At 65.2% G+C, this 57671-nt stretch carries 47 protein-coding genes (2 of these 47 only partly in view); 31 read left to right on the forward strand and 16 right to left on the reverse strand.

Features of this window, described 5'->3' with window-relative positions; all coding sequences use genetic code 11:
• A protein-coding gene (gene hemQ, locus ACU4IU_RS17140; protein ID WP_139908180.1) for a hydrogen peroxide-dependent heme synthase crosses the window boundary here: on the forward strand, nt 1-73 show its final stretch. Its footprint begins 638 nt before the window's first position; the window shows 73 of its 711 coding nt (coding positions 639-711); its start codon lies off the left edge, out of view; it ends in the stop codon at nt 71-73.
• Between the two features lie 144 nt (nt 74-217).
• Here the strand turns inward: hemQ and ACU4IU_RS17145 are convergent, their stop codons facing one another.
• On the reverse strand, nt 218-505 hold the full coding sequence (locus ACU4IU_RS17145) for a hypothetical protein (RefSeq protein ID WP_258233245.1): 288 nt from the start codon (nt 503-505) through the stop codon (nt 218-220).
• Between the two features lie 101 nt (nt 506-606).
• Here ACU4IU_RS17145 and ACU4IU_RS17150 point away from each other — a divergent pair, with 101 nt between their 5' ends.
• The gene (locus ACU4IU_RS17150; RefSeq protein WP_446657415.1) at nt 607-1131 is read left to right on the forward strand and encodes a MarR family winged helix-turn-helix transcriptional regulator; all 525 of its coding nucleotides are present in this window, start codon (nt 607-609) and stop codon (nt 1129-1131) included.
• Nucleotides 1132-1135: 4 nt separating this feature from the next.
• On the opposite strand, the gene ACU4IU_RS17155 is transcribed toward ACU4IU_RS17150, so the two are convergent.
• On the reverse strand, nt 1136-1669 hold the full coding sequence (locus tag ACU4IU_RS17155; RefSeq protein ID WP_139908178.1) for a GNAT family N-acetyltransferase: 534 nt from the start codon (nt 1667-1669) through the stop codon (nt 1136-1138).
• 1 nt (nt 1670) lies between these two features.
• A complete protein-coding gene (gene msrB, locus ACU4IU_RS17160; RefSeq protein ID WP_446657416.1) occupies nt 1671-2120 on the reverse strand; it encodes a peptide-methionine (R)-S-oxide reductase MsrB in 450 nt (149 codons plus the stop codon).
• A 156-nt stretch (nt 2121-2276) separates the two neighbouring features.
• Here msrB and ACU4IU_RS17165 point away from each other — a divergent pair, with 156 nt between their 5' ends.
• Nucleotides 2277-3476 carry an alpha/beta hydrolase family protein gene (locus ACU4IU_RS17165; RefSeq protein ID WP_139469807.1) on the forward strand — a complete coding sequence of 400 codons (1200 nt, stop codon included), beginning with the start codon at nt 2277-2279 and terminating at the stop codon, nt 3474-3476.
• Between the two features lie 10 nt (nt 3477-3486).
• Here the strand turns inward: ACU4IU_RS17165 and ACU4IU_RS17170 are convergent, their stop codons facing one another.
• Both ACU4IU_RS17170 and ACU4IU_RS17175 read right to left on the reverse strand, forming a co-directional pair.
• The gene (locus ACU4IU_RS17170) at nt 3487-6192 is read right to left on the reverse strand and encodes a penicillin acylase family protein (RefSeq protein WP_446657417.1); all 2706 of its coding nucleotides are present in this window, start codon (nt 6190-6192) and stop codon (nt 3487-3489) included.
• Nucleotides 6193-6226: 34 nt separating this feature from the next.
• Nucleotides 6227-7105: a DUF817 domain-containing protein gene (locus tag ACU4IU_RS17175; RefSeq protein ID WP_181270594.1), complete on the reverse strand. Its 879-nt coding sequence runs from the start codon at nt 7103-7105 to the stop codon at nt 6227-6229.
• 291 nt (nt 7106-7396) lie between these two features.
• Here ACU4IU_RS17175 and ACU4IU_RS17180 point away from each other — a divergent pair, with 291 nt between their 5' ends.
• A complete protein-coding gene (locus ACU4IU_RS17180) occupies nt 7397-9181 on the forward strand; it encodes an N-acetylmuramoyl-L-alanine amidase (RefSeq protein WP_446657418.1) in 1785 nt (594 codons plus the stop codon).
• Between the two features lie 28 nt (nt 9182-9209).
• On the forward strand, nt 9210-9884 hold the full coding sequence (locus ACU4IU_RS17185; RefSeq protein ID WP_446657419.1) for an NAD(P)-dependent oxidoreductase: 675 nt from the start codon (nt 9210-9212) through the stop codon (nt 9882-9884).
• 10 nt (nt 9885-9894) lie between these two features.
• Here ACU4IU_RS17185 and ACU4IU_RS17190 read toward each other — a convergent pair whose 3' ends face one another.
• A complete protein-coding gene (locus ACU4IU_RS17190; protein ID WP_446657420.1) occupies nt 9895-10470 on the reverse strand; it encodes a hypothetical protein in 576 nt (191 codons plus the stop codon).
• A 31-nt stretch (nt 10471-10501) separates the two neighbouring features.
• Nucleotides 10502-11344, reverse strand: a complete 843-nt coding sequence (locus tag ACU4IU_RS17195; RefSeq protein ID WP_446657421.1) for a L,D-transpeptidase family protein — start codon at nt 11342-11344, stop codon at nt 10502-10504.
• A 60-nt stretch (nt 11345-11404) separates the two neighbouring features.
• Here ACU4IU_RS17195 and ACU4IU_RS17200 point away from each other — a divergent pair, with 60 nt between their 5' ends.
• The 4 genes from ACU4IU_RS17200 (at nt 11405) to ACU4IU_RS17215 (ending at nt 16227) form a co-directional block, all read left to right on the forward strand.
• The gene (locus tag ACU4IU_RS17200) at nt 11405-12691 is read left to right on the forward strand and encodes a DUF6636 domain-containing protein (protein ID WP_446657422.1); all 1287 of its coding nucleotides are present in this window, start codon (nt 11405-11407) and stop codon (nt 12689-12691) included.
• Between the two features lie 192 nt (nt 12692-12883).
• Nucleotides 12884-14647 (forward strand): 2-isopropylmalate synthase, encoded by a 1764-nt coding sequence (gene leuA / locus ACU4IU_RS17205; protein ID WP_172169836.1) that lies wholly within the window; start codon nt 12884-12886, stop codon nt 14645-14647.
• A 78-nt stretch (nt 14648-14725) separates the two neighbouring features.
• Complete coding sequence (recO, locus tag ACU4IU_RS17210) at nt 14726-15454, forward strand: DNA repair protein RecO (RefSeq protein WP_446657423.1); 729 nt, start codon at nt 14726-14728, stop codon at nt 15452-15454.
• Entirely contained in the window at nt 15451-16227 is a 777-nt protein-coding gene (locus tag ACU4IU_RS17215) for an isoprenyl transferase (RefSeq protein ID WP_376905901.1), read from the forward strand. The genes recO and ACU4IU_RS17215 overlap by 4 nt, the downstream gene beginning before the upstream one ends.
• A 183-nt stretch (nt 16228-16410) precedes the next feature.
• On the opposite strand, the gene ACU4IU_RS17220 is transcribed toward ACU4IU_RS17215, so the two are convergent.
• On the reverse strand, nt 16411-18207 hold the full coding sequence (locus tag ACU4IU_RS17220) for a DEAD/DEAH box helicase (RefSeq protein ID WP_446657424.1): 1797 nt from the start codon (nt 18205-18207) through the stop codon (nt 16411-16413).
• A 383-nt stretch (nt 18208-18590) separates the two neighbouring features.
• On the opposite strand from ACU4IU_RS17220, the gene ACU4IU_RS17225 reads away from it, so the two are divergent.
• From ACU4IU_RS17225 to ACU4IU_RS17240, 4 genes are all read left to right on the forward strand, one after another.
• Entirely contained in the window at nt 18591-19973 is a 1383-nt protein-coding gene (locus tag ACU4IU_RS17225) for a glycine--tRNA ligase (protein WP_139469819.1), read from the forward strand.
• A 164-nt stretch (nt 19974-20137) separates the two neighbouring features.
• The gene (locus tag ACU4IU_RS17230; protein WP_446657425.1) at nt 20138-21451 is read left to right on the forward strand and encodes a YibE/F family protein; all 1314 of its coding nucleotides are present in this window, start codon (nt 20138-20140) and stop codon (nt 21449-21451) included.
• Between the two features lie 104 nt (nt 21452-21555).
• Nucleotides 21556-22125: a helix-turn-helix domain-containing protein gene (locus ACU4IU_RS17235; protein WP_446656052.1), complete on the forward strand. Its 570-nt coding sequence runs from the start codon at nt 21556-21558 to the stop codon at nt 22123-22125.
• A gap of 8 nt (nt 22126-22133) precedes the next feature.
• Nucleotides 22134-23000 (forward strand): IS3 family transposase, encoded by an 867-nt coding sequence (locus ACU4IU_RS17240; protein WP_446657578.1) that lies wholly within the window; start codon nt 22134-22136, stop codon nt 22998-23000.
• Between the two features lie 72 nt (nt 23001-23072).
• Here ACU4IU_RS17240 and ACU4IU_RS17245 read toward each other — a convergent pair whose 3' ends face one another.
• Both ACU4IU_RS17245 and ACU4IU_RS17250 read right to left on the reverse strand, forming a co-directional pair.
• Nucleotides 23073-24464 (reverse strand): aspartate aminotransferase family protein, encoded by a 1392-nt coding sequence (locus ACU4IU_RS17245; RefSeq protein ID WP_169252425.1) that lies wholly within the window; start codon nt 24462-24464, stop codon nt 23073-23075.
• Nucleotides 24461-24946, reverse strand: coding sequence for an Lrp/AsnC family transcriptional regulator (locus tag ACU4IU_RS17250; protein WP_101547408.1), 486 nt, complete (start codon nt 24944-24946; stop codon nt 24461-24463). The genes ACU4IU_RS17245 and ACU4IU_RS17250 overlap by 4 nt, the downstream gene beginning before the upstream one ends.
• A gap of 401 nt (nt 24947-25347) precedes the next feature.
• Here ACU4IU_RS17250 and ACU4IU_RS17255 point away from each other — a divergent pair, with 401 nt between their 5' ends.
• Nucleotides 25348-26676, forward strand: coding sequence for a M24 family metallopeptidase (locus tag ACU4IU_RS17255; protein WP_446657426.1), 1329 nt, complete (start codon nt 25348-25350; stop codon nt 26674-26676).
• Nucleotides 26677-26760: 84 nt separating this feature from the next.
• Here ACU4IU_RS17255 and ACU4IU_RS17260 read toward each other — a convergent pair whose 3' ends face one another.
• Nucleotides 26761-28149 (reverse strand): L-lactate permease, encoded by a 1389-nt coding sequence (locus ACU4IU_RS17260; protein WP_446657427.1) that lies wholly within the window; start codon nt 28147-28149, stop codon nt 26761-26763.
• Nucleotides 28150-28210: 61 nt separating this feature from the next.
• Between ACU4IU_RS17260 and ACU4IU_RS17265 the strand changes: the two genes are divergently transcribed.
• The 9 genes from ACU4IU_RS17265 to ACU4IU_RS17305 all read left to right on the forward strand — a co-directional run bounded on the left by ACU4IU_RS17265 (nt 28211) and on the right by ACU4IU_RS17305 (nt 39355).
• A complete protein-coding gene (locus ACU4IU_RS17265) occupies nt 28211-28759 on the forward strand; it encodes a helix-turn-helix domain-containing protein (RefSeq protein ID WP_139469824.1) in 549 nt (182 codons plus the stop codon).
• A gap of 234 nt (nt 28760-28993) precedes the next feature.
• The gene (locus tag ACU4IU_RS17270; RefSeq protein WP_446657428.1) at nt 28994-30670 is read left to right on the forward strand and encodes an ATP-binding cassette domain-containing protein; all 1677 of its coding nucleotides are present in this window, start codon (nt 28994-28996) and stop codon (nt 30668-30670) included.
• Between the two features lie 89 nt (nt 30671-30759).
• Nucleotides 30760-31947: a tRNA dihydrouridine synthase DusB gene (dusB, locus tag ACU4IU_RS17275; protein ID WP_172169815.1), complete on the forward strand. Its 1188-nt coding sequence runs from the start codon at nt 30760-30762 to the stop codon at nt 31945-31947.
• A gap of 2 nt (nt 31948-31949) precedes the next feature.
• Nucleotides 31950-33257, forward strand: coding sequence for a deoxyguanosinetriphosphate triphosphohydrolase (locus tag ACU4IU_RS17280; RefSeq protein WP_446657430.1), 1308 nt, complete (start codon nt 31950-31952; stop codon nt 33255-33257).
• Between the two features lie 3 nt (nt 33258-33260).
• Nucleotides 33261-35333, forward strand: a complete 2073-nt coding sequence (gene dnaG, locus ACU4IU_RS17285) for a DNA primase (protein ID WP_446657431.1) — start codon at nt 33261-33263, stop codon at nt 35331-35333.
• 78 nt (nt 35334-35411) lie between these two features.
• Nucleotides 35412-36056 carry a TetR/AcrR family transcriptional regulator gene (locus tag ACU4IU_RS17290; protein ID WP_139908158.1) on the forward strand — a complete coding sequence of 215 codons (645 nt, stop codon included), beginning with the start codon at nt 35412-35414 and terminating at the stop codon, nt 36054-36056.
• Between the two features lie 11 nt (nt 36057-36067).
• Nucleotides 36068-37864, forward strand: a complete 1797-nt coding sequence (locus ACU4IU_RS17295; protein WP_446657432.1) for a DHA2 family efflux MFS transporter permease subunit — start codon at nt 36068-36070, stop codon at nt 37862-37864.
• Nucleotides 37806-38771 (forward strand): D-2-hydroxyacid dehydrogenase, encoded by a 966-nt coding sequence (locus ACU4IU_RS17300; RefSeq protein ID WP_446657433.1) that lies wholly within the window; start codon nt 37806-37808, stop codon nt 38769-38771. The genes ACU4IU_RS17295 and ACU4IU_RS17300 overlap by 59 nt, the downstream gene beginning before the upstream one ends.
• Nucleotides 38768-39355 carry a hypothetical protein gene (locus ACU4IU_RS17305; RefSeq protein WP_376907146.1) on the forward strand — a complete coding sequence of 196 codons (588 nt, stop codon included), beginning with the start codon at nt 38768-38770 and terminating at the stop codon, nt 39353-39355. Before ACU4IU_RS17300 ends, ACU4IU_RS17305 begins: the two co-directional genes overlap by 4 nt.
• Nucleotides 39356-39614: 259 nt before the next feature.
• Here ACU4IU_RS17305 and ACU4IU_RS17310 read toward each other — a convergent pair whose 3' ends face one another.
• Both ACU4IU_RS17310 and ACU4IU_RS17315 read right to left on the reverse strand, forming a co-directional pair.
• Nucleotides 39615-41042, reverse strand: a complete 1428-nt coding sequence (locus ACU4IU_RS17310) for a glyceraldehyde-3-phosphate dehydrogenase (RefSeq protein WP_446657434.1) — start codon at nt 41040-41042, stop codon at nt 39615-39617.
• A gap of 55 nt (nt 41043-41097) precedes the next feature.
• Nucleotides 41098-42135 carry a YhjD/YihY/BrkB family envelope integrity protein gene (locus ACU4IU_RS17315; RefSeq protein ID WP_446657435.1) on the reverse strand — a complete coding sequence of 346 codons (1038 nt, stop codon included), beginning with the start codon at nt 42133-42135 and terminating at the stop codon, nt 41098-41100.
• Nucleotides 42136-42261: 126 nt separating this feature from the next.
• Here ACU4IU_RS17315 and ACU4IU_RS17320 point away from each other — a divergent pair, with 126 nt between their 5' ends.
• Nucleotides 42262-43059: a DedA family protein gene (locus ACU4IU_RS17320; protein WP_318278471.1), complete on the forward strand. Its 798-nt coding sequence runs from the start codon at nt 42262-42264 to the stop codon at nt 43057-43059.
• Between the two features lie 14 nt (nt 43060-43073).
• Here ACU4IU_RS17320 and ACU4IU_RS17325 read toward each other — a convergent pair whose 3' ends face one another.
• Nucleotides 43074-44117: a glutathione S-transferase C-terminal domain-containing protein gene (locus ACU4IU_RS17325; protein ID WP_259356833.1), complete on the reverse strand. Its 1044-nt coding sequence runs from the start codon at nt 44115-44117 to the stop codon at nt 43074-43076.
• 240 nt (nt 44118-44357) lie between these two features.
• A complete protein-coding gene (locus tag ACU4IU_RS17330) occupies nt 44358-46166 on the reverse strand; it encodes an AMP-dependent synthetase/ligase (protein ID WP_446657436.1) in 1809 nt (602 codons plus the stop codon).
• Between the two features lie 189 nt (nt 46167-46355).
• On the opposite strand from ACU4IU_RS17330, the gene leuS reads away from it, so the two are divergent.
• Nucleotides 46356-49271: a leucine--tRNA ligase gene (gene leuS / locus ACU4IU_RS17335; RefSeq protein WP_446657437.1), complete on the forward strand. Its 2916-nt coding sequence runs from the start codon at nt 46356-46358 to the stop codon at nt 49269-49271.
• A gap of 99 nt (nt 49272-49370) precedes the next feature.
• Complete coding sequence (nadE, locus tag ACU4IU_RS17340) at nt 49371-50204, forward strand: ammonia-dependent NAD(+) synthetase (protein WP_181270571.1); 834 nt, start codon at nt 49371-49373, stop codon at nt 50202-50204.
• Nucleotides 50205-50290: 86 nt separating this feature from the next.
• Here nadE and ACU4IU_RS17345 read toward each other — a convergent pair whose 3' ends face one another.
• Nucleotides 50291-51007, reverse strand: a complete 717-nt coding sequence (locus ACU4IU_RS17345; protein WP_172169790.1) for a hypothetical protein — start codon at nt 51005-51007, stop codon at nt 50291-50293.
• A gap of 95 nt (nt 51008-51102) precedes the next feature.
• On the opposite strand from ACU4IU_RS17345, the gene ACU4IU_RS17350 reads away from it, so the two are divergent.
• The 5 genes from ACU4IU_RS17350 to holA form a co-directional block, all read left to right on the forward strand.
• Nucleotides 51103-52410 carry a UDP-glucose dehydrogenase family protein gene (locus ACU4IU_RS17350; protein ID WP_446657438.1) on the forward strand — a complete coding sequence of 436 codons (1308 nt, stop codon included), beginning with the start codon at nt 51103-51105 and terminating at the stop codon, nt 52408-52410.
• Nucleotides 52407-53282 (forward strand): DegV family protein, encoded by an 876-nt coding sequence (locus ACU4IU_RS17355; RefSeq protein WP_446657439.1) that lies wholly within the window; start codon nt 52407-52409, stop codon nt 53280-53282. The genes ACU4IU_RS17350 and ACU4IU_RS17355 overlap by 4 nt, the downstream gene beginning before the upstream one ends.
• 127 nt (nt 53283-53409) lie before the next feature.
• Nucleotides 53410-54342 carry a helix-hairpin-helix domain-containing protein gene (locus tag ACU4IU_RS17360; RefSeq protein WP_446657440.1) on the forward strand — a complete coding sequence of 311 codons (933 nt, stop codon included), beginning with the start codon at nt 53410-53412 and terminating at the stop codon, nt 54340-54342.
• Between the two features lie 112 nt (nt 54343-54454).
• Entirely contained in the window at nt 54455-56653 is a 2199-nt protein-coding gene (locus ACU4IU_RS17365; RefSeq protein ID WP_446657441.1) for a ComEC/Rec2 family competence protein, read from the forward strand.
• A gap of 72 nt (nt 56654-56725) precedes the next feature.
• Nucleotides 56726-57671, forward strand: the 5' portion of a protein-coding gene (gene holA / locus ACU4IU_RS17370; protein WP_446657442.1) for a DNA polymerase III subunit delta. The gene runs 38 nt beyond the window's last position; 946 of the gene's 984 nt are visible here — the first part of the coding sequence; its start codon is at nt 56726-56728; its stop codon lies beyond the right edge, outside the window.

A 57671-nucleotide genomic window follows, 5' to 3' on the forward strand; every position in this document is an offset into this window, starting at 1 on the left:
TGTGCGCGAAGAGGTTCCGTTCTACACCGGACCGCGTCGCGAACTCGTCGACATCATCTCCGACTGGCGCTGACCGAACGTCATAGACCCGGCCGGGACTGAGGCAGAGAGCAGGTCGCCCGGCCGGGACGGAGGCAGCGAGAACGAGACAGCGGGAAAGGGCCGCCGCACCGATTCGGTGCGGCGGCCCTGTGCATGGTCGGGGAGTGACCGGCGGCTACCTGCTGCCCTTCTTCACCACATAGGAATGGCCGTTGGCGTCGGTGCGCATCTCCAGCCCCATGGCATCGAGCTGCTGGTGCCGCAGCGTCTCGTCCTCGAAGTATCCGCCCGGGCGCGTGTTGTCGACCTGCGCCGGCCCGACGATCTTGCGGAAGAAGTTGTTGAGCCAGCCCACTCCGCGCTGGGACTCCGGATGCTGGTTCTTCTTCCGTGCCGAATTCTTCTGCTTCTTGTCCTGTTTCCGGTTCGAACCATCGGGGGAAGGCTGCGAGGCGGACGACATAGCGAGGATCCTATCGACGAGGTGCCGCTTGGGCGGGGATTGGGCAGGTTTCACCTTTAGTGTACACTAATCATTAGCGCACTAAGTAATCTTCGAAGAGTATGCACGCCCTGATTGCCGACACGGAGGATCGACGACACACGATGCTGGAATCCGAAGCTTCGACGGAGCCGCTGGACAACCCGCTGGCGCTGGAAAGCCAGATCTGCTTCGCGCTGGCGGTGGCGTCCCGCGGGGTGATCGGCGCGTATCGCTCCGTGCTCGAACCGATCAGTCTGACGCATCCGCAGTATCTGGTCATGCTTGCGCTGTGGCAGCACGAGAAGCTGCCGATGCGCGAGATCGCTCGACTGCTGCGACTCGAACCCGCGACTGTGTCCCCGTTGGTCAAACGCCTCGAAGCGCTGGCCTATGTCACGAAGACGCGCAGCGACAGCGACGAGCGGATCGTCGAGGTCACCCTCACCGACACCGGCCGTGAACTGCGCAAGACCGCCGAGGCGATTCCCGTAACGATGATGGCCAAGCTCGGCATGGACGTCGACGGAGTGCGTGAACTGCACGCTGTGATGCAGAAGATCATCGCCTCCGTCGACGCCGCTGCCGAGGTCGAGGCCGAGAGCTGATCGGTCAGCCGGCCGGGCGCTCCATCGGGGTGTGCTCGATCCCGTCCTCGTCGAAGCGCGGACCGTTCGGGGCGAAGCCGAGGGACGAGTACAGCCCCTCGAGGTGCGACTGCGCATTGAGCGTCAGCGGGGCAGTCGACCAGGCGTGGACGATGTCGCTGAGCAGTCGGCGGCCCCAACCCTGCCCGCGGGCGTCGGGGTGGGTGGCGACACGACTGATGCTGCGTGCTCCCGGCCTGGCCGCCGGTCCGTCGGGCAACTCCGCCGGCAGCAGACGGGCATAGGCCCATGGCGAGAGGTCGCGTCCATGCTCGGCGCCGTGAGTGTCCGACATCGCCGTGGCCGGTCGAGGGTAGAAGAAATGCAGAGTCTCCGGCAGTGAGTCCACCCCATCGGGGTCGAGGAACACGCACTCCTGTTCGACGACGAAGACCCGTGAGCGCAGCTGCAGAATTCCGTAGAGCTCCGTGGGCCGGAGCTCGTCGAAGTTCTTCACGACGAGCTCGGTCGCCTCGGTGCTCTGAGTGTCCGTCGCCATCTCAGCTGTCCGCAGCGTCGGTGTTGAGCTTCAACGAGATCGAGTTGATGCAGTAGCGCTGATCGGTGGGAGTGCCGTAGCCCTCGCCCGAGAAGACATGGCCCATATGCGAGTCGCAGTTCGCGCAGCGGACCTCGACGCGTTCCATGCCCACCGAGGTGTCGCGGATGTAGCGGACCCGGTCCTCGGCCAGAGGCGCGTAGAACGACGGCCATCCGCAGTGCGAGGCGAACTTCGTATCGGAGGGGAACAGGTCGGCTCCGCAGGCCCGACACTGGTACATCCCGGCTGCCGTCTCATCGTTGTACTCGCCGGTGAAGGGGCGTTCGGTCGCGCCCTGGCGGAGCACCGCGAACTCCTCGGGAGTGAGCACGTCCTGCCAACGTATCTCCTCAGCCGCGGCCCCCTCGTTCGTCGAAGTTCCAGCGTTGATATCTGATGACTGAGTCATCGTGACCTCCGGTCTCTGTCAGTGACGGTGATTGCGGCGAGGAGGAGAAGATCTCCGCCCCTGGTGAGCGCAACAGCGAGTGACACTCGCTCATTCCGCACAACAGCGTTTGGTGCCTGATCATTCCGTAGGCAACAATGAACACAGGAGGTTTTCATGGTCCGCGACACGAAGTTCCCCGCCCGCCTGCTCGCCGCCGGTATCGGCGTCGGCGCCGGACTCGGTGCCCTGATCTCTGTGGCGTCGTCGGGTCTGGCCGCCTACTTCGCCCGCAAGATCATCGTTCCGGAGAACGCCCCGGAAGAACTCGACATCCTGCACATCGACGGTTTTCCGCCGAATATGCGCATTCAGCTGCCCGCCGATGAGGAGACCACGGTGCCCGGCACCTATGGTCTCTACTTCAACCAGGGTTCGGGACATGCCGTCGTCGGCGATATCGTCGAGTACGATCCCCGCTCGCGCACCGTCTCCCGAGAGATCCTGTCCGTCACCCGCGGCGATATCCGACGGGCCTGGCGGGGACGGTGGACCGGAGTCGTCTATCCTGATCCGATCGCTGCCGGAGTGAATTTCGACGACATCGAGATTCGCTCCGACGCCGGTGACCTGCCCGCGTGGCTGCTGCCGACCGACCATCCGGAACCCCACGACACCTGGGCGATCCTCATCCACGGCCGAGCCAGCACCCGCGCCGAGGGACTGCGCGCCGCTCCCGTGCTCAACACCCTCGGGGTGCCCTCGATCGCGATGTCTTACCGCAACGACGCCGAGGTGCGGGTGGAGACCACATCTCGCTACGGGCTCGGCGACACCGAATGGATCGACGTCGACGCCGCCATCGACTTCGCGGTCGAACACGGAGCGAAGAACGTCGTGCTCTTCGGCTGGTCGATGGGCGGAGCCATCGCCCTGCAGGCGGCCTCCCGCGGACGCAACCGCAGGTTCGTCACCTCACTGGTCCTCGACGGACCCGTCGTCGACTGGGTGAACGTGCTCGACGGGCAGGCGAAGAAGAACCTGCTGCCGACACCGATCGCCAAACTCACGCTCGAGATGATCACGCAGCCATGGGCGCGGCCGATCACCGGACTCGAGACCCCGCTCGATCTCGATCGCATGGATTGGGTGACCCGTGCCGCCGAACTCGATGTGCCGGTCCTGCTCATCCACTCCGATGACGACGAATTCGTTCCCTCCGGCCCCTCCCATGCGCTGGCCGGGGTCAGACGGGATCTGGTCACGATGCCGTCATACGGCAAGGCCCATCACACGAAGGAATGGAACATCGACCCGGTGCGCTGGGAAGACGATGTCGCGAACTTCCTCGAAGCGAAGATCCTGCCCAAGGACTGAACGCCCGTCCTCACGGCTCGAGAGTGAGTGTGTCCTCTGCCGCCGCAGCCACGGCCTCCTGCGAGTACAGCCATGGTCGATTGACATTGGCGGCCCAATCGTTCGTCTGATCGTCGTAATGCGGGTGGAAGGCATGCCCCGACGCGCCCGTGAGGTTGATCCAGTTCGAGGCGTCGAAGTTCGACAGATCGACCGTCTGGCGCATCGACGGCACCCAGTTCGTCTCATAGCCGACCGAGGCATCCCACCCGGTGGCATGGACGACGCCCGAACCGCCGGAGACCTCATAGGGGCCGCGGTTGAACAGCTTCTCCACCGGTGTGATCCCGGATTCGCCGAGGCTGGCGTTGCGGATCGTCAGGCGGTGCAGGATTCCCCATCGCCACGTCACGGGCTCCGGTCCCAGCAGGTCCTCCGTCTCCGCCCACGCCGTCTTCATGGCCTTGCGCAGAGCCTCGTCCCGACCTTCGACGCCCTTGCTCGACCACCACCGGGAATCCGGGTCTTCGAGCAGTTTCGAGAGCACGAGGTACCACCGTGAACCGCCGGCGGGGGACACCCCGTCGGGAAGCTTCGAGCTGATCGTCTGCTCGAGCAGCGTCTTCGTGAGCACATTGAAGTAGGCGGCGCCTGCGCTGTTCGCGGAGTCGAAGCCGTTCCAGCTCTTCAGCAGCTTCTTCGCCTCGAGGATGTCCTCGTCACCATGGGAGTGGATCTTCACCGCTTCGGGTACGAGCTTCGCGGCGAACGGATTCTGGTCGTCGTTCTGGATCTCGGCCATGTCCATCGGCCGCAGCTTCCGGCCCTCGTCGACCGCGTCCTTGATGCGTTTCGTGATGCGGCGGGCGCGATCCCCGTAGTCGAAGTCCTCACCCAGCTGCACTGTCTCACCGGGGGCGGCGACCGGGTTGTTCGCGGTGACGATCCATCCACGTTCGGGGTTGTACAGGTGTGGGAGATCCTCGAAGTCGACCCAGCCCTGCCAATCCTCGTCGGATTTCCACCCGCGGCGGGGCACGGTGCCGTCGGCCTTGCCTCGGCGTGGGATCATTCCGGGGGCCTGATAGCCGATGTTCCCGGCGACATCGGCGTAGACGAGGTTCTGGGAGGGCACGTCGAACAGGGACGCCGCGTGCCGGAACTCCTGCCAGTTCGTGGCCTTGTTGATGGCGAACACCGCCGAGGCGGTCGTACCCGGACGCAGAGCCGTCCAATCGAGGGCGAGACCGTAGTGCTCCTCGGCCGGTCCCGACTTCGGGTCCTGCGAATCCGCTCCGGTCGTCGCATCGAGTGCTTTGCGATACGTGCCGTCGAGCTTCGACACGAGTGGGCCGTTGCGGGTGGAGCGGATGGTGATCTCGCGTGGGTCCTCGCCCGCGACCTCGATCGTCTCCTTGCGCACCTGCAGCGGTTCGTCTCCGTCGTCGTGGATGACCTTCCCGTCGCGAATCTTCTCCACGACGAGGTCGGTGACATCTGCGCCGAGGTTCGTCAGTCCCCAGGCGATCGACTGGTTGTGGCCGATGACGACTCCCGGCAGTCCGGAGAAGGAGAAACCGGTGACGTCGAAGGGGCAGGCATCGGTGACCTTCTTGCATCGCAGTCCCACCTGGTACCAGACCGAGGGCATCGCCGGGGCGAGGTGCGGGTCATTGGACATCAGCGGTCGACCGGTGTTCGTGTGGTCCCCGGAGATCACCCACGAGTTCGACCCGATATCGTCGCTGTTCTGTCCCAGCATCGGCGGCAGCGATGTGAGCGTATTCCGCAGTTCGAGGAGATCATCGGTGGGGACGGCCGCCTCGGTGTCGGTGTTCCCTGTTCGGGGTGCCTCGGTGACGGTGCCTCCGGCATGTGCCTCATCGTCCTCCCGTGCACGGTCGTCGACTCGCGGCTTCTGCTCAACGTCGTCGCCGCTGCGGTCCTTCGGTGCCTTGTCGCCGGCTCTGCCGCCGAGGATCGTCGGACGCGTGGCATATGGGTAATCCGGATAGAGGTCGCTCATCTGCTCGTCGGTGAGCTCCGAGCCGAGGATCGACCGGTCGATCTCGTCTTCGAGGTTCGATCGCAGATCCCATGCCACGGCCTTGAGCCAGGCGACGCTGTCGACCGGGGTCCATTTCTCGACCTCGGTGCTGCCGGTCTCGAGGCCGAGGACGGCGTATTCGAGGGACAGCTCGGTGGGGGATTTGTCCTCGAGATAGGCGTTGACGCCGTCCGCGTAGGCCTCGTAGTAGCCCAGACTCGTCTTGTCGAGCTTCTTCACCTCCTGCTCGGCGACCTTCCGCCAGCCGAGCGTGCGGATGAAGGTGTCGGTGCCCAGCTGGGATTTGCCGAAGAGTTCGGAGAGTCGTCCCGTGGTGACGTGTCGGCGGAAGTCCATCTCCCAGAACCGGTCCTGAGCGTGGACGAACCCCTGAGCCAGGAACAGGTCGTGGGCGGTTTCGGCCTCGATGGTGGGAACACCCGATTCGTCACGGTGGACGGTGACCGGCGCGTCGAGCCCCGGCAGCGAGATCTCGCCGTCGGTGGTCGGGAAGGAGCGACGGACGAGGAACAGTCCGACGAGGGCGAGGATGAGGGCGAGGACGAGGACTCCGGCGATGACGCGCAGCAGCACACGAGCACTGACCGACAGGTTGGGACCGCTGGTTGGGCGGAGCACCTTGAGCAATGCGCTCGATTCCTTCTCATTCTGCGCATCGGGTGCCGCCATGAGTCTCCTTCGGCCGTCCTGGAAGTTTCGATTCTCAGCAAGTATAGGTGTCAGGAGGCTCGGGTCTGTGGACCTCAGGCGGCCTGGGTCTGTGGACGAAGGTCACGAGGACGACGGAGATCATCATGAGCAGGAACCAGGCCACCAGCTTCGTCAGCGGCACCAGGTGCCAGCCGTCGTCCTGACTCGGATACAGCCAGGCACCGGCCGCGGTCCCGATGTTCTCGGCCACCCAGATGAAGAAGGCGACGAGGAGGAAGGCCAGCAGCACGGGCATCGTCAGTGTCCTGCGATGGATATGGAAGTACATGCGGCAGCGGAAGAAGACGACGACGGTGGCCAGGACGAGGAGCAGTCGGAGGTCGACGATGAAGTGGTGGGTGAAGAAGTTGAGGTAGATGGCGGCGGCGATGATCACGGTCAGCCACCTCGGCGGGTAATGGCTGAACCGCAAGTCGAAGAGACGGTACACGCGGACGATATAGGAGCCGACGGCGGCGTACATGAACCCGGTGAACAGCGGTACTGCGCCGATGTGGAGGACCCCGCCGGGGGCGTAGTTCCATGAACCCACGGCGGTCTTGAAGATCTCCATTCCGGTGCCGACGATGTGGAAGACGATGATGACGATGAGCTCGCGACCGGTCTCGAGTCGAGCGACGAGCATGCCGATCTGGATGAGTACGGCGAGGATGACGAGGAAGTCGTTGCGGGCGATGGCCGCGTCATCGGGGTAGAGCCAAGCGGTGAGGATGATCGCTAAGAGCATGAGAGCACCGAAGAGACACGCCCACGCCTGTTTGATTCCGAAGGCGAGGAACTCCCGCATCCCGGCGGGGACGCGGGGGAGAACGCGGTCGGCGAAGGCGTCGAGGACTGCCTCGAGTCGAGTGAGTTCGCGGCGATCAGCCATATGGGTCCTTCGACGACGGGGACGCGGGGAATGTGGAGTGCCAGCGTATCGCGCGAGTGGGCCGGGCTGTCGGAGCGGGCAGTGTGACATCGCCGTGTCCGAAGGAGGTGAAATTCTGAATAGAACTTGCGAGTCACCTTCACAGAAACTGGCAATGCCATTAATCTGTGCATCAGTGTCGCAGGAGTGCTGCGACGCTGCGGCGCCGACAAGGCAGTGTCGACGGCGACGCGAACCCATTGGCGTCCGTGATAACCAGAAGGCGGACAGACTGCAGAGGAAGCAGCCCCGATGAAACCGATCCGACTTGTCACCCCCGCACTGGCTGCGGTGCTCACCGTGTCGATGATGACCGGTGGTCCCGCGCTCGCCGCCGAAGCGCCATCGCTCGGCGACAGCGGCTCACCGTCACTCGACGGCGGGGGCCAGCCGCAGCCCGCGCCGACTAACGCGCCGACGAAGGAATCATCCGATTCGGATACACCGACGGAGCCTGCAGCGACCAAGACAGCGGACTCCGCGGACGCTCCCCAGGTGAGCCGGAACGCAGGATCGACGACGAAGACGTATTCGGCCACTCCGGCAAAGGTCACAGCACTCAAACTCAAAGACTCCGAAGTCAATGTCATCGGAGCCAAGTGGACGGGAGACGACCCACGTCTCGAACTTCGCTACCGCGACTCCGGCGGCTGGTCCTCGTGGGAGACCCTGCCGGCGGACGACGGCGCCGGCCCTGACCGTTCCTCGGCTGAGGGCAAACAGGTCCCCGCAGCGGCTCAGGAAGGGCAGACAGAAGCCGTGCCCGTGGTCGACTCCACCTCGGTGGAGATCCGTGCGACAGCGAAGAACGCCGACACGAACGACCTCGCAGTGACCAACGTCGCAAGCCCCGTCACCGGCGCCGACGCGGCCGCAGTGAAGAAGCCCGCCTCGGTCACCGCACAGAAGGCGACAGCGCAGGTGTCCCACCACGAACTGAGGGCGAACATCGTCACCCGCCGCGAATGGGGTGCCGACGAGAAGCTCGTCCGCTGCACCACCGACAAGACGTCGACTTCGAAGGGCGTCTTCATCCACCACACCGCCGGATCGAACTCCTATACGAAGGCACAGGCCCCGGGCATCATCCGCGGCTACCTCGCGTACCACACGAAAGAACGAGGCTGGTGCGACCTCGGGTACAACTTCCTCGTCGACAAATACGGAACCATCTACGAGGGCCGTGCCGACAGCATCGATCTGTCTGTGACCGGAGCCCACGCCTCCGGATTCAACTCGTACACGATCGGCATCAGCGTGCTGGGCACCTACACAGGGTCCGCGCCGAGCACAGCAGCCCAGAACTCCGTCAAGCGGCTCATCGCGTGGAAGGCTAACCAGTACGCCTTCAACCCGACGGGAAAGATGACGCTCACCTCCGGCGGAGGAAGCACGAGCCGGTATCCCGAAGGCAGGAAGGTCAGCCTCAATGTGGTCTCCGGCCACCGGGACACGAGCTACACCGCCTGCCCGGGAAATGCCTTCTACTCGCGCCTCGGATCGATCCGGTCCGGTGCGAAGTCGATGCAGTCCGATGTCGGCGGTTATCCGGTGAAGGGAGCCATCGGCACGTACTACCGGTCGCACTCCGCACAGACGGGCGAGGCCCGCAGCCTCGAAGGGAAGCTGTCGAACCCGAACGGCGCCTATCAGCGCTTCGCCAAGGGCACCGTGTACTGGTCGTCGAAGACAGGGGCGCACCTGAACAAGGGCGGAATCCGCAACGGGTACAAGCGCGCCGGATACACCAAGGGCTTCCTCGGCTACCCCAGCAGCGACGAGAAGACCTTCAAGTACCGCAAGAGCGCCTATTACCAGAACTACGAGAACGGGATGATCACATGGTCGTCGGCGACGAAGGGACAGCCGATGCGCGGCGAGATGCTCAAGAAGTGGAAGTCCCTCGGCTGGGAACGCAGCAAGCTCGGACTGCCGAAGACGGACCAGTTCTCCTCGGCGGGCAAGATCCGTCAGAACTTCGAACACGGGTACATGACCTACACGAAGAGTCAGGGCGTCAAGGTCTATCTCACCTGACCGAACACAGGGGACATAGACTCACCTCATGCACATCCTCCTCTTCGGCGCCTCCGGCCACGTCGGCACCGGGCTCGCCCAGCAGCTCCGTCCGCAGCACACAGTCACCGGCATCGTCCGCCGCACTCCGGACACGGAGACGGCATATGAACCGGTGACCGTGCCGGACTGGGTGGACGAGTCGGAGGCGGTAACCTCGGCGCTCGCCTCCAGTGACTTGCCGCCGGTCGACGCCGTCATCGCCGCCATCGGCGGGTGGTACGTCGACGAACCGGTGCTCGACCGAGGTCTGGCTGAGTTCGATGCGGACTATGACTCCTACCTGCGCGGGCACTTCACAGCCTGTGCGATCTCGCGGTCCCTGGCCACCGACCGGACGAGCGGGGGCCAGGGATTCGTCCACCTGGCACTCAACGGCGTCGCCAGCGTCGAAGCGCTGGCCGGGTCAGGGGCGATCAGCGTATTCGGCGCCGCGCAGAAGATGCTCATCGAGGTCGCCGCAGCGGAATCGACGAGCGTGGCCTTCCGGGAGCTGCGGATCATGGCTCCGATCGGCGGCGATGATCGCAATGATCTGTCCGGGGGAGTCGAAACCGTCCATCTCGCCGAGGTGGCCGACGGGATCACCGCGATCCTTGACTCACCCGATCGCTTCGATGTGAGCACCGAGATCCACGCGAACGCTGGGACCTCTGCCGGCTGACTGCTTCGACTCAGGCGAGGGTGTAGCGGAGGAAGACCTGGTCGTCCTCGGTGCGCACATCGATGAGGCGCAGAGCGATCTCGGCCTCGAGCCCGGCGAAGTGGCTGCCGGGGGTGCGGATATAGCGCGGACTCACGCTCAGATGCAGTTCCGCGCCCGGATAATGCTCGAGCAGGCGAAACGCGAGATTTGGACCCGACTCGCACAGCAGCACCGTCTCATCGGTCGGTGCCGATTCGGGGGAGGGGGCCGTCGGCAGCGAGGCAGCCACCTCGGCGATCGTTTCTGCTGTGAAGTGCTGGGCACGATAGTCGAGGCCGCGGGCGTCGAGCTCGCTCTGCAGTGCCGTCGGATCGGACTCGGTGAGCACGTGCACGGGGGTGTGCTGCAGCGTTTTGCCTGCGGCGTTGATGACGGGCAGCTGCGGATTCAGCGCGGTGCGGCGGTCGACGATGATCGCATTCGCGCTGCGTCGCAGGGCGAGGAAGCGCCGGAAGTCGGCGTCCGTGGACACCCCGGTCGACCAGCCGTTCTCGGCGAAGGATCCGTTGATCGACTGGACGAGGGAGAGGATGAGACGGCGCACGGGTTCCTGCTCTTCTGCTTCTTCGGCTCTGCTATTTCTTGACTTCGGGTGCCGGCCCCATGACGATGCGCGGGTGAGCGTCCGGTTCGATGGTGCGCATGATCCACTTGAGGTCCGCCTCGTCGAGGGTGACGCAGCCGTTCGTGCCGGAATCGTGGTCGAGGTGCAGCCAGATTCCGCCGCCCTTGTCCCAGCCCAGCGGTCGGGTCTTGTCCGTCGGCGGAGTGCCGGGTCTGCGGTTGTAGTCGATGGCGATGATGTAGTCGAAGACCGATTCGTAGTCCGCCCCATAGGCCACCGTCGCCGAGGAGGGCAGACGATTGTCTTGGGTGTATGGCAGGTCGGTGCCCGGGTTTGCCTTGAAACCGCCCGCGTCGCTGAGTGTGAACACTCCGATCGGGGTGGTCTTATCGCCCTCGCGGCGATCCTTCAGCCATCCTTTGGAGCCGTTGTGGGTGTCGAAGGTCTTGAGCTTCTTCCATTTCCTGTCCGTGAACTCATAGAAGCTCAGGCTCGACTTCTCCGAAGCGGCTGTCGGCGAGGTCGCGACGAGGACCTGCGAGGTCTCTGCCGGGATCTGGTCGGTGAACTCCTTCGCCAGACCGGGGACAGGGACGGGGTGGACCGGTCCGGTCGCCTCGGTGCCGGGCTGATCGGATGCAGTCGAATCCGAGTCGGCGCCGGTGGGGGAGTCCTGGGCCGGGGCTGCGAAATCACCGAAGCTCGTCTGCTGTGCCGGAGCGGCGAAACCGGCGGACTCGGCGGCCGAGGGATCGTCCGTGCCGTCGTCGGCATCGGCGCCGCAGGCGGTCACCAGCAGAGCGCAGGCGAGAAGCGCGGGCACTCCCGCGCGCCGGAGGACTCCATCGGACATGAGGTCATCATCTCACGAAGCATGAGAACTCGCCGGTAGCGACTATGCGAAAATGACACCATGAGCATTCCACCTGTGCCGAACCATCCTCCGCGCCCCGGGCGTCGGAAGCCGGCCGAGGAGTCTCCGGAGTCGATCACAACCCAGTTGTTCATCGGCGAGGATGAGTCCGCGGCCGCTGATGGCTCCACCCAAGCACTCACTCCCGCAGAACTGCAGAGACTGCGGTCGATGGTCGAATCCGACGGCACCGATGCCACCGAGGTGCTCAGCCTCGAAGAGCTGCGCGGACTGGCCGCCGCCGATGGATATCAGACGGGAGGGCTGCCGGCCGCGCCGCGCAAGGTGAACTCCGACGATATCGCCGCTGCGGAGGCTCCCTCGGCTCCGAAACAGTGGAACCCGCTGCCCGGCTCGCAGCCGGCGCCTGCGGACGCGCACCGGGCCGAGCCGCATTCGCAGCAGCCCGAATCACACCCGCATCAGGGAGATCCTCAGCCGCACCAGGGGCAGTGGGGCGGAGAGTTCGGTGCCGCCGGTCATGCCGCAGCATCTCAGCCGCAGGCTGCCGGGCCGGTGCAGTCGCCGGCGGGACCCGATCATGCACAGCCCGGCACCGGTCGCCCCGCGGGGCCCGGATACGGGCAGGCGGGCCACGCTCCCGCCTACAGCGGTGCCTATGCCGCCGGCTATGCGCCGGGCGGACCTGCCGGTCCCGGAGGACCCGGCGGACCAGGAGGGCCGGGGGGACCCGGCGGACCGGGGAATCCCGGCGGCCCGCACGACCCCTATGGTCGGCGAAATGATACGAAGAAGGTCCCCGCGTGGTTGTGGGTGCTCGCTGCCATCGCGCTCATCCTTGCCCTCGGCATCGTCGGCTATATCGTCTGGGACTCCACCCAGGGTGACGAAACCACCACCGTCGGACCCACGGACGAACCGTCGATCGGTCAGACCGATGATCCCGAGCCGTCCGATTCGGGCAGCTCGAAGGCTCCCGTCGCCGAAGAGACCTTCACATCCCCGTCGGGGAATATCGCCTGCACCATCGACTCCGAACGAGCGCGCTGCGTGATCAAGGACTACGAATACTCACCACCGGAGAAGCCCGACGACTGCAAGCTCGACGACTGGGGCTCCATCGTCGTGGCGAACAAGGAAGGCTCAGGCTTCTCCTGCGTCGAGGCTCCCGAGAGCAACGGCCCGGCACGTGTCCTCGGCTACGGGGATTCGATCTCCGCGGCGGGGATGACCTGCACCTCCAGCGAAGAGGGCATGACCTGCAAATCCGACGACACCGGAGTCGGATTCAACGTCCGCCGCGCCTCGGTCGACTTCCTCAAGTAGGAGCCGGGAGCCGCCTCGGCGATCTTAGGATGTGGACGGAATTCGGACGGATCGCGGAAGGGGGACTACGGTGATCGTGTGGCTCATAGGTTCCTCCTCCTTCCTTGCCGCGACGAGTCCTGAACGGACAGCACGCTCGTCGCGGAGTCCTCGTATGCTGGTCAAGCGCTGAGAAACTGAGATAGAGGAACAATGAAACTGCAGAAGCCTTCTCCCATGCCGTTCGGCAAGTACAAGTCGTTCCAGGACCGCATCGCGCTGGATATGCGCGATCGCACCTGGCCCGACCAGATCATCAGCAAGGCACCTCGCTGGCTGAGCACCGACCTGCGCGACGGCAACCAAGCGCTCATCGATCCGATGACCCCGGACCGCAAACGCAAGATGTTCGATCTGCTCGTCAAGCTCGGCTTCAAGGAGATCGAGGTCGGATTCCCGGCCGCCAGCCAGGTCGACTTCGACTTCGTCCGCGAGATCATCGAACAGGACGCGATTCCCGACGACGTCCGCATCTCCGTGCTCACACAGGCTCGTGAGGACCTCATCGAACGCACTGTCGAATCCCTCGTCGGCGCGAAGATGCCCACCGTGCACCTCTACAACGCAACCGCGCCGGTCTTCCGCAAGGTCGTCTTCGGCTTCGACGGAGACGGCTTCGACCAGACTCGCGATATCGCATTGCAGGGCACTCAGGCCGTGATGAAGCACGCCGAGACTCTGCTGTCCGACGCGGACTTCGGCTACCAGTATTCGCCGGAGATCTTCGTCGACACCGAACCCGAGTTCGCCCTCGACATCGTCGGCAGCGTCCTCGACATGTGGCAGCCGGCAGCCGGCCGCGAGACCGTCGTCAACCTGCCGGCCACGGTCGAACGCGGCACACCGAACACCTACGCGGACCAGATCGAATGGTTCTGCCGCAATATGCCCTACCGCGACGAAGTGGCCGTGTCCCTGCACCCGCACAACGACCGGGGCACCGGCGTGGCCGCTGCGGAGATGGGAATGATGGCCGGCGCCGACCGCATCGAAGGCTGCCTGTTCGGCAACGGTGAGCGCACCGGTAACCTCGATCTCGTCACCGTCGCTCTCAACCTGTACACGCAGGGCATCGACCCGGAGCTCGACTTCTCCGATATCGACGAGGTCATCCACACTGTCACCGAATGCAACCAGATCGGTGTCCACGAACGTCACCCCTACGGAGGCGACCTCGTCTTCACCTCGTTCTCGGGCTCGCACCAGGACGCGATCAACAAGGCCTTCGCCGATCGTGAGAAGAAGGCGCACGCCCAGGGCACCCCCGTCGACCTCATGGAATGGGACATGCCCTACCTGCCGGTCGACCCGAAGGACCTCGGCCGCAGCTACGAGGCGATCATCCGTGTGAACTCGCAGTCCGGCAAGGGCGGAGTGACCTACCTGCTCAAGAGCGAGTACGGACTCGATCTGCCGCGTCGGATGCAGGTCGAATTCTCCCGCGCCGTGCAGCAGCACACCGAAGCCGGCGGCGAGGTCACCGCCGAGGAGATCCGCCGCATCTTCAACTACGAATACCTGCCCGCCGACGACCCAGAGAAAGCATGGGGCCGCTTCCAGATCGTCGGTCTGCGCACGGAATCGGGCAATGTCGACGGTGGCGGCTCATCGGCGGAGCGCATCGAGGTCGACCTCATCGTCGACGGTCAGGAACGCACCTACGAAGGGCGCGGCAACGGACCGATCGACGCGCTGGTGAAGATCCTCATCGACCAGTTCGACGTCGACGTGCGACTCCAGGACTACTCCGAGCACGCCATCGGCTCCGGCGCTGACACCAACGCCGCAGCCTATGTCGAACTCGCCGTCGAAGACCGCGTCGTCTGGGGCGCCGGTCTGCACCCGAACATCACGAAGGCCTCGCTCAAGGCCGTCGTCTCGGCCGTCAACCGTGCGGCTCGCGACCGCCAGAGCTGAGGCTGCGCGGTCGATCTCACAGAAGTCGCTTAAGCGCGGCGGGGTGATTCCCCGCCGCGCTTCAGCGATAATGGGCGGGTGCACAACTATCGTGATGAAGGCATCGTGCTCCAGGGGCACAAGCTCGGCGAAGCCGACCGCATTGTCACCGTGCTCACTCGCAGCCACGGCCTCGTCCGCGCCGTCGCGAAGGGGGTGCGCCGGACGAAATCGCGGTTCGGCTCCCGCCTCGAACCCTTTATGCTCGTCGACCTGCAATGCCATGTCGGGCGCAGCCTCGACATTGTCACCCAGGTCGAACTCGTCGAACCCTTCGCCCGCGGAATCGCCACGGACTTCGATGTCTATTCGGCCGCCTCGGTGATGGCCGAAACGGCGCGCAGCATCACCGAAGCCGAACCCCAGTCCCGCACGCATTTCCTCCTCCTCGTCTCTGCCATCCGCTCGCTGTGCAACCGCGAACACCCGCCGAGGCTGTCCCTCGATGCGTACCTGCTGCGCGCGATGTCCGTGGCCGGGTGGGCACCGAGCCTGCTCGACTGCGCCCAGTGCGGGAATCCTGGACCCCACCGCGCGTTCTCCGCAGCCTTGGGCGGGGCCGTGTGCACGATCTGTCGCCCCTCCGGTGCCGCGCTGCCCGACACCGATGCGCTCGAGCATATGGCCGCGCTCCTGTCCGGCGACTGGGAGCGCGCCGAGGCCTCCGACCTGCACGATCAGATCGACGGGTCGAAGCTGGTCTCGGACTGGGTGTCCTGGCACCTCGAGCGCAATATCCGATCACTGAGAATTCTGGAGAGCACATGAGCTACCCCGCACCACCGGCCCACCCCAGCGGAGCGAGACCTCCGCGCATCGACGCGAAGTTCGTGCCCCGGCACGTCGCGATCGTCATGGACGGCAACGGTCGGTGGGCGAATCAGCGGGGGCTGCCGCGCACGGAAGGGCACAGAGCCGGGGAAGCTTCGCTGCTCGACGTCATCCACGGCGCGATCGAGGTCGGCGTGGACTATCTGTCGGCGTATGCGTTCTCGACGGAGAACTGGAAGCGCTCACCCGAAGAGGTGCGCTTCCTCATGGGGTTCAACCGTGACGTCATCCGCCGCCGTCGTGATGAGCTCAACGCCCTTGGCGTGCGGATCGTGTGGTCCGGCCGGCGCGGACGGCTGTGGCGTTCGGTCATCGACGAACTCGAGACCGCCGCGGAGATGACGAAGAACAACACCGGTCTCGTGCTCCAGTTCTGCGTGAACTACGGTGGACGCTCCGAGATCGTCGACGCGATCAATGAGATCACCGCCGAGGTGGCCGCCGGGAAGCTCAAACCCGGCAAGGTCTCGGAGAAGACCGTCCGCTCCCGCCTCTACGCACCCATCGTGCCCGACGTCGACCTGTTCATGCGGTCCTCGGGGGAGCAGCGGACCTCGAACTTCCTGCTCTGGCAGTCAGCCTATGCCGAGATGGTCTTCCAGGATGTGCTGTGGCCCGACGTCGACAGGCGCACCCTGTGGGCGGCGATCGAAGAGTACGCCCGCCGCGACCGTCGCTTCGGCGGAGCCGTGGACACGCCCTCTGCCTGACGCGAAGGCTGAGGACTGAGTCACAGCTTCCACGGGCTTCTGAGGCTCGGCCGGCCCGTTCCACTCTGCTGACGACGAGGGCCCCGCAGCATCTTGCTGCGGGGCCCTCGTCATGGCTTCGGCCGGATCGGCGCTTCACCGTTCTCACGACTCCGGGGGAGTCACGGTCATGACGCGATCGGTTCAGTAGTGGTCGCGGGAGCGGTCGCCGCGTCCGCCGAACTTCTTGCCGCCTCGGCGATCACCGCGGAAGTTGCGGCCGTCACCGGGCTGCTTGTCGAAGTTGCGCTTCTTGAACGGGCGTCCCGGGCGACCGGAATCCGGACGGATGTCGATGGGACGGCCCTGGATCTCGGTGTGGGAGAGCTTGCGCAGCACCGACGGGTCGAGGTCCTTGGGCAGGTCGACGAGTGTGTGGTTCGAACGGATGTCGATATGGCCGATCTGCTTCGAGGTGATTCCACCTTCGTTCGCGATCGCACCGACGACGGCGCCCGGCTGCAGGCGCTCATTGCGTCCGAGGGCCAGACGGTAGGTCGTCATGTTCTCATCACGGGCACGTCCGCCACGGCCCGGACGGCCGCCGTCACGACCGCCGTCGCGGTCACGTCCCTGACGACGTGCCGGTTCGGGCATCGGCTCGGCCTTGAGCGTGTTCGACTCGAGGACGAGGGACGCCAGCGCGGCGGCGATGTTCGAGGCCGGCACATCACGGGAGAGCGAGTACGCCTCGATGACGTCGGTGAGTTCGGACAGTTCGGTCTGCGCGAGCACATCGTCGATGCGCTTCGTGAACTTGTCGACGCGAGTGTTCGTCAGCTCTTCGACGCTGGGCAGGGTCAGCGGTTCGACCTTCTGCTTCGTGGCGCGCTCGATGGAGCCGAGCATGCGTTGCTCGCGCGGAGTGACGAAGAGGATCGCCTCACCGGAGCGTCCGGCACGACCGGTGCGGCCGATGCGGTGGACGTAAGACTCGGTGTCGTGCGGGATGTCGTAGTTGACGACGAGCGTGATGCGCTCGACGTCGAGACCGCGGGCGGCCACATCGGTGGCGACGAGGATGTCGATCTTCGCCTCACGCAGCATGTCGATCGTGCGCTCACGAGCCTGCTGCGGGATGTCGCCGTTGATCGCGGCGGTCTTGAACCCGCGGGCACGCAGCTTCTCGGCCAGCTCCTCGGTGGCCTGCTTGGTACGCACGAACATGATGATGCCCTCGTACTCCTCGACCTCGAGGATCCGGGTCAGCGCATCGAGCTTGTGCGAGTGCTGAACCATGAAGTAGCGCTGGCGGATGTTCGCACCGGTCTGCGACTTCGCAGCGATCCGGACTTCCTTCGGGTCGTCCAGGTACTTGCCGGTGATCCGGTGGATCGAGGACGGCATGGTGGCCGAGAACAGTGCGACCTGACGGTCGGGACCGACCTGGCTGAAGATCTCTTCGATGTCTTCGGCGAAGCCCATCTTGAGCATCTCGTCGGCCTCATCGAGGATGAGGTGCTTGAGGCTGCCGAGCTTGAGCGAACCCTTTTTGAGGTGGTCGATGACGCGACCGGGGGTGCCGACGACGACCTGCGCGCCACGGCGCAGACCGGCCAGCTGCGGGCCGTAGGCCTGACCTCCGTAGATCGGGAGCACGGAGAAGTCGGACAGTTCCGTGGCGTAGGAGGTGAACGCCTCGGCGACCTGGATCGCGAGTTCGCGAGTGGGGGTGAGTACGAGGGCGAACGGGCCGTGGTCGGCGCGCCCCGCCTCGGCGAGGTCGGACAGGGCTGGCAGGGCGAAAGCCGCGGTCTTGCCGGTTCCGGTCTGGGCCAGACCGATGACGTCACGGCCCGACAGGAGGGTCGGGATCGTCTCGGCCTGGATGGGGGTGGGGATCTCGTAGCCCTGCGCCTCTACGGCCTTGAGCACGAGCGGGTGGAGTCCCAGTTCGGAGAATCTCGGAGTGGTTTCGTCGTTTGCGGACACATCGGTCATGAGTGATCTCTCTCACGTCGGCACACACTTGATCGCAGATGACTGTAGTGGCGATCTACCCTGCGGCCGCTTGTGCAATCATCGTGAGCAATCCGGGCCGAAACCGTAGAGATCCAAGAACTCGCTTGGACAGACGTGAAGACGTCGGTACGGAGAAAGGTTTGGGTGTACCCCAAGTCTACATGCCACACCCTCGCCGAGGCGGTCCCGGAGTGGGAATCCGAGTGTGAGATCAGTCGCCTCCGGTGGTCTCCTGCCGTTGCCGAGGTCGGGCGTCAGGAAGGGTCGGGTCGGCGTTGAGGAAGCGAAGGCGTGACCAGTTAGGCTGGTACCTGCGAGCCACGGCAGCCGGCCGTCGGCGAACTGAAACAAGGAGAGAACTAGTGGCACAGTCCAAGTTGGATGCCGTCATCGCCCTGGCCAAGCGCAGAGGATTCGTCTTCCAAGCAGGAGAGATCTACGGCGGTTCCCGCTCGGCATGGGACTACGGGCCCTTGGGCGTGGAGCTCAAGGACAATATCAAGGCCCAGTGGTGGCAGCAGTTCGTGCGCGGTCGCGAAGACGTCGTCGGCCTCGACTCCTCGATCATCCTGCCCAAGCGCGTCTGGGAAGCCTCCGGCCACGTCGCCACCTTCGTCGATCCTCTCGTCGAGTGCCTCAACTGCCACAAGCGCCACCGCGAGGACCACCTCGTCGAGGCGTATGAGGCGAAGAACAAGAAGGCTCCGGAGAACGGCATGGCCGATATCGTCTGCCCCGACTGCGGAACCCGCGGTCAGTGGACCGAGCCGCAGGAGTTCTCCGGTCTGGTCAAGACCTTCCTCGGACCCGTCGACTCCGAAGCCGGGCTCCACTACCTGCGTCCGGAGACCGCGCAGGGCATCTTCGTGAACTTCAACAATGTGCTCACCGCCGCCAGGAAGAAGCCGCCGTTCGGCATCGGCCAGATCGGCAAGGCCTTCCGCAACGAGATCACCCCCGGCAACTTCATCTTCCGCACCCGTGAGTTCGAGCAGATGGAGATCGAGTACTTCGTCCACCCGGACGAGGCCGATGACTACTACAAGCAGTGGGTCGAAGACTGCTGGTCCTGGTTCCTCGATCTCGGCATCTCCGAAGACAACGTCCGCCGCCTCGACGTTCCCGCCGAGGACCGTGCGCACTATTCGGCGGGCACCATCGACATCGAATACCGCTTCGGCTTCCAGGGGTCCGAATGGGGCGAGCTGATGGGTGTGGCAAACCGCACCGACTACGACCTCGGCACTCACACGGAGGTCTCGGGGGCGAAGCTGCAGTACTTCGACCAGGCCAGCGGAGACCGCTACACCCCATATGTCATCGAACCCTCCTTCGGCCTGACCCGGTCGATGATGGCATTCCTCGTCGAGGCCTACAGCGAGGACGAGGCGCCGAACACGAAGGGCGGCGTCGACAAGCGCGTCGTGCTCAAGCTTGATCCGCGTCTGGCCCCGGTCAAGGCTGCGGTGCTGCCGTTGAGCCGCAACGAGAAGCTGACACCGGCGGCGAAGGATCTCGCTGCGACGCTGCGTCGACGCTGGAACATCGACTTCGATGATGCCGGTGCCATCGGCCGTCGCTACCGTCGCCAGGACGAGATCGGAACGCCGCTGTGCATCACCGTCGACTTCGACACCCTCGATGATCAGGCAGTGACGATCCGCAAGCGTGATGACATGAGCCAGGAGCGCGTGAGCATAGATCAGGTGGAGAACTACCTGGCCGACCACCTCGCCGGAGCCTGACCCCAATTACTACCTGACGGCGGCCCAGCAACCTGGCGCCAGGTTGCTGGGCCGCCGTCAGGTAGTTCTGGGCTGGCTGCCTCGGTGAGCACCAGCCGCCATTCCGCCCTGGTCGACCGCCCCGCATCTGTCCGGTCAGCCGTCCCTGAAGGATCGCCATGCATATGACGTCCACACACGAACCGAAGGCCTCGCCGAAGGTTCGTCTGATCATGCTCGCCTGCCTCATCCCGCTCATCGTCGTCACGATCGCCGGACTCTTCGTACTGTGGCCGTCGGGACCCGACAAGGATCTGCCCGGTGGCGGGCCGACGACGAACACGGCCGAGGGGACCACCGACACGAAGGTCACCGTCACCGCCGTCGACGCTTCGGACTGCGACCCGGGGGAGACGGACCCGATGGTCCGCGCCGACTGCACGACATACACCGTGGAGGCGGACGGGCAGGAAGGCAGCCTCTACGTCACCCCCGACGCGGTCAAGGCCGGCGTCGATGTCGGAGACACGATCAAGGTCCTCGACTTCACGAAGTCACCGGACCGGGCGGAGATGGGCACCGACTACGTGTTCATCGATTTCGACCGGAACGTGCCGATGCTCGCCCTGGCGATCATCTACGGGATCGTCGTCCTCCTCGTCGCCGGTATGCGGGGACTGCGCGCTCTCATCGGACTCGGCTTCGCCGGTGCCGTACTGTTCGTCTTCATGCTCCCGGCGATGCTCGACGGCAAACCGCCGGTGCTGGTGGCGATGGTCTCAGCGAGCCTGATCATGGTCATCGCGCTCTACCTGGCACACGGAATCTCGACGCGGACGTCGACGGCGCTGTTCGGAACGGTGCTCGGCATCGTCATCACGGGCATCCTCGGTGCATGGATGACGTCCTGGGCGAATCTGGGCATCGCCTATTCGGAGGACGGGTATCTGCTTGTCGATACGACCGATCTGGGGATGACCGACATCATCGTGTGCGCGATCCTCATCACCGGACTCGGAGTGCTCAATGACGTCACGATCACACAGGCTTCGGCGGTGTGGGAGCTGGCAGCCGCTGCCCCGGAGATGAAGCCCGGTCAGCTGTTCTCCCGGGCGATGCGCATCGGGCGTGACCACATCGCCTCGACCGTCTATACGATCACGTTCGCGTATGTGGGCTCGGCGCTGATGACGCTCATCATCGTCTCCGCGCACGATCAGCCGCTGTTCGACACGTTCACACTCGGAGACATGTCGGTCGAGGTGGTGAGCATCCTCGTGTGCTCGATCGGTCTGGTCATCGCGATTCCGCTGACGACCGGACTCGGTGTCCTCGTGGTGAAATCGGGAGTGCGACCGCCGAGGCGGACCACCGGATCCGCTGCTGCGCCCGGCACGATCACGGCGGCAGACCCAGGCACGATCACGGCGGCGGACCCCGCCGAGGAGCGGCCGCCGATGACCCGTCGCGAGGCCCGTGAACGCGACCAGAACCGCTGAACTTAGCCCCGGAACTACCTGACGGCGGCCCAGCAACCTCGCACTGGAGTGGTCCCCGAAAGTTGGACTGTGATCAACACAAACCAACTTGAAGGGACCACTCCATGCGTCAGGACTGTCTGATCACCAACGACCAAGCTCAAGCCGCGATCGAACTCTTTAGCCAGGGCCTGGGTTACGCCGCGACCGCTACGAAACTCGACGTCCATAAACCCACACTCAAACTCCTCCACGACCGGTGGTTAGTGCGTGGAACAATATGGGCCATGGAACCGTATCAACGCCGCCGCATCCCTAAAGAGACGAAGATCGCGACCGCGAAACGGTACTTAAACGGCGAACACAAAGTCGAACTCGCCAAGGAACTCGGCCTGGCATCATCGCGTCCCATCCTGGACTGGGCCAAGGAGTACCGGAACAAAGGCGAGGACGCCTTCACCCCCCGCAAAGCATCGGGTAAGGGGAAGACAGCTCGGATGCGGGCGATCGACAACGGGCAGGACCCGGATGCTGAACAGGTCCCGGCGAAGCCGGACGTGTTGGCGAAGAAGGCTCGTGTCGAGGACATCAGCCTGGCCGAGTACCGGCAGTTACAAGACCGACTGCTGCGGGCCGAAGCGGAGAACGCGTACTTAAAAAAACTGAAGGCCTTGAGGCAGAACGGGCAGCTGTAAAAGCACGCATTGTTGCCAGTCTCAAGGCGAACTACCCTCTGCCCGTGTTGCTGCAAATTGCGGGTTTGGCCCGGTCGACGTTCTTCTATCACCAGAAACGCTTCGGTCAGAAGCCTGACCCGTATGTGCAGGTGAGAGGCCGGATCCGGGAGATCTTCACCGGCAGCCGCGAATGCTACGGGCACCGCAAGATTTGGGCAGTCCTGGTCAAAGAAGGCATCACGATCGCGAAGAAGACTGTGCTGCGGTTGATGCAGGACATGGGCATCAAGACCAAGGTGCGCAGGAAGCGGTACAACTCCCACCGCGGCACGATCGGCCGCGTTGCCGGCAACGTCCTCAACCGGGAATTCACCGCAGATGAACCGAATGAGAAATGGGTTTCTGACGTCACGGAATTTCCTGTGGCGGATCAGAAACTGTACCTGTCGCCGATCATTGATCTCTTCGATACCAGTGTGGTGTCGTACTCGATGTCGATGTCACCGAACCTGGCGTTGACGAACGAGTCACTGACGAATGCGTGTCAGGGGCTGCGGCCGGGTCAGAAACCGTTGGTGCACACGGACCAGGGGTTTCAGTACCAGCACGTGTCGTGGGCGGCGATCCTGGCCAAACACGGTGCTACCCCGTCGATGTCGCGGAAGGGAAACTGTTGGGATAACGCGATGGCGGAGAATTTCTTCGGGCAGTTGAAGTCCGAGATGTTCTATCTGCAGAAATTCGACTCGATCGAGGACCTGAAGAAAGCGATCGATGAGTACATTCATTGGTATAACTTTGAGAGGATCTCGATGCGACTAGGCGGCCTTGCCCCGATGGAATATCGGACCAAGACCGCCACAGCCGAACAGCCGGCAACTGCTTCATGCTGACCCCACAGCAGTCCAACTATTGGGGACCACTCCACACGAGGTTGCTGGGCCGCCGTCAGGTAGCAATTGGGGTCAGAACATTGTCCAGGCTTCCTGCAGGACGCCGCGGATGATCTGCTCCATCTCGTCGAACTCGTTCTGACCGACGGTCAGCGGAGGCGAGAGTTGGATGACCGGGTCGCCGCGGTCGTCGGCGCGGCAGTACAGACCGCTGTCGTACATCTTCGCCGACACGAAGTTCTTGAGGATCCGCTCGGACTCCTCTTCGGTGAACGATTCCTTCGTGTCCTTGTCCTTGACGAGTTCGATTCCGTAGAAGAATCCCTCACCGCGGACGTCGCCGACGATCGGCAGGTCCTTGAGCTTCTCGAGCGTGAACTTGAACGCCGCAGCATTCTCGTGCACGTGGTCGTTGAGCTTCTCCTCTTCGAAGACGTCGAAGTTCGCCATCGCCGCGGCACAGGCGACGGGGTGACCGCCGAAGGTGTAGCCGTGGTAGAAGGTCTCGTCTCCGCCGGGGCCGAAGGGCTCGAAGAGCCGATCGGAGGCGATCATCGCACCCAGCGGTGCATACCCGGAGGTGATGCCCTTGGCCGAGGTGATGATGTCGGGAACATAGCCGAAGTCGTTGCAGGCGAACATGTCGCCGATGCGGCCGTAGGCGCAGATCGTTTCGTCCGAGACCAGCAGCACATCGTACTCGTCGCAGATCTCGCGGACCCGCTCGAAGTATCCGGGAGGCGGCGGGAAGCAGCCGCCGGAGTTCTGCACGGGCTCGAGGAAGACGGCGGCCACGGAGTCGGCACCTTCGAACTCGATGGCCTCACCGATGCGATCGGCGGCCCAGCGGCCGAAGGCCTTCTCATCGTGGGCGAGGTGCTCAGGTGCCCGGTAGAAGTTCGTGTTCGGCACCTTGTGCGCACCGGGGACCAGCGGAGCGAACTGCTCCCGCAGACCCGGCAGCGAGGTCACCGACAGCGCACCGTGCGGCGTGCCGTGGTAGGCGGTCGCCCGCGAGATGATCTTGTGCTTGCCGGGTTTGCCGACGAGCTTGAAGTAGTTCTTCGCCAGCTTCATCGCCGACTCGACCGAGTCGCCGCCGCCGGATGTGAGGAAGACCCGGTTGAGATCGCCCGGCGCATAGCTGGCCAGACGTTCCGAGACCTCGATCGCCTGCGGGTGGGCGTACGACCACAGCGGCATGAACGGCAGCTTGAGCGTCTGGTCATACATCGCCTTCGCGATCTGCTCACGACCGTGGCCCACCTGAACGGTGAACAGGCCGGCGAGGCCGTCGAGGTACTTCTTGCCCTTGTCGTCGAAGATGTGGTGACCCTCGCCGCGTACGATGACCGGCGCCTCACCACCGTTGAACAGTGCTTGGTGTGGTGACATGTGCATCCACACGTTGTTGCGGATGGCATCCTGATAAGGAGTGCCGGCCCTGGTGACATTGTCTGTCATCGCGTCCCCCAGTTGTATTTCTGCTTTTCGAGTGAGAGGTACATGAAGAGCTCCGTATCCACGACGGCATCGATCGAGCGGAGCTCCTCATTGACGAACTCGATCAGATGCCGATCCGATTCACACACGATCTCGACCAGGAGGTCGAACGAACCGGCGGTGACGACGAGGTAGTCGATCTCGTCGTAGTCGTGCAGCTTCTCGGCGACCGCGGAGATATCCCCGCGGACCTTGAGCCCCACCATCGCCTGCCGCGCGAATCCCAGACTCAGCGGGTCGGTCACGGCGACGATCTCCATGACACCCGAATCGATGAGCCGCGACACCCGCTGGCGCACGGCGGCCTCGGACAGGCCGACGGACTTGCCGATGGCCGAATAGGATTTCCTTCCGTCGTGCTGCAGCTCGACGATGATCGCCTTAGATTTCTCGTCGAGATTCCCCAGTCGGGAACCGCTGCCGTTCGGCAGAAGCGGGTCCATTCTTCACCTCCGTGATGTGCGTCTCAGAACAATCTATCACCGAATCTGCTGAAATGCGCTGTTGTGTATGCGAATTCAGTCGAAACTGAAAATGTTTGGTTCTGGATTCGTCAATATCGCCGAGGCGGCCGACGGGTATCCATGTCGAGTGCCGTTTCCGCGGCGCCCGGATCCGCCGTTCGCCGACCGCCCGGAACCGCCGTTCGCCGACCACCCGAAGTGGCGGTTCGAGGGTTGCCTGGCCCGGCGTCGGCGGTTGCCCGGATCCCTGTTGCGAAGGACTGCGAACCGCCGTTGCGAAAGCCCGCCGATCCCCGCGGGTGCGCGGATCGGCAGACCGCCGACAACACGCGCATGGACAGTGATTGACAGTATGTGAGCGAGATCACCACACTGGGATCATGAATGAGGGTGAGCTGTTCTACGGCGGCGATGACAATCGCCCGGATGTGTACGGGATGCGTCCCGGAGCCGAGCAGGGGCAGGCCGGCAAAGAGGTCAAGGCGCGCCCGCAGCCGGTTCCCGGCGAAGTCGATACGATCGGTGCGAACGAACTGTCGTTCAGCGCCGAGGAGTACCTCGGGCGGATCGCCTCGGTGCGCAACCGCATGCTCGACCAGGGCCTGGCCGCGCTCATCGTCACCGACCCGGCGAACATCTACTATCTCACCGGCTACAACGCGTGGTCGTTCTACACCCCGCAGCTGCTCTTCGTGCCGTCGTCGGGACCGATGACGCTGTTCATGCGCGATATGGACGCACGGGGAGCCTCGCATACCTCCTGGCTGCCGCCCGAGGACATCGTCGGCTATCCCGAACGCTATGTGCAGCGTCCGCATATCCACCCCTTCGACTGGGTCGCCTTCGCCCTGCGCCAGCGGTGGGAGGTCGCCCGTGCCTCGACTTCTCCGGTCGGGGTGGAGATGGATTCGCATTTCTTCTCCCCGCGAGCCTTCCGGGCCCTGGTCAACGGCGTGCCCGAATGGCGCCTCGTCGACTCGTTCGAACTCGTCAACTGGATCCGCGCGGTCAAGTCTCCGGCGGAGATCGCGCTCATGCGCAAGGCCGCAAAGGTGACCACCGCCGCCATGGACGCGGCACTGGGCACGATCGGCGTCGGCGTCGGCCAGAACGAAGTGGCGGCCGCGATCTCCGAAGCCCAGACCCGAGGAGGCGACGGAGTCTGGGGCGACTATCCTTCGATCGTCCCGCTCATGCCCACCGGAGAAAGCGCGGACACCCCGCATCTGAGCTGGACCGATCGGAAGTTCGAACGCGACGAATCGGTGAGCATCGAACTCGCCGGAGTCCACCGCCGCTATCATGTTCCGCTGGCTCGCACCGCGGTGACCGGGCGACCGAAGCAGGAGCTCGTCCGCCTCGAGGGCGTGGTCGCCGAGGCGCTGTCCGCGGTCCTCGACGTCGCCGCACCCGAGGTGCCCACCGCGGAACTCGCCCGCACCTGGAATCGCGTGCTCGCCCTGTCGGGACTGGAGAAACCCAGTCGCCTGGGGTACTCGATCGGGATCGGCTACCCTCCCGACTGGGGCGAGCGGACGATCTCGATCCGCACCGAGGACGACCAGATCCTCGAGGCGGGAATGACCTTCCACCTCATCGGCGGAATGTGGATGAACGGCTATGGAATCGAGCTCTCGGAACCGGTGCTCATCACCGACACCGGCTGCGAACCGTTCACCCATTTCCCGCGTGAGATCATCCGCGTCTGAGGCGTTCCGCGGCCGCCCTCGGGCACAGCCCGCCCGCCTCAGCAGTCTCCGTCCGCATCCCCGAGCCGAACTCGCCGGCGACGATCAGGCGAAGAACTGGATCCACAGGCCGAGGGCAAGGGCGTTGATCCCCGCCACCGCGAGTGCTCGGCCCTGCACCCAGGAGATGTCCTTCGCCGAGGCGGCCACCGATGAATCGGCGATCTGCACAGCCATCGCCACCCGTGGGGGAGCGGCGAGAGCGGCCAGCGATCCTGCCGCGTTTCCGGCCGCGACGACCGGCAGGGCCGAAACATGCGATGATGCGGCGGCCGCGGTCAGAGTGCCGGTGAACATCGAGTTCGCTCCAGTGTTCGACCCGGTGAGCACCGCTCCGATGGAATTCAGCCAGGGAGTCAGCAGAATGAGCCCGGCCGGCAGCAGGGAACCGATCGCCTCGCTCATCCCCGTCGTCGTCATGATCCAACCCATGAGCATGAATGCGGCGGTGCCGACGCCGATGGGAACCCAGGAACGCACGGCCGCAACCGTGACATCGCGTCTGCCGGCGACGGTGATGGCAGCGATGAGACAGGCGGCGGCCAGCCAGAACGGGGGCGAGGCGATGATCTGCGTGAAGGTCGACGGCAGCGCGGCATGCAGGGCCCGTGCTACCAGCAGGCCCACCGTGAGCACCCCGTAGGGAAGAACGGCCACGCCGAGGCGGCGCGTGAGCCCCGTGGCTCTCTTGCGGATCATGAACAGCGCACCGACGAGGAGGATGACGATCAGCGATCCGATGATTCCCGACGGGGCCATGCCGATGACGGAGCTGGAGGCGAGGATCCCCGCCCACAGGAGTGCGCCGGCGCCGATGATCCCCAGCGCCGAGGCGGCGGACGGGCGCATGATCGCGACCACCGCGATCGCGACGATGATGACCGGAATCGCATTGATCCACGCCGTGGCCAGACCGAGTTCGTCGACGTCCAGGCCCGCCAGCGCCGCTGCGACGGTGGTGCCCGGTCCCAGGGCACCCCACGGCACCGCGATGAGACCGAGGAGGCCGAGGATCGCGGACTGCCGCAGGGTGCAGCCGAGATGATGCAGGATCGGCACCCCGACGGTGACGCCGATGCCGAAGCCGGTGACCGATTCCGCGAAGGGCACGATGCCGAACACGACGAGCGCGACCCCGAGCGGGCGCCCCGGTGACAGCGACTCGACCCAGGACGAGATCTGCGACATCGACCCCGCGGACTCGAGCAGCCGGGCGAGCAGCATGCCGAAGAGCAGGATGAGCGCGACCTCGAGGATGAGCGGAAAGTAGTCGATCCCCGATTCCACCAACACCGAGGCGGGGGTGGGGAAGACGAAGGCGACGAGACCGGCCGCGAGCACGGCGCCGGCGAGAGCGGCGACCCAGGAGCTCTGTTTGAGTAGGAGCAGGACGATGGCAATGAGGATCGGTGTGAGAGCCAGCACTGCCGCCATAGGGTGAAGTTTCCTTTGTGAGATGTGATTCTATGATCCAAGAATAGAATATGATGCTCCAATGGCGAAAGAAGAGGATCTCGGCGCACGTGTCTTCGGCGCCCGCATCAGAGCCCGGCGCAAGTACAACAACCTCACCCTCAATGAGCTCGCGGTGAGGGCGGGCCTGTCCCGCGCCGCTCTGTCGAAGATCGAACGCGGCGAGCAGGACACATCGGTATCGAACGCCATGGGTCTCTCCCGCGCCCTCGGCGTCGATGTCGGCGAACTGTTGGCCGCCCCGGAAGTCACGATCACCCGCAGCGAGGCGATCCCCACGACCTCGACCTTCGGCAAGGGGGTCTGGCGGCGGGATCTGCCATCGGCGATCGAGAATATGGATGTCGTGCACTACCGCCTCGACCCGCGCAGCGAGACCTCGGCCTTCGCCGCCCACCGCAGCGGATCGCGTGAGAGCTTCTTCGTCCTCAAAGGCAGCATCGAGGTCGTCACCATCGACCGCCGCACGACCCTGCACGCCGGTGACTGCGCCCAGGCTCCCGGTGACGTTCCGCACCAATTGGCCAACCCTCACGACGAGCCCGCCGAACTCATGCTCATCATCGTCTGAACCTGCCTGACCCCTTATTGCTACCTGACGGCGGCCCAGCAACCTCGCGCCAGGTTGCTGGGCCGCCGTCAGGTAGCAATAAGGGGTGGTCTTGACCGGGTGAGCCGCCTCGGCGATCATTGTTATGTTCCATTTCCGTTCAAGGACGTCTCTGCTGTGAAGTGAATCCTCATACCGTGACTTGCGGGTGCCACGGGCCCGCAGCGCTTCTGCGTACACGAAATGAGGACCCTCATGCCTGCAGCAATCACTGTGTCCGAACTGGACTACCGCCTCGGCGACGATACCGAGATCTTCTCCCGACTCACCGCCACCATCCCGGCCGACCTCGTCGGACTTGTCGGCGACAACGGAATCGGCAAATCCACCTTCGCCCGCATCCTCGCCGGTCGGCTGAGTGCCTCGTCAGGAACCGTCACAGGTGCCGATGGCGCCGTCTACATCGACCAGCTGCTGCCGCATTCGACGCAGCGGGTCGATGCCGCACTGGACATCGCCCCCGTCCGACAAGCGCTGGGCCGCGCCCTGGCCGGAGAGGCGACGGGGGCCGACTTCGACCTCATCGGCGACGATTGGGATATCGAAGAGCGAGCCCTGGCGGCGCTGTCCGAACTCGGTCTGCAGCTGAGTGTCAGCGATCTCGATCGGAGTCTGAGCAGATTCTCCGGTGGACAGGCCACACGCATCGGACTGGCCCGAGCGGCACTGGTCGGTGACACCTGGCTGATCCTCGACGAGCCGAGCAACAACCTGGACGAGGACGGACGGACTCTGCTGACGACGCTGCTCACCGACCGGCGCGGACCGACCCTGGTCATCTCCCACGACCGCACGCTGCTGTCGCATATGACCTCGATCATCGAGATGACCGACCGGCTGCGGGTCTACGGAGGGAACTTCGACGACTACGAAGCCATGGTCGCCGCGGAGGAGGAGGCGAAGCAGCAGAAGGTCACGGATGCGAAGAAGTCCCACCAGGTCGAGAAGCGCCAACGGATCGAACTGGAGACGAAACTCGCTCGAGCCGACCGGAAGGCCAAGAAGGACAAAGAGAACAAACGTCGACCGAAGATCGTGATGAACGGGCTGACGAACTTCGCCGAGAAGTCCGCGGCCAAACGCCGCGGCGACAAAGCCGCCGACGAAGCGGCTGCCTGGGACGAGCTCACCAACGCCAAGGATGCGCTGCGCCGGTCCTCGAGCGTCCGCCTCGACCTGCCGGACACTCAGGTCCACGCGAGCAAACGGCTCCTCGAGATCTCCACGGTCGCCTCGGCGAGGTCCGAACGACCCCAGACGATCGTCGGTCCCGAGCGGATCCGGCTGACCGGACCGAACGGGGCGGGCAAGTCGACCCTGCTGGCAGCGATCCTGGCGGCTGCCAACGGCCAGGACAGACAGAGCAGGGACACGGGCGACACGGTCGAGGGACACGTGGGGGCCGAAACCGGTCCGCCGGTCGCTGAACTCTTCGGCGACCTCGCCATCACCGTCTCCGCACCGACGGCTCATCTCGACCAGCAGTACCGACTGCCGGGGGAGCTCACGGTGATGGAGGCAGTGCGCGCGGGCAACCCGCAGCTCGACCCGCACCGCGTCCACGAGGTGCTCGCGGCCATGGGACTGCGCGCCGGACGCACCGACCAGATCTGTCAGACCCTGTCCGGTGGGGAGCGCTTCCGTGTCGCCCTGGCCTCAGGCCTCCTCCAGGACCCGGCTCCGCAGCTGCTCATCCTCGACGAACCGGGCAACAATCTCGACCTGTCATCCCTCGAGGCGCTGGTGACCGCTCTCGAAGGATTCGGCGGGGCCATGGTGATCGTCACCCACGACGACCGGCTCGCCGCCGAACTCTCCGTCGACACCGAATGGGATGTGCGGGAATTTCTGCGCACGGAAGCCGTTGATTGAGTTGAGGCGAAAAGGACGAGCCGAGGCGGCGAAGCAGGCAGGAGAGGCAGACGAATGTGCGATTTTGACTTGACTGGGATAATGGTTGCGTGAGTGTCATCAGCCCCGCCCCAGAAGCCGCATCCCCGAAGCCCGAAACTGCCCTGCGCATCGGGCCCATCGAGCTGTCCTCGCCCGTCGTGCTCGCGCCCATGGCCGGAATCACGAACACCGCCTTCCGCCGTCTGTGCCGCGAATACGGCGCCGGCCTGTACGTGACCGAAATGGTCACCACCCGGGCCCTGGTCGAGCGCAATCCGAAGACGATGCGCATCATCCACCACGAGCCCTATGAGACCCCACGCTCCGTCCAGCTCTACGGAGTCGATCCGGTGACCATGGGCCAGGCCGTGCGGATGCTCGTCGAAGAGGACCGCGCCGATCACATCGACCTCAACTTCGGCTGCCCCGTCCCCAAGGTCACCCGCAAGGGCGGTGGCTCCGCGCTGCCGTGGAAGCAGGACCTGTTCAAATCCATCGTCACCACGGCCGTCACCGAGGCGGCCCGCCGGGACGTGCCCGTGACCGTGAAGATGCGCAAAGGCATCGATGCTGACCACACGACCTTCCTCGACGCCGCCGAGACCGCGCGCAACGCCGGCGTCGCCGCCGTCGCACTGCACGGCCGTACCGCGGCCGATCTCTACTCGGGGACCGCGGACTGGGACGCGATCGCCCGGCTCAAGGACCACCTCGGCGACACCGTTCCGGTGCTCGGCAACGGTGATATCTTCGCCGCCGAGGATGCCCTGGACATGATGGCCAAGACCGGCTGCGACGGCGTCGTCATCGGGCGCGGCTGCCAGGGCCGGCCGTGGCTGTTCGGCGACCTCGCGAACGCGCTGAACGGCAGCGACGAACGCCACCGTCCCGGACTCGCCGAGGTGGCTCGTGCCGTGTACAAACACGGCGAATACCTCGTCGATCACTTCGAGGACGAATTCCTCGGTGTCCGTGACCTGCGCAAACACATCGCCTGGTACTTCAAGGGCTACCCCGTCGGGGGAGAGCTGCGCAGCCAGCTGGCCATGGTCTCCTCTCTCGAGGAACTCGCCGGACTGCTCGACCAGCTCGACATGACCGCGCCCTACCCGGGAGAAGCCGCCGAAGGGTCCCGCGGCCGCACCACCCGGCCGAAGAAGCCGCACCTGCCCGAGGGGTGGTTGGACTCCCGCATCTTCGATCCCAGCGGGAAGTCGCTGCTGTCGGAGGCCGAACTCGACATCTCAGGAGGATGAGAATGCCCTTCGACACTCACCCGCACACCTCGGTGGGGACGGGGACCGTGGCGGTCTACTCGTCGTGGGACGAGGAGCGGTGGGTGAGCGAACCGGCGAAGAATCCGCGGCGCTCGGCCTTCCAACGCGACCGTGCCCGCGTCCTCCACTCCTCGGGTCTGCGCCGCCTCGGCGCGAAGACCCAGGTCGTGTCCCCGGGCACGGACGATTTCGTCCGCACCCGTCTCACTCATTCCCTCGAGGTCGCCCAGGTCGGCCGCGAACTCGCCCGCTACCTCGGCTGCGATCCCGATATCGTCGACACCGCCTGCCTGTCCCACGACCTCGGACACCCTCCCTTCGGCCACCATGGTGAGACGATCCTCGATGCCCTGTGCGCAGACATCGGCGGCTTCGAGGGCAATGCCCAGACCCTGCGTCTGGTCACCCGGATCGAACCGAAGGTCATCGCCGATGACGGCCGCCCGGCCGGCCTCAACCTCTCCCGCGCGAGCCTCGATGCACTGACGAAGTACCCATGGCCGCGAGCCGAAGCCACGGCCGGTCGCCGCGACTCAGGGGTGCGCAAATTCGGTGTCTACGATGACGACCGGGCTGTCTTCGACTTCTACCGCGACGGCATCGACAACGGCCAGAAATGCATCGAAGCCCAGGTCATGGACTTGGCCGACGACATCTCCTATTCCGTCCACGATGTCGAGGACGCCATCGTCGCAGGCCATCTGGACCTTGCCGACTTCGCCGCCGATGAGCGGCGGGCCGAGCTCTTCGACATCACCCGTCAGTGGTACCTGCCGGAGACCACCGATGCGGAGATGGACAAGGCACTCGGCCGACTGCAGGCCGCCGCCTACTGGCCCAAGGAGGCCTTCGACGGATCCCGACGTGCTCAGGCCGGCCTCAAACACATGACCAGTCAGCTCATCGGGCGCTTCGTCGGTGCCGCGGAATCCGCGACCCGTGAGGAATTCGGCTGGGAGCCCCTCGCCCGATACTCGGCCTCGCTCGTCGTCCCCGAGGCGACCACCGTGGAGATCGCCGTGCTCAAAGGCATGGCCACGCTGACGGTCATGGTCGCCGAGGATCGACTGCGGCTGCATGACATCCAGGCGGCGGTCATCAACGAACTCGCCGAATGGTACTCGCAGTCACCGGACAAGCTCGATCCGATGTTCCGCGCCGACCACGCCGAGGCCGCCGACGACTCCGCACGACTGCGCGTCATCGTCGACCAGATCGCCTCCCTGACCGACCATTCCGCCTGGGCCCTGTACCACCACCTCAACGCCGGAGCGGAGGATCGGCTCTAGACCATGGCCGGACTCATCAAACGCGAGGACATCGACGAACTGCGCAGCCGCACCCGCATCGACGAGGTGATCGGGGAATTCGTCACCCTCAAGACCGCGGGCATCGGATCGCTGAAAGGACTGTGCCCGTTCCACGACGAGAAGACTCCGTCGTTCACGGTGCGTCCGCAGGTCGGGATGTACCACTGCTTCGGCTGCGGTGAGTCCGGAGACGTGTTCACCTTCCTGCAGAAGGTCGAACAGCTCAGCTTCGTCGAAGCCGTCGAGACGCTGGCCGGCAAGGCCGGAATGCACCTGCGCTACGAGGACGGGAAGGGCCCGGACCGGGAACAGGCCAGCCGCAGGCAGCGGCTGCTGGAGATGCACGAGGTCGCGGGGCGCTTCTTCGCCCAGGCCCTCGAGTCCGAGGCCGGGCAGATCGGCCGGGAGTTCCTGTCCGGCCGCGGTTTTCCCGCCGAGTCGAGCCGGGAATTCGGCATCGGGTTCGCCCCGAAATCCTGGGATGCCCTGACGAGCCATCTGCGCAAGGCCGGCTTCACCGATGAGGAGATCCTCGCCGGCGGCCTGGCCAGCGAGGGCGGTCGGGGAATCTACGACCGATTCCGTGGTCGGGTGATCTGGCCGATCAAGGACATGACCGCCCGGACCATCGGCTTCGGCGCCCGCCGACTCTATGACGATGACAAGGGACCGAAGTACCTCAACACTCCCGAGACCGCTCTCTATCACAAGAATCAGGTTCTCTATGGACTCGACCTGGCGAAGAAGTCCATCGCGAAGACCAAACGCGTCGTCGTCGTCGAGGGCTACACCGACGTCATGGCCGCCCACCTCGCCGGAGTCGACCAAGCCGTGGCCACCTGCGGCACGGCCTTCGGCGCCGAACACGTGAAGATCATCCGCCGCCTCCTCGGCGACGACCCGACCGGACAGGTGATCTTCACCTTCGATGGCGACGCCGCCGGTCAGAAGGCTGCGCTCAAAGCCTTCGAATTCGAGAACCTGTTCACCGCCCAGACCTTCGTTGCCGTCGAACCCGATGGCCTCGATCCCTGTGACCTGCGCATGCAGAAGGGCGACGCGGCCCTGCGCGAACTCATCGACGGCTGCAAGCCGCTCTTCGAGTTCGTCATCACCACCGCGATCTCCCGCTTCGACCTCGACACCGTCGAAGGACGGATCTCCGCGGTCCGCGCCGCCGCCGAGGTGCTCACCGACATCCGCGACCGCAACAGCCTCTCCCACTACTACCGGTTCGTCGCCGGTCGCATCGGCGTCGATATCGACGAGGTGGAGGCCGCGGTCCGCACCGCCGCCCGCCAACCGAAGCAGAACCGCCAGCCCGCCGAGGCGCCTGCCCGCCAGTCGTCCTACCGCGACGGCCCACCGCCGGCACCGAGCGCACCCGCACCCTCGTCGCCGGCCACATCCGGACCCGGGCACGGGCCCGGTCCGGGAAAGGGGACCGATCCGGGCACCCAGCCGGGGGCCGTCCCGTCCGGGGGCGCACGCGGGCCCGGTCCCGCCTCGGCGGGGGAGGTCTCCGATGAACGCAGCATCGAATACGTCTACGACGAACGCCCCGACGTCTCGAACCTCTCGGCCCCGATCAGCCCCGCCCGGCTGAAGACGGAGAAGGGGGCTCTCATGGTCGCCCTCCAACATCCGGAGGTGGTCAATGCGAAGCTCTTCGACTCGCTGTCCGCGAAGGCCTTCGAGCACCCCGGCTACCGGCGGATCCAGGACGCCATCAAACAGGCCGGGGGACTGGGTGCAGCCGGCACGGCTCAGTCGAAGTGGGCCGAACGCGTCCTCGACGCCGCAGCCGAGGACCTCAAGCCCTATGTGGCCCAGCTGCTCGTGACCCCGCTGCCTGTCATCGAGGGAGACGGGATCGATCGGTTCGCCCGCGGGATCGTCGCTCGCCTCTTCGACTACGACCTCGAACGCATCGCCAAGGAACTCCACTCCCGCCTGCAGCGCCAGGACACCGCCGACGGAGCAGGTCAGGCAGCACTGCTCGGTCAGCTGCAGACCCTCGAGCAGCACCGGGCACGGCTGAAGATGCTCATGTGAAAGACTGCGCACAGTGAAATAGTGCACAATTGCAGATTTGCAGTTGGTGAAAGTTTGCATGTGGTGCAAAATGTACCTATGCCCGCTGAAGAATCCCTGCGCTCGAAAAAGGCTCGCCTGACTCGCAACGCCCTCCATGAAGCGGCGATCACTCGCGTGCTCGAAGACGGCTTGGCCTGCGCCACCGTGGCGACGATCGCCGCCGACGCAGGAGTGTCCACACGCACCTTCTTCAACTACTTCGAGACGAAGGAGGACGCGATCGTCGGCCTCGGAGCCGAGGTCGGCGTCGATGAGGGCCTCGCCTTCGACTATGTCCACAGCCCCGCCGGGCTCGACACGCTGGCCGAGGACACGGCGCGCTTCGTCCGCGAAGCGCTGCTCGTCGGCTCCGTCGATCCGAAACTTCCGGCGCGGCGACGCCGCCTCTTCGCGCTGTATCCGGAACTCGTGAGCAAGAGCTTCGACCGAGCAGAAGAACTCGAAGAGATCGTCACCGGTCACGTGCTCGACCGACTGCGACACCTCGGCCAGGAGTTCTCCTCAGAGGACTCCGCCTGGCGCAGCGCGCGCATGCTCACCCAACTCTGCCGGGTCCCGCTCAACCATGCGGGACAGGTGATCAAGGCCGATCCTGAGGCGGTCGAGGACAAAGGCGGCACCCAAGCGATCTTCGAAGACTCCCTGAACCTGTTCCGCAAGGTCCTGGACCGACTGCCATGACGAAAGCTGTGATGAGAAGCAACCACGAACCCGATGAGAAGACGATGACGGCAACCACCTCGAAGAACTCCGCCCCCGCGGGACCCGACGCACAGACAGAGCCGATGGCCACCTCGGCGATCATTCTGCTCTTCGTGGGCCTGATGATCGCGATGTTCATGTTCTCGCTCAACCAGACGGTGCTGGCGACCGCGCTGCCGACCATCGTCGGCGAACTCGACGGCGTCGACCAGATGCTGTGGGTCTCCACCGCGTTCATGCTCGCTTCGACGATCATGATGCCCGTCTACGGCAAGGTCGGCGACCTGTTCGGACGTAAGCCGCTGTTCATGTTCGCCATCTGCTGCTTCCTGCTCGGCTCGGTCTTCGCCCTCATCGCGAATGAGATGTCGACGCTGATCTTCGGTCGAGTGCTCCAGGGCATCGGCGGCGGCGGAATGATGATCCTCTCGCAGTCGATCATCGCCTCCGTCGTCCCTGCCCGCGAACGCGGCAAATACATGGGCATCATGGGCTCCGCCTTCGCAGTGTCGTCCGTGGCCGGACCGCTGATCGGCGGCTGGCTGACCGAAGGACCCGGCTGGCGCTGGGCCTTCGCCATCAACTTCCCGTTGGGCATTATCGCCCTCATCGCCGCCGCCGTGTTCCTCAAAGTGCCCAAGCACACCAAGGGTGCCGGCCCTCGCCCGAATATCGATGTCATCGGCATGGCGCTCATCTCGATCGTCACCTCCTGCATCGTGCTCACCTCCGCCTGGGGCGGACACGACTATGAATGGGGATCTTGGCAGATCAACGGGCTCATCGTCACCGGAATCATCGCCGCAGTCGCCTTCGTCTTCGTCGAACTCAAGGTCAGCGAACCGGTCATCCCGATGCACCTGTTCACCAACCGCGACTTCCTGCTGTGCACGATCGCCGGCCTCTTCGTCGGCATCGGCATGTTCGGTGTGCTCTCCTATATGCCGACCTACCTGCAGATGGTCCACGGAATCGACGCCACCGTCGCCGGTCTGATGATGGTGCCGATGATGGGCACCATGCTCGTGTCCTCGACGCTCGTCGGTTTCATCGTCTCCCGCACCGGCAAGTACAAGAAGTACCCGCTGACCGGAATCCTCATCATGGCCGCCTCGCTCGTCCTGCTCTCCCAGCTGAAGGCCGAGAGCTCGGCCTGGGAGACCATCGGCTGTCTGGCGCTGCTCGGACTCGGCCTGGGCCTGAGCATGCAGACACTCGTCCTCGTCGTCCAGAACGCCTTCCCGGTGTCCATGGTCGGCACCGCGACCGCGTCGAACAACTACTTCCGCCAGGTCGGCGCCACCCTCGGCATGGCCTTCATCGGATCCGTGTTCACGCAGCGGCTCATGGACAACATCAAGTCCGGAATCACGGAGATCGCGAAGGCGGCCCCACACGGCCAGATGCCCAAGATCTCCTCGACGGGGCTGACCCCGGAGATCGTGTCGAAGCTGCCGGAGCCGATGCACTCACTCATCATCACCTCCTACAACGACGCCCTCGTGCCCCTGTTCCTGTGGGTGGCTCCGCTGGCCGTCCTCGGTTTCGTCTTCCTCTGCTTCCTGCCGAACACTCCGCTGGCGCAGACCCTGAAGAACGAACCGGCGAAGCGCGAGAGCCTCGATGTCGAAGCCGAGCATGCGGGTGCCGTGTCCGCGCCGGTTTCCACCCCGGCAGAGACTTCATCGGTTAGTGTGGCAGAAAGCCCACTGTCCAAGGAGCCGAGGAATGACGGTACTGACCATACTCAACTCACCCGGGACCGAGGTCCCCGCACTGATCACTGATCTGGGGGAGCGGGACGGGATCGAACTGCGCATCGCCGAGGCGTCGACCCTGGCCCAGGCGCTGCCCGGCACCGATGTGCTGCTGATGTGGGATTTCTTCTCCACCGCACTCAAGGACGCCTATGGCAGCGCCGACAGACTCGAGTGGGTCCATGCCGCGGCAGCGGGCGTGGACTCGCTCCTCTTCGACGAGTTGGTCGATTCGCCGGTGACCGTGACCAACGCCCGGGGAATCTTCGACCGCCCGATCGCCGAATTCGTCCTCAGCTACATCCTCATGCACGCGAAGAGCTCGATCGGCTCGCTCGACGACCAAGCGGAGGGCAGGTGGAACCGCCGGTCGACCCGCGACATCGCCGGAACCAAGGCACTCATCGTCGGCACCGGAGCCATCGGTCGAGGCATCGCACGCCTGCTGAAGGCCGTCGACATCGACGTCACCGGAGCCGGATCGCGCGCCCGCAGCGGCGACGCCGACTTCGGTGAGGTCATCGACTCCGCCACTCTGCCCGAGCACGTGGCCGGATTCGACTGGGTCATCGACATCGCACCGCTGACAGAGAAGACTGAGAGGCTCATCGGCGCCGAGGCGTTCGCCGCCATGGACGACACCGCCGTGTTCATCAATGTCGGACGCGGAGACACAGTCGACACCGACGCACTCGTGACCGCGCTGCGCGAGGGACAGATCAGCGGGGCCGGACTCGACGTCTTCGACGAAGAGCCGCTGCCCTCCGACCATCCTCTGTGGTCGCTGGACAATGTCATCATCACCCCGCATATGAGCGGTGATACCGACGGGTGGAGAATGCGACTGGCGGAGCAGTTCCACGCCCTGTTCGAACGGTATCTGGCCGGTGAGCAGTTCCCGCACACCGTGGACAAGCAGCTCGGGTACGTGCGGTGAGCCAGGCCGACGACCCCGCGGCAGAGCGGGTGTTCCTGGCCAGGGTGATCGCCGAACTCATCGCCGTGCGCCGTGCCCGTCTGCTCAGCATGCTGGTGCTCGCCCTGGCCATGCTCGTCGCCGGACTCGGGGCCGCCCTCCAAGCCCAAGGAGATCACATCGATGCGGTGCTGCTGTTCTCGGCGTTCAGCCTCATCATGATCGGCATCGTCTGCGCGCTGGGCGCGATCATCGCCTGGACGCGGATCAACCGGGACGTGCTCGACTCGATCGCTGCGTCGCGACCGGCTCGTGCCAAGGCGCCGCGGACGCGGAACGCCGGACTCGCCGTCGCGGTCGGCTTCGCCATCGTCGGAATCCTGTTCGGCATGCTGCTGTGGGCCGAGACTCCGATCCTCGCCGGCGCCGTCGTCATCGCCTGCCTGCTGCTGGCCTGCCTGGGTCCCATCTGGGCGAATGAGCTGGCGAATGCCGATGACCGACTCGCCGTCATCCTCGACAGCGATGATGATCTGGCGGAGCGATTCGCCACTTTCACCCCGATCTGGCTGCATGAGGCCATGGAGTCCGACGCCGCGAAGTAGGCAGAACACCTCGTTGCCGGCAGAACCTCTCGTTCCTGCGGGCGCTTTTGTCATTCCCGAGAGGTTTCGGCGGGAGGTGTAGGGCGTGGCAGTACCGGTGAGAGATGGTGCGGCCCGAAGTACAGAGCTTGCGGCCGAGGGTGCGGGATGGAGACGGAGGTGAATGACGAAGGCGCCCGGAGTCGTGTGACTCCGGGCACCTGTCTCAGCCGGTCACCGAGCGCTCATCCGAGCGTTTCGGTGGGCCGCCTCGGCGATATCAGGGAAATGCCGGGACGTCGACGTCCGCCATCTTGGCCACGCAGCGCACGACCTGGCAGGAGTAGCCGAATTCGTTGTCGTACCAGACGTAGACGACGACGCGGTCCTCATCGACGATCGTGGCCAGGCCGTCGACGACACCGGCCCGCTTGGAGCCGACGAGGTCGGTGGACACGAGCTCGGGAGAGGTGACGTAGTCGACCTGGTTGCGCAGCGGCGAATGCATCGACACTTCGCGGAGGAACGTGTTGAGCTCGTCGACGGTGGTGGCGTTGTCCAGGTTGAGGTTGAGGATCGCCATGGACACGTTCGGGGTGGGTACGCGGATCGCGTTGCCCGAGAGCTTCCCGGCCAGCTCCGGCAGAGCCTTGGCGACGGCCTTGGCGGCACCGGTCTCGGTGAGGACCATGTTGAGGCCGGCTGCACGGCCGCGGCGGGAGCCCTTGTGGAAGTTGTCGATGAGGTTCTGGTCGTTGGTGAACGAGTGGACCGTCTCGACGTGGCCGTTGCGGACGCCGAACTTGTCGTTGATGGCCTTGAGCACCGGGGTGATCGCGTTCGTCGTGCACGAAGCTGCCGAGACGATGGTGTCCGTGTCGAGGATCGCGTCGTCGTTGACTCCGAAGACGATGTTCTTCACATCGCCCTTGCCGGGAGCCGTGAGCAGGACCTTCGACGCACCGGGGCACGCGAGGTGCTTGGACAGGCCCTCTTCGTCGCGCCACTTTCCGGTGTTGTCGACGATGATGGCGTCGTCGATTCCGTAGGCGGTGTAGTCGACCTCCGACGGGTCATTCGAGTAGATGACCTGGATGAGGGTGCCGTTGGCCTGGATGGTGCTGTTCTCTTCGTCGACGACGATGCTGCCGTCGAAGGCTCCGTGCACCGAGTCACGGCGCAGCAGGGAGGCGCGCTTGACGATGTCGTTCTCTCCATTGCGGCGCACGACGATCGCACGCAGACGCATACCGGTTCCGCCGGCGCGATCGATGAGGATGCGGGCGAGCAGACGACCGATGCGACCGAAGCCGTAGAGGACGACGTCGCGGACCTCGCCCTTGCCGGACTGCGACTGGACGACCTCGGCGAGCTCGGCGGCGAGGAAGGCGTCGACGTCCACGTTCGGATCATCGAGCTTCTCGATGAGACGGCCCAGATCGATGCGAGCCGGAGCCAGGTTGAGCCCGGACAGCGCCTTGACGATGCGGTGGGTGATCTGGATGTCGAGCTCTTCGCCGAGGAAGTGGCGAGCATAGCGGTGCGCCTTGATCATGCCGGTCACCGACTTGTTCAGCAGCGACCGCCCGAACAGGGTCAGCAGCACGTCGTTCTCACGGTACAGGCGTCCGACTAGCGGAATGAGTTCTTCGGCGGCGGTCTGCTTCTTCGCCCAATCGTCCAGGCGAGCAGTCGTAGCGTCAGTCAAAGGTCGTGTCCCCTCGGTCAGTTATAACGGATGCGCCAACAGTCTACCGTCTCGCCTATTCGCGATCGGACCGGCGTTCCTCGAACCGTTTGAAGCCCAGCAGGGTCAGCGCCACGATTCCCGCACCGGTGATGAGCGCGCCGAGGCTCTGCGCCTGCACCTTCGGTTCGACGAACCGATACTCCGGCTCCTCTTCGCGCGGCCGCGGTGGTTTCGCCGTGCCGATCCACGCGGCGATGAACAGGATGATGCGGGCGAAGACGTTGAGGGTGAGCATGATCGCGATGATCGACCCGAACACACCGGCGGCCTTGTTCCCGGAGAAGAGATTGACGAGCACCGTGGAGAAGTTGATGAGGATGAGGAACGCGGTCGCGCCGATGAGCGAACCGCGGTTCTTCGCCTGCTTGTCGACCGGCTTCTCCGGCAGCATCGTGAACAGGAACCAGAAGATCAGCCAGGCGGCGCCGAAGGTGAGGATGACCGGAACGATGAACAGCAGACTGCCGGCGAATCCGCCGAGCCCGAGGAAGTCGGCGATCATCGAGCGCAGGCCGGTGCCGACGACGGTGAGCGCCACGGCCAGGAGCAGGCCGATGATGAGGCCGATGAGAGTGATCACGTTGTTGATGACCTTGCTGACGAAGGACTTCTCCGGCACGGCATCGTCGAAGTCGTCGTGCAGCTGGGCTCGCACCGCGGCACCGAGGTTGCCGATGAATCCCTGACCTGTGTAGAGGCCGGTGAGAATACCGATGATTCCCACTCCCTGCCAGTCGAGGAGGAAGCTCTCGAGCTGCTCGGTCAGCGAGGAGTTGCCGGCGGTGAAGGTCTCGATCTGCTTCGTGACCTCGGGAAGGAGCTCGGGGCGGGCGACGTCGAGGACGAAGCCGATGCTCGCCAAGCTGACCATGGCGATGGGCATGACCGCGAGAACGAGGAAGTAGGTGATCGCAGCACCGAACTGATTGCCCAGACGCTGTCCGAAACGCTGGACTGCGCGCATGAGGTGGGCGGGTCCGGGTCGGTTGACGGCATTGTAGCCGACCTCAGCGACGGTGTTGCGCGAGGCCAGTACTTTGGCAGGTGCCACGTGTGTGCTCCTTCGATGCGTATCCGCAAGGTGCGTTCGTATTCCGGTCTGAGGTGTTCGTTTCCACACTAGCCGCTGTGAGCGTACTGTGAGCGGCGGGCCGCGCCCTTATCTAGACTTTTGACCATGCCGATCACTGATTCGTTCGCTCCGACTGCCGATTTCGCCCCCGTTGCCACCGACAGCCTTGCCGGCCTGCCTGCCGGCGGAGTCCCTGCCGATGTCCTCGCCGCCGGCGGCAGCGCTGCGGACAATCTCAGCGGGTTCTCGGCCTGGACCGTGACGATCATGGAGACTCTGGGACCGGCCGGTGTCGGGTTCATGGTCTTCCTCGACAACATCTTCCCGCCCATCCCCAGTGAGCTCGTCCTGCCTCTGGCCGGATTCACCTCCAGCCAAGGCCAGATGAACATTGTGGCCGCGATCGTCTTCGCCACGATCGGTTCGGTCGTCGGCGCGGTTCTGCTGTGGGCGCTGGGCAAGTGGATCGGCATCGAACGCATCGCCCGGATCGCGGTGAAGATGCCGTTGGTCGACGTCGACGACGTGCATAAGACCGTCGACTGGTTCGACAAGCACGGGGACAAGGCCGTGTTCTTCGGTCGGATGATCCCGATCTTCCGGTCGCTCATCTCCATCCCCGCCGGAATGCGGGACATGCGCCTGACCAAGTTCCTGCTGCTGACCACGGCCGGCAGCGCGATCTGGAACACGATCCTCATCGTCGCAGGCTTCACCCTCGGTGAGAACTGGTCGGTCGTCGAGACCTACGCCGGCTACTTCCAGAACGTCGTCATCGTCGCCGTCGTCGTCTTCGTCATCGTGTGGATCGTGTTCAAGGTCCGCAAACAGCGGCGGAAGAAAGCCGCCGGGCTCGACACGACCGAAGACGATCATATCGAGCCCGGAGAATTCGAGGTCTGAGGTGATTCCTCGGCTCAGCTCACCCAAGCCGTCGCCGTATGCGCGGGTGTGACCTCTTCGCCGGGCTTGACCGGCCCGGGAGCGGTCCCCTCGCCGAAGGGGGATCCGCCGAACTTCCGGTCGCGACCGTGATCGCTGAGCCAACCCGAGAGATCGGGGCCCTTCGGCACGATCTGCGTCGGGTTCACATCCTGGTGGACGATGTAGTAGTGCTGTTTGATCTGCTCGAAGTCGACCGTGTCCCCGAAGCCCGGTGTCTGGTACAGGTCACGGGCGTAGCCCCACAGGTTCTCGAACGCCGTGAGCGGCTGCCGGTTGCACTTGAAGTGACCGAAATAGACGGGATCGAAGCGCACGAGCGTCGTGAACAATCGCACATCCGCCTCGGTGATGGTCTCACCCATGAGGAACCGTGACCGGCTGAGCCGATCCTCGACGATATCGAGCGCGTTGAATAGGCGGTCGAAGGCCGCCTCGTAGGCGTCCTGGGAGCCGGCGAAACCGCAGCGGTAGACCCCGTTGTTGATCTCCGTGTAGATATGGCGCATCACCTTCTCCATCTCCTCCCGCGATTCCTCGGGCCAGAGATTCGGGGCACCCTCTCGGTGGTATTCGGTCCACTGGGTGGAGAAGTCCTCCGTGATCTGCGGGAAGTCGTTGGTGACGACGACGCCGGTGGGCACGTCGACGACGGCCGGCACGGTGATTCCGCGCGGATAGTCCGGGTAACGGGCGAAGAACGCCTGCTGCAGCCGTTCGATGCCGAGCACCGGATCCACCCCGCCCGGATCGAGATCGAACGTCCACGACCGCGCATCATGAGTGGGGCCGGGCATGCCGAGGGAGATGACGTCCTCGAGCCCGAGGAGGCGTCGGACGATGATCGTCCGGTTCGCCCATGGACAGGCGCGGGCGGCGACGAGGCGGTACCGGCCCGGTTCGACGGGCCACTGAGCGTTCGGATCGTTGAGGATGCGATCGTCGATGTAGTTCGTATCCCGGTTGAATGCCGCCCCTTCCGTCACGTAGCTGGGAGTGTGATCGGTGGTCTCGGACATGACGCTGCCTCCAATGAGATCGATGAGTTCGACTTCTGTCCTCAGCTTACGACGCTGAGGCAAGCCCTCGCCGATGCGGGACGACGTCACCGTTGCCGTGCCGACCCGATTGGGAGGAGTCCGCCCACCGCCACCGAGGTGGGACGACGACGGCCCGGGACGGACCGTTCGAGTCCGTGCCCGGGCCGTACCCCGCAGGCTGAGTTCAGCGACTGTGTCCCAGCCGGCAGCGGCTGTGCGTCAGCCGGCGTAGAGCGCGTCGATCTCGGCGGCGAAGTCCTTATTGATGAGGTGACGCTTGACCGACTGCTTGGCAGAGAGGTAGCCGTTCTCCTCGCTGAGCTCGATCGGCAGGATCGTGAACTTTTTGACCCCTTCGGCCCGCGAGACGGTCCTGTTCATCTGTTCGACGGCCTTGGCCACTTCGGCCTGGACCGCATCGTCCTCGGCGGCTTCGCGCAGACTCATCTGCGGCAGATCGTGGTTCTTCAGCCAGCCCGGCAGCATCTCCGAATCGAGGAAGATCAGCGCCGAGACGAATTTGCGGTTCTCGCCGACGAGCACCGGCTGGCCGATGATCGGGTGGCGACGCAGCACGTCCTCGAGCGGAGCCGGGGCGACGTTCTTGCCGCTGGAGGTCACGATGATTTCCTTCTTGCGGCCGTTGATCGTGAGGTAGCCGTCGTCATCGAGCGAGCCGAGGTCACCGGTGCCGAACCAACCGTCGTGGAACTCCTTGGCCGTGGCCTCGGGGTTGTTCCAGTACTCGCGGAAGACCGGCACGCCCTTGGCCAGGATCTCACCGTCGGGAGCGATCGCCACCGAGACGCCCGGCAGCGGCACGCCGACGGTTCCGATCTTCGACTTCTCCGGAATATTGACGGTGATCGGTGCCGTGGTCTCAGTGAGTCCGTAGCCTTCGAGAACGATGATGCCCAGTCCGCGGAAGAAGTGGCCGAGATGAGAGCCGAGCGCACCGCCGCCGGAGACCGCATGAGTGACGTTGTCGCCCATGACCGCGCGCAGCTTCGAATAGACCAGCTTGTCGAACAGGGCGTGCTGGAGCTTCAGCCCGGTGGGCACCTTGCCGGTGTCGAGTGCCTTCGAATAGGCGACGGCGACCTGCTCGGCACGGCGGAAGATCTTCTCCTTGCCGCCTGCCTGAGCGGTCGCCAGCGCGGAATTGAAGACCTTCTCGAAGACCCGGGGCACACCGAGGATGAACGAGGGACGGAAGCTGCCCATGGCATCGGTGAGCTTCGTCAGGTCCGACTGATGCGCCAGCAGAGCACCGTTGCTGATGGCCAGGACCTCGATGAACCGGGCGAAGACGTGAGCCTGCGGCAGGAACAGCAGGCAGCGCATCTTCGTGTCGAGAACGCTGGGGATCTGGTGGCGCGCGGCCTGGGCGGTCTGCACGAAGTTCGCGTGGGTGAGCACACAGCCCTTGGGCTTTCCGGTGGTGCCGGAGGTGTAGATGATCGTCGCCACGGAATCGGAGCCGACCTGCGAGCGAGCGGCTTCGAGCTCCTCATCGGTGACGGCCTTGCCGGCTTCGGTGAGATCGGCGAAAGCGCCTTCGTCCCAGACCCGCAGGGCCGGCTCTTCCCGACCGGCGGCCTTGGCCGCCGCCCGCACCCGATCGGCATGCTCGCGTGAGGCGACGAGCCCACGAGTGACATCGGCGTCGGTGAGCATCCAACTGAGCTGGCTCTCCGAAGAGGTGTCGTAGAACGGCACGGAGATTCCGCCGGCGTACCAGATGGCATAGTCGCTGAGCGTCCACTCGTAGGAGGTGGGGCCGAAGATCGCGATCCGGTCACCGACTCCCACGCCCAAGGCGATGAGCCCCTTCGCAGCCGCCTTGACCTCAGCGAGGAATTCGGCCGCGGTTAGTTCGTTCCAACCGTCCCCGTCGGGCTTGGCGACCAGAGGGCGGCTGGGGTTCTCAGCGACTGTGCTGAGGAAGATATCGGTGGTCGACGAGGCGGTATCGACCTCGAAACCGACGACGGGTGTTGACGACTGCGGCATGGTCGTTGAGCTCATGAGTCTCCTTCGAGGACGTAAGTTACTGCTCGGTTATCTTACAGTTCGGCCGGGTCTCAGTGAAATCGATCACGTTTGCCGAGATAACCGGCGTCCGCTGACCTGTGAGCAGTCTAACCAAGTCGAATCAGGGGGCGTTCAGAGTACGATGGTCAGAACCCGCTCACGTCTGTTCTGCGAAGGAAGGTAATGACGACGAACCCTGAGGAGACCGGTTTCCGCTATGACGCGGCGCTGGCCGAAAAGATCGAGAAGTCTTGGCAGCGCACTTGGGAGGAATCGGGCACGTTCCACACCCCGAACCCCACCGGAGACCTCGGCGAGCTCGACTCCCAGGATGCTTCGTCGCCCTACGGTCCGCCGGCCGACCTCAGCGAGCGCGAGTCCCTGTACATCATGGACATGTTCCCGTACCCCTCCGGTGTGGGACTGCACGTCGGCCATCCGCTGGGCTACCTCGGCACCGACGTCTACGGCCGCTACCAGCGGATGCGCGGACACAACGTCATGCACGCCCTGTCCTACGACGCCTTCGGACTGCCCGCCGATCTCTACGCGGTGCAGACCGGTCAGCACCCGCGCATCACCACCGATGCCAATATCGCGAACATGACCGAGCAGCTGCGTCGCCTGGGGCTGGCCCACGATGTGCGCCGTCGCTTCGCCACGACCGACGACGAATTCGTCAAATGGACACAGTGGATCTTCCTGCAGATCTTCAACTCCTGGTACGACACCGAGGCGACCACCCCCGATGGTGAGGCCAAAGGCGCGGCTCGACCGATCGACACGCTCATCGAGCAGTTCGCCTCCGGTGCCCGCCCCACACCCGACGGTCGCACCTGGTCGAAGCTGAGCTCGGCGGAGCGCGAGAACGTCCTGCAGGGCTACCGCCTCGCCTACGTCTCCGAATCCCCGGTCAACTGGTGCCCAGGGCTGGGCACCGTGCTGGCCAATGAAGAGGTCACCGCCGAGGGGCTGTCCGAGCGTGGAAACTACCCGGTCTTCACCCGCCGTCTGCGCCAGTGGAACATGCGCATCACCGCGTACGCCGACCGCCTCATCGACGACCTCGACGTGCTGGACTGGCCGCATGCGATCCACGCCATGCAGGTCAATTGGATCGGCCGGTCGAAGGGCGCCCTGCTGCGCCTGCCCATCGCCGGTGACGATGCGTCCGACATCGAGGTCTACACCACCCGCCCGGACACCCTGTTCGGCGCCACCTACCTCGTCCTCAGCCCCGAACACCCGCAGGTCGCCGACCTGACCGCTGAGTCATGGGATGAGTCCACCCCCGAGTCCTGGCGTGGGGGCGAGGCCACCCCCGCCGAGGCGATCGCCGCCTACCAGCGCGCCGCTGCGGCCAAGACCGACGCCGACCGGCAGCAGAGCCGGGAGAAGACCGGCATCTTCACCGGCTCCTATGCGCTCAACCCGGCCACCGGGGCCGAGGTTCCGATCTTCATCGCCGACTATGTGCTCATGGGATACGGCACCGGAGCGATCATGGCCGTGCCGGCCGAAGACGCCCGTGACTGGGACTTCGCAAAGGCGTTCGGACTGCCCTATATCCGCACCGTGCAGCCTCCGGCCGACCACGACGAGGACGCGCCGTTCACCGGCACCGGCGTGATGATCAACTCGGCCAACGCCGAGATCGACATCAACGGCCTCGAGATCGACGCGGCGAAGGCCCAGGTCACCGAATGGCTGGCCGGAAAAGGACTGGCCACCGAGTCCACCCAGTACCGCCTGCGCGACTGGCTGTTCTCTCGCCAGCGCTACTGGGGCGAACCGTTCCCGATCGTCTACGACGAGAACGGCACCCCGATTGCTCTCCCCGACGAGATGCTGCCCGTCCAGCTGCCCGAAGTCGACGACTTCGCCCCGCGGACCTACGCGCCCGACGATGCCGACAGCCGTCCCGAACCGGCGCTGAGCAGGAACCAGGAATGGACGAGCATCGAACTCGACCTCGGCGACGGCCCGAAGACCTACCAGCGTGAGACGAACACGATGCCCAACTGGGCCGGATCCTCGTGGTACCAGCTGCGCTACGCGGACCCACACAACGACGAACGCCTCGTCGACCCCGCCAACGAGAAGTACTGGCTGGGACCGCGGGCCTCGAAACCGCGCGGTGGCGCCGACCTCTACGTCGGCGGGCAGGAGCACGCTGTGCTGCACCTGCTCTACGCTCGCTTCTGGCACAAGATCCTCTTCGACCTCGGGCACATCTCCTCGTCCGAGCCGTTCCACCGTCTGGTCAACCAGGGATACATCCAGGCCTATGCCTACACCGATTCCCGCGGCGTCTACGTCCCCGCCGCCGAGGTGGAGGAGAGAACCGAATCGAACGGTGAGCTGACGTTCTGGTACAACGGCGAACAGGTCAATCGGGAGTACGGAAAGATCGGCAAATCGCTGAAGAACTCCGTCATGCCCGACGAGATGTACGACGCCTTCGGTGCCGACACCTTCCGCGTCTATGAGATGTCGATGGGCCCGCTGGAGCAGGACCGTCCCTGGGACACCCGCGCCGTCGTCGGCGCACAGCGGTTCCTGCAGCGCGTGTGGCGACTCTTCGTCGACGAGACCACCGGCGAGTCCGTGGTCGCAGACGGTGAGGCCGACGCCGAATCGCTCAAGGTCCTCCACCAGGTCATCGACGGTGTGCGCGAGGACATGGACCATCTGCGGTTCAACACCGCGATCTCCAAGCTCATCGTGCTCACCAACCATGCCACCAAACAGGGCGGTGCGACCCGGGACGTCCTCGAACCGCTGACGATCATGCTCGCACCCTTCGCACCGCACCTGGCCGAAGAGCTGTGGTCACGTCTCGGACACGAGTCGACGGTCACCTATGCGGCCTTCCCCGAGGCGGACCCGAACCACCTCGTCGCCGAGACCGTGACCTGTGTGGTCCAGGTCAAGGGCAAGGTGCGCGCACGGCTCGAGGTGGCCCCGGACATCACCGCAGAAGAACTCGAGAAGCTGGCTCTCGAATCGCCGAACGCCGTCAAGGCCCTCGGCGGCGCCGGAGTGCGCAAGGTGATCGTGCGAGCCCCCAAGCTCGTCAACATCGTCCCCGACGCCTGAGACCCGGCCGATACTTCGCCGTAACACGGCATCTGGGAGACTGCATGAGTGCGGGCGCCGAACGGCGGCGCTTTGCCCCCGACTACGACTGGTGTGAGCATGACGAACGACAGAGTCCAAGACGAGATTCGGCACGCCCTCGGCGTGCGACCGCAGATCGATCCGGCGACGGAGATCGCCCGGCGTGTCGAGTTCCTCGTCGACTATGTGCTCACCACCGGAGTCAGAGGTCTCGTGCTCGGCATCAGCGGCGGGCAGGACTCCACACTGGCCGGCAGGCTCTGCCAGCTGGCGGTGGAGGACCTGCGCCGCCGTGGGGCCGATGCCGAATTCTGGGCCGTGCGCCTGCCTCACCATGTGCAGACCGATGAGGCCGATGCCCAGGACGCTCTGTCGTTCATCGCCGCCGATCACGAACTCGCGATCAACATCGGCGCCGCCACGGATGCGGCCGCCGAGGAGTACGAGAAGGCCACCGGAGAGCCGATAACCGATTTCGGCAAGGGCAACGTCAAGGCCCGGATGCGGATGATCGCGCAGTTCGAGCTGGCAGGGGAGAAGAAGGCGCTCGTCGTCGGCACGGACCACGCCGCAGAGGCGGTCACCGGGTTCTTCACGAAGTTCGGCGACGGCGCGGCCGACGTCATCCCCCTGGCAGGTCTGAACAAACGGCAGGGACGGGAACTGCTGCGCCACCTCGGCGCTCCCGAACATCTCATCGTCAAGGTCCCCACCGCGGATCTGCTCGATGACGAACCCGGGCAGACGGACGAATCGTCGCTGGGTCTGAGCTATGACCAGATCGATGACTTCCTCGAGGGGAAGGAGATCGAGCCTGCGGCCGCCTCGGCGCTCATCGAGAAGTACCGCCGCTCAGAGCACAAACGCCGCACCCCCGTGGCTCCGGTCGATTCCTGGTGGATTCGGCACTGAGCCGAGCACGTGAACACTGGCAGCAATTGAGGCCCTCACAATGTGAGGGCCTCAATTTTTTACCGAACGTCGTCTGTCGAACGTTGTCAGTCGTTGAACGGCGGGGTGCCTGAGACGAGTCCGAGTTCGAGTGCTGTCTGGTTGAACTCCCATCGGGAGGAGACGAAGTCGTCGCTGAGGCGTTCGCCCCGGCTCTGAGCCTCGGTGTAACCGCGCCAGCCGTCCTTGCGGGCATCGCCGGGACGGATCTCACGGGTGCCGGCATCATCGGGAGAGACCTGGGTCTCCTCCTTCACCCAGATCGACAGCCCCTCGGCTGCCCGATAGAGGTTCATGAACGCTGTGTGCGAACGGGGGTTGTCGAAGCTGGCCTTCTTGAACTCGGCACAGAAGGTGGTGAGCGGCTCGAGTTCGTCGACGGCGACGGTGGCGAAGGTCGCATCGAGTCGCAGGGACTGGACGAGGCCCGACGAATCCGGGATGAGCTCGAGGATGCGACGGGCGCGACGCTCATCGGGAAGCAGCTCGACCTTGTCCTCCACCGGGGTCAGTCCGAGAGTGTCCATCCGACCACGCTCGACGCTGAGCTGCTGGCGCAGTGCGTCGATCTGCTGTTGAGCACGTCGCCATTCGCCGTGGAACATCAGCAGCGCGGCGATCACGCCGAGGCACAGCACGAGTCCGATGATCCAGGCTGCAGAGTGCAGCCCGGGGATGGCGAAGGCGATGATGCCGAGCACGGTGAGCACCGCAAACGTCACGGCGGCCGGTGAGTTGGTGAGGAAATCAAGGAAACGCTTCACAATTCCAAGCCTACTGTTTCAACCTCCACATATCGTGCAACCGGGTGGCATATAGTGTGGTCGAAAACGCATGCCAATACCCAGGAGAGCTCGGTTTGAAGATTTCAGTCATCGGTTGCGGATATCTGGGCGCGGTCCATGCGGCGGCCATGGCGTCTCTGGGCCATGAGGTCACGGGAGTCGACGTCGACACGGAGAAGGTCGAGGCCCTGACCTCCGGTCGTCCGCCCTTCTACGAACCGGGACTGAGTGAACTCCTCGTGAAGGCTCAGGAGCGCGGAAAACTCGAATTCACCACCGATATCTCCCGCGCCGCCGACGCCACCGTGCACTTCGTATGTGTAGGCACTCCGCAGAAGCCCGGTGAGTTCGCCGCCGATGTCACCTATGTCGATGCGGCCGTGGAATCCCTGCACCCGCACCTGACTGCGACGTCGGTGGTTGTGGGAAAGTCGACCGTTCCCGTGGGCACCGCCGAGCGTCTGGCCGGAATCATCTCCGACACCGGCGCGGCCATGATGTGGAACCCGGAATTCCTGCGCGAGGGCCATGCCGTCGAAGACACCCTCCACCCGAATCGTCTCGTGTACGGAGTCGCCGACGGTGAGCCGGGGCAGGCCGCGGCCGCGACCCTCGACGAGGTCTACGCCTCGATCCTCGCCGACGACACGCCCCGGATGATCACGGACTTCGCGACCGCCGAGCTGGTCAAGACCGCCGCGAACTCGTTCCTCGCCACGAAGATCTCATTCATCAACGCCATGGCCGAACTCTGCGAAGCCTCGGGAGCCGATGTCACCCAGCTCGCCGACGCGATCGGCATGGATGACCGGATCGGCCGCAAATTCCTCAACGCCGGGCTCGGATTCGGCGGCGGATGCCTGCCCAAGGACATCCGCGCCTTCATGGCCAGGGCCGGAGAGCTCGGCGCCGATCAGGCGGTGGCGTTCCTCAAGGAGATCGACTCGATCAACATGCGCCGTCGTGTGAGGATGGTCGACATCGCCCGCGACGCCCTGGGCGGGTCGTTCATCGGCAAGAAGATCACCATCCTCGGCGCCGCGTTCAAGCCCGACAGCGACGACGTCCGCGACTCGCCGGCCCTGGCCGTGGCCAGGCTCATCGCCACCCAGGGCGGGCTGGTCACCGTCACCGATCCGCAGGCGATCGGCAATGCTCAGAAGTCATTCCCCGAACTCGACTACGTCGCCGACACTGCCGAGGCGATCACCGGGGCGCAAGCCGTGCTGCTGCTGACGGAATGGCGCGAATACCGCGACCTCGACCCGGCGGCGACCGCCGAGCTCGTGAGTGGGAAAGTGCTCGTCGACGGCCGCAATGTGCTCACTCCCGAACTGTGGCGGGCAGCGGGCTGGACCTACCGAGCCCTGGGCCGTCCATGAGAATCGGGCTGGTCACCGACTCTACGGCGCAGCTCTCCGCGGACGAACGCGAAGCGCTCAGCGAGGCCACCGGCGGTCTCTTCGCCTTGGTGCCGCTGACCGTGCTCATCGGCGGAGTCGCCTTCGCCGACGGTGAGGTCGATGCCGGGCATCTGTGCGCGAAGATGACCGACGGAGTCGAGGTCACCACGTCCATGGCCACCCCGGCCCAGTTCTCCGACGCCTATGCACGGCTGCAAGAGGACGGCGCGGAAGCCATCATCGTCGTGACCATGTCCGCGGAGCTCTCGGGCACCCGCGATTCCGCGGTCAAGGCCGCCGAAGCCGAGGACATCCTCGTCGATGTCGTCGACTCGAGGACCACCTCGGCGGGACTGGCCGGGGCACTGTCTGTGGCCGTGGCCGGGATCCGGCAGGGACTCGACGTCGAATCGATCGCCGGAACCATCGCCGATTGGTGCGCGGCCGAGACCCGTTCCGTGTTCGCCCCCGGCAGCCTCGAACACCTGCGCCGAGGCGGCCGGATCGGCGCCGCGTCCTCCTTGCTCGGCCGGGCCCTGCAGATCGTCCCCGTGCTCGGTCTCAGCGCTGGAGTCGTCGTTCCGCTGGCCCGGGTGCGCACTCGCACCAAAGCCCTGGAGAAGATCGTCGCCCTGGCCGCGCAGGCCGCTGCGGAGGTGGCCGGTCTCGAGGACACCGTGCACGTCGAGGTCCAGAACGCCGAAGGGGAGATGGACACAGCGGATGCCGAGCTGTTGAGCTCACGGCTGCGCGAGCTCGGATTCGACTCGTCGTTCAGGACGCTGTCGACGATCATCACCGCGCATGTCGGCCCCGGTACGGTCGGTGTGACCGTGCAGACCACACCCTGACTCACACATTCCTGCCTGGGGATGCTCGGGTGACTTGATCACCTCTGCCCTGTGGACGCAGAAGCGCTGTCCACAGGCGACGATTCTGCCCTGGCCGCTGCGTACCGGCGCTTCCTAACCTCGGACCATGGCTGTGTCTCCGGATGATCGTTTCGCCGGCCTCCTGGGCGCCAGTGCCGAGCGCGGCGGTTGGGTGCCGGGCGACGTCTATACCGCCGACACCGCCGGTGAGGAAGAACCCGTCGAGCCCCGTCGCGTGCGTCTGCCCGTGCTGGCAGCTCTCGGCATCGCCACGGTCGGAATCCTCGTTCTCGCCTTCTTCCTCTTCCGTCCCGCTGCACAGCATTCGCCCGTGGGCGGCGGTGACGATCCCGGCCAAGGCGCAGGAGCCGGTCAGTCGCCTGCCGCGACCGGCGAGGGAGGTGAAACAGGAGAAGCCGGTGAGGGATCGGCGGGATCGGCCGCAGGACAGGAAGGAGCCGCCTCGGCGAAGTCGGCGAATGCGAACGGGGAGGTGATCGTCCATATCACCGGGGCTGTCAACGACCCCTCCGTGGTCACGCTGAAGGCAGGTGCGCGGGTCCAAGACGCCGTCGAAGCCGCTGGAGGACTGAGCGCCGGAGCCGACGGTGAAGCGGTGAATCTGGCGCGCGTGCTCGCCGACGGTGAGCAGATCCACATCCCGACAGAAGGCGAAGAGCCGGCAGCCGGAGTCGATGGTGCCGATGCGAACGGGACCGGGGCGAACGGGACCGGTCAGGACGGAACCGGTTCGTCTGGAAGTGGGGGAGGGGGCGCGGGAGGAGGCGGTTCGCCGGGATCCGCGGATTCATCTGCAGCCGCGAGCGGCGGGGCACCCGGTCAGGCGGGGAAGGTCGACCTCAACACCGCCGATGCCACCACCTTGGAGACGCTGCCCGGGGTCGGACCCGTCACAGCCGAGGCGATCATCAGCCACCGCACCCAGCAGCCGTTCGCGAGCGTCGATGATCTGCTGCTCGTCAAAGGCATCGGGCCGAAGACCTTCGAAAGCCTCAAAGACCTTGTCACCGTCGGCTGACCCCAGCACCGCAGCGGCGCACACGCGGCTGCGAACGAGGCGGTCTCGGCGGCAGGCGTGGGAGCGCAGACTGATTGCCCTGCGACATGGGTGCGCGACTGCGGTTGCCTGGGTGCGGGAGCGGGCGGCGCTGTGGCCGGGCTCCGTCCGTCTCCTCTGCTGTGCTGCCGGGCTCTGGGCCAGCGCTCTCCTGTCACCGGAGCCGTGGGTGCTCTTCGGCGTTCCCGTGCTCGGAGTCCTCGGGATCGTGATCCTGCTTCGGCACCACCACCTCGGTGTCGGGGTTCTCGTCTTCACCTGTCTGCTGACGATCCAGATCACCGCCCTGGCCGCCGCCCACGGACCGGATGATGAGGCCGAGACCACGGGGCTCGTCGTCGGCCACAGCGAACCCGGAGCGTCCGGCTGGACGCGACTGACGCTGCTCACCCCCACCGGATTCACTCATGTGCTCAGTCCCGAAATCGCTGCCGACGGAGCGACCGTGCGGATGCGCACTCAGCGCCTCGACGATATCCGTTCGACCGATACGGAACCACAGGTGCTCGAAGCACCGAACGGACTGTGGCAGTGGCGTGAGCGGCTGCGCACCGAACTCCGCGTCGATTCTCTCGCCGCCGGCAACGACGGAGGACGGCTGCTGCCCGGACTCGTCGTCGGTGACACCTCGCCCCAGGACGACCGAATGGTCGACGATATGCGGGTCGTCTCCCTCACTCACGTCTCGGCCGTGTCGGGCAGCAACGTCACGATCGTCAGCCTCGGTGCCGGACTGCTCGCCGGCGCCTGCCGAGCCGGTCCACGGCTGCGCGTGAGCATCGGAGTGCTCACCTGCCTCGGCTACGTCTTCATCGTCGGATTCGAACCCAGCGCGATCCGGGCCGCCGGAATGGCGATTGCGGCGGCACTCGTCTTCCTGCGCGGCGGTGGGATCTCCCCGGTCGCGGTCATGTGCTCGACCGCGAGCCTGCTGCTCGCCTTCGTGCCGGTGTTGGCCACCTCGGTGGGGTTCGTCCTGTCCGTGGTCTCCACCGCCGCGATCATGTTCGTCGTCCCGATCCTGCTGCGCCGTCTCGCCGTGCACCTGCCGCTGCTGCCCACGGTGCTCGTGACCGCGCTCATCGTGCCCTTCGTCGCCCAGCTCGCGTGCACCCCGGTGCTCGTGGCGATCGACCCGCGCATCGGACTGTGGTCGGTCGCTGCCAACGCCGCGGCCGCACCCGCGGTCATGCCGGCGACGGTGGCGGGCTTCCTCAGCCTCGTGGCCACCGGCATTGCGACGACAGGGCTGCCCGGAGCCGACTTCGCCTCTGCCCTGCTGGCGTGGATCGGGTCCTTTCCGGCCTGGTGGATCGTCCTCGTCGCCCGAGTCTGCGCCGCACTGCCGGGAGCGGCACTGGACTGGCCGGTGCCGCCGCTCGGAACGCTGCTGGCGCTCGGGCTGCTCGGCCTCGCCGTGACCGGTACGTGGATGCTCGTGCGGCGTCGCCTCTGGGGTCTGCCCGTCCTCGTCCTGTGCTGCCTGCTCACGGCCGCCGTCATCGTCACGGTGAGGGCGAAGCCGCCTGCAGCGGACTGGCTGGTGCTCGTCTGCGATGTCGGTCAGGGTTCGGCTGCCATCATCAACCTCGGTGATGGTCGGGGTCTCGTCGTCGATACTGGGCGTGAGCCGAAACCCATCGACACCTGCCTCGACGAATCCGGGATCGAGGAATTCGATCTGCTCATCTCCCACTTCGACGCCGACCATTTCGCCGGCTATGCGGGCACGACGTGGGGGCGCACGGTCGATCGGCTGTTCGTCTCCGCGAATGTCGCGACCTCGCCCGAAGTCAGGCGCGTGATCGCTGACATCGGCGCCGAGGCGGTCCCCACCCACCGCGGCCGGACGCTGAGCTTCGCGGCAGCGAGCCTGGAGGTGCTGTGGCCGCCCCTGCGCTCGGTACCTGTGGCAGAGGACGAGGAGCTGCGCAACGAAGACTCCCTGGTGGTGCGGGTCGAACAGGAGGGTCTGAGCACTCTGCTGCCCGGCGACGTCGGAGCCGAGGAGCAGTATGTGCTCGCCCAGCAGGTGCGGCCGGTGGATGTGCTCGTCGCACCGCACCATGGTTCCTCCGATCTGGCTCCCGAGTTCTTCGCGGCCGCGGCTCCCGGCCTCGGCGTCGTCTCGGTGGGAGAGAACAGCTACGGGCATCCGAGTGAGAAGTCACTGCGCTCCTTCGGCCCCGTGCCCGTGCTGCGAACCGATCACTGCGGTTCGGTTGCGCTCTACGCCCAGAGTCGATTCAGCACCGGCCACAGCTGTCCCTAGGACAAGGGGTGAGAAGGCGGGTGTCGGTCCGACTTGCCGGTCATGTCTGGCAGCCGCGATAGGCTGGGGTCCATGGCAGTGAAGAAGACCCTGATCCCGTGGAGCTCGGCGAAACCGGCACCTGTCGTCATGATCTCCGGTGGCGAATCGGTGCTCGTGCGCATGGCCAAGGACCGCATCGTATCGGCCGCACGGAAACAGGATCCCGAAGAGATCGAATTCGACGCAGCGGGATACCAGGCCGGCGAGTTGGCGATGGCGGCTTCACCGTCTCTGTTCTCTGCTTCGAAGCTCATCGTCGTCGATGCCGTCGAGAAGTGCTCGGAGGACTTCCTGGGTGACGCTTTGGCCTATTTGGACGCTCCGAACGATGACGCCGTCGTGGTGCTGCTGCACGCCGGCGGCAACCGGGGAGCGAAGCTCATCAAGAAACTCGACTCCGCCGGCTTCCCGCGCATCGACGCGGCGGTGCTGAAGAACGAAAGCGATCGGGCGAAGTTCGCGCAGACTCGGTTCAAGACCGCGAAGCGGCGCATCGACGAGGCTGGGATGGCCGCGCTCATGTCGGCGCTGGGCTCTGATCTCGCCGAACTCAATGCCGGGGTCGACCAGCTCGTCGAAGACACCGAAGGCACGATCACCGCCGAGGTCGTCGACCAGTACTACGGCGGCCGGGTCGAAGCCACCGGCTTCAAGGTCGCCGATGCGGCAGTGGCCGGAGACGCGAAGAACGCACTCAGCCTGCTCAGGCATGCCCTGTCGACCGGGTCCGATCCGGTCCCGCTGGTGGCGGCAGTTGCGATGAAGCTGCGCGGTATGGCGAAGGTGCAGGGGTTCTCCGGCACCAGCGGCGAGCTGGCCTCCGAGCTGAAGATGGCTCCGTGGCAGGTCGACCGGGCCCGCCGGGAGGTGAGGCGGTGGAACGAGGTGGCGCTCGGCCAGTCGCTCATCGCCGCAGCCGAGGCCGATGCGGCCGTCAAGGGCGGTGGACGTGACCCCGTCTACGCCGTCGAATGGT

The sequence above is a fragment of the Brevibacterium sp. CSND-B09 genome (assembly GCF_052906525.1).

What these genes read in the sequence shown, in the direction of transcription:
- ACU4IU_RS17175 (WP_181270594.1), bottom strand. Translation starts at nt 7,105, where the DNA reads ATGGCTGATCGCCGCGAACTCACTCGACTCGAGGCAGTCCTCGACGCC.
- nadE (WP_181270571.1), top strand. Translation starts at nt 49,371, where the DNA reads ATGACGAACGACAGAGTCCAAGACGAGATTCGGCACGCCCTCGGCGTG.
- ACU4IU_RS17200 (WP_446657422.1), top strand. Translation starts at nt 11,405, where the DNA reads ATGAGCATTCCACCTGTGCCGAACCATCCTCCGCGCCCCGGGCGTCGG.
- ACU4IU_RS17235 (WP_446656052.1), top strand. Translation starts at nt 21,556, where the DNA reads ATGCGTCAGGACTGTCTGATCACCAACGACCAAGCTCAAGCCGCGATC.
- leuA (WP_172169836.1), top strand. Translation starts at nt 12,884, where the DNA reads ATGAAACTGCAGAAGCCTTCTCCCATGCCGTTCGGCAAGTACAAGTCG.
- ACU4IU_RS17320 (WP_318278471.1), top strand. Translation starts at nt 42,262, where the DNA reads ATGCCGATCACTGATTCGTTCGCTCCGACTGCCGATTTCGCCCCCGTT.
- ACU4IU_RS17180 (WP_446657418.1), top strand. Translation starts at nt 7,397, where the DNA reads ATGAAACCGATCCGACTTGTCACCCCCGCACTGGCTGCGGTGCTCACC.
- ACU4IU_RS17145 (WP_258233245.1), bottom strand. Translation starts at nt 505, where the DNA reads ATGTCGTCCGCCTCGCAGCCTTCCCCCGATGGTTCGAACCGGAAACAG.
- ACU4IU_RS17150 (WP_446657415.1), top strand. Translation starts at nt 607, where the DNA reads ATGCACGCCCTGATTGCCGACACGGAGGATCGACGACACACGATGCTG.
- leuS (WP_446657437.1), top strand. Translation starts at nt 46,356, where the DNA reads ATGACGACGAACCCTGAGGAGACCGGTTTCCGCTATGACGCGGCGCTG.
- msrB (WP_446657416.1), bottom strand. Translation starts at nt 2,120, where the DNA reads ATGACTCAGTCATCAGATATCAACGCTGGAACTTCGACGAACGAGGGG.
- ACU4IU_RS17300 (WP_446657433.1), top strand. Translation starts at nt 37,806, where the DNA reads ATGACGGTACTGACCATACTCAACTCACCCGGGACCGAGGTCCCCGCA.
- ACU4IU_RS17295 (WP_446657432.1), top strand. Translation starts at nt 36,068, where the DNA reads ATGAGAAGCAACCACGAACCCGATGAGAAGACGATGACGGCAACCACC.
- ACU4IU_RS17255 (WP_446657426.1), top strand. Translation starts at nt 25,348, where the DNA reads ATGAATGAGGGTGAGCTGTTCTACGGCGGCGATGACAATCGCCCGGAT.
- ACU4IU_RS17170 (WP_446657417.1), bottom strand. Translation starts at nt 6,192, where the DNA reads ATGGCGGCACCCGATGCGCAGAATGAGAAGGAATCGAGCGCATTGCTC.
- ACU4IU_RS17230 (WP_446657425.1), top strand. Translation starts at nt 20,138, where the DNA reads ATGACGTCCACACACGAACCGAAGGCCTCGCCGAAGGTTCGTCTGATC.
- ACU4IU_RS17250 (WP_101547408.1), bottom strand. Translation starts at nt 24,946, where the DNA reads ATGGACCCGCTTCTGCCGAACGGCAGCGGTTCCCGACTGGGGAATCTC.
- ACU4IU_RS17265 (WP_139469824.1), top strand. Translation starts at nt 28,211, where the DNA reads ATGGCGAAAGAAGAGGATCTCGGCGCACGTGTCTTCGGCGCCCGCATC.
- ACU4IU_RS17245 (WP_169252425.1), bottom strand. Translation starts at nt 24,464, where the DNA reads ATGACAGACAATGTCACCAGGGCCGGCACTCCTTATCAGGATGCCATC.
- ACU4IU_RS17155 (WP_139908178.1), bottom strand. Translation starts at nt 1,669, where the DNA reads ATGGCGACGGACACTCAGAGCACCGAGGCGACCGAGCTCGTCGTGAAG.
- ACU4IU_RS17360 (WP_446657440.1), top strand. Translation starts at nt 53,410, where the DNA reads ATGGCTGTGTCTCCGGATGATCGTTTCGCCGGCCTCCTGGGCGCCAGT.
- ACU4IU_RS17330 (WP_446657436.1), bottom strand. Translation starts at nt 46,166, where the DNA reads ATGAGCTCAACGACCATGCCGCAGTCGTCAACACCCGTCGTCGGTTTC.
- ACU4IU_RS17185 (WP_446657419.1), top strand. Translation starts at nt 9,210, where the DNA reads ATGCACATCCTCCTCTTCGGCGCCTCCGGCCACGTCGGCACCGGGCTC.
- ACU4IU_RS17260 (WP_446657427.1), bottom strand. Translation starts at nt 28,149, where the DNA reads ATGGCGGCAGTGCTGGCTCTCACACCGATCCTCATTGCCATCGTCCTG.
- dnaG (WP_446657431.1), top strand. Translation starts at nt 33,261, where the DNA reads ATGGCCGGACTCATCAAACGCGAGGACATCGACGAACTGCGCAGCCGC.
- ACU4IU_RS17195 (WP_446657421.1), bottom strand. Translation starts at nt 11,344, where the DNA reads ATGTCCGATGGAGTCCTCCGGCGCGCGGGAGTGCCCGCGCTTCTCGCC.
- ACU4IU_RS17355 (WP_446657439.1), top strand. Translation starts at nt 52,407, where the DNA reads ATGAGAATCGGGCTGGTCACCGACTCTACGGCGCAGCTCTCCGCGGAC.
- ACU4IU_RS17220 (WP_446657424.1), bottom strand. Translation starts at nt 18,207, where the DNA reads ATGACCGATGTGTCCGCAAACGACGAAACCACTCCGAGATTCTCCGAA.
- ACU4IU_RS17325 (WP_259356833.1), bottom strand. Translation starts at nt 44,117, where the DNA reads ATGTCCGAGACCACCGATCACACTCCCAGCTACGTGACGGAAGGGGCG.
- ACU4IU_RS17165 (WP_139469807.1), top strand. Translation starts at nt 2,277, where the DNA reads ATGGTCCGCGACACGAAGTTCCCCGCCCGCCTGCTCGCCGCCGGTATC.
- ACU4IU_RS17270 (WP_446657428.1), top strand. Translation starts at nt 28,994, where the DNA reads ATGCCTGCAGCAATCACTGTGTCCGAACTGGACTACCGCCTCGGCGAC.
- ACU4IU_RS17280 (WP_446657430.1), top strand. Translation starts at nt 31,950, where the DNA reads ATGCCCTTCGACACTCACCCGCACACCTCGGTGGGGACGGGGACCGTG.
- ACU4IU_RS17290 (WP_139908158.1), top strand. Translation starts at nt 35,412, where the DNA reads ATGCCCGCTGAAGAATCCCTGCGCTCGAAAAAGGCTCGCCTGACTCGC.
- ACU4IU_RS17215 (WP_376905901.1), top strand. Translation starts at nt 15,451, where the DNA reads ATGAGCTACCCCGCACCACCGGCCCACCCCAGCGGAGCGAGACCTCCG.